Annotated in this window: 39 protein-coding genes (1 of these 39 running past the window's edge); 19 read left to right on the top strand and 20 right to left on the bottom strand. The window is 65.1% G+C overall.

The window, feature by feature from the left end; genetic code table 11:
• Both hflX and rsgA read right to left on the bottom strand, forming a co-directional pair.
• Positions 1–1,452: the 5' portion of a GTPase HflX gene (gene hflX / locus K1X74_15950; GenBank protein ID MBX7167826.1), read on the bottom strand. It extends 3 nt beyond the left edge of the window; the window shows 1,452 of its 1,455 coding nt (coding positions 1–1,452); the start codon lies at positions 1,450–1,452; its stop codon lies beyond the left edge, outside the window.
• 154 nt (positions 1,453–1,606) lie between these two features.
• Entirely contained in the window at positions 1,607–2,743 is a 1,137-nt protein-coding gene (gene rsgA, locus K1X74_15945; protein MBX7167825.1) for a ribosome small subunit-dependent GTPase A, read from the bottom strand.
• Positions 2,744–2,797: 54 nt separating this feature from the next.
• Between rsgA and K1X74_15940 the strand changes: the two genes are divergently transcribed.
• A complete protein-coding gene (locus tag K1X74_15940) occupies positions 2,798–3,406 on the top strand; it encodes a hypothetical protein (protein ID MBX7167824.1) in 609 nt (202 codons plus the stop codon).
• 128 nt (positions 3,407–3,534) lie between these two features.
• On the top strand, positions 3,535–4,374 hold the full coding sequence (locus K1X74_15935) for a sugar phosphate isomerase/epimerase (protein ID MBX7167823.1): 840 nt from the start codon (positions 3,535–3,537) through the stop codon (positions 4,372–4,374).
• 40 nt (positions 4,375–4,414) lie between these two features.
• Here K1X74_15935 and K1X74_15930 read toward each other — a convergent pair whose 3' ends face one another.
• From K1X74_15930 to K1X74_15910, 5 genes are all read right to left on the bottom strand, one after another.
• The gene (locus K1X74_15930) at positions 4,415–5,200 is read right to left on the bottom strand and encodes a metallophosphoesterase (GenBank protein ID MBX7167822.1); all 786 of its coding nucleotides are present in this window, start codon (positions 5,198–5,200) and stop codon (positions 4,415–4,417) included.
• Positions 5,201–5,235: 35 nt separating this feature from the next.
• Positions 5,236–6,285 (bottom strand): DUF1080 domain-containing protein, encoded by a 1,050-nt coding sequence (locus K1X74_15925; GenBank protein MBX7167821.1) that lies wholly within the window; start codon positions 6,283–6,285, stop codon positions 5,236–5,238.
• Positions 6,286–6,392: 107 nt separating this feature from the next.
• The gene (locus K1X74_15920; protein MBX7167820.1) at positions 6,393–7,061 is read right to left on the bottom strand and encodes a 1-acyl-sn-glycerol-3-phosphate acyltransferase; all 669 of its coding nucleotides are present in this window, start codon (positions 7,059–7,061) and stop codon (positions 6,393–6,395) included.
• Positions 7,062–7,069: 8 nt separating this feature from the next.
• The gene (cmk, locus tag K1X74_15915; GenBank protein MBX7167819.1) at positions 7,070–7,726 is read right to left on the bottom strand and encodes a (d)CMP kinase; all 657 of its coding nucleotides are present in this window, start codon (positions 7,724–7,726) and stop codon (positions 7,070–7,072) included.
• The gene (locus K1X74_15910) at positions 7,723–10,467 is read right to left on the bottom strand and encodes a hypothetical protein (protein ID MBX7167818.1); all 2,745 of its coding nucleotides are present in this window, start codon (positions 10,465–10,467) and stop codon (positions 7,723–7,725) included. The genes cmk and K1X74_15910 overlap by 4 nt, the downstream gene beginning before the upstream one ends.
• 303 nt (positions 10,468–10,770) lie before the next feature.
• Between K1X74_15910 and pilM the strand changes: the two genes are divergently transcribed.
• The 5 genes from pilM to K1X74_15885 all read left to right on the top strand — a co-directional run bounded on the left by pilM (position 10,771) and on the right by K1X74_15885 (position 21,562).
• A complete protein-coding gene (pilM, locus tag K1X74_15905; GenBank protein ID MBX7167817.1) occupies positions 10,771–12,981 on the top strand; it encodes a type IV pilus assembly protein PilM in 2,211 nt (736 codons plus the stop codon).
• Positions 12,981–14,237: a hypothetical protein gene (locus K1X74_15900; GenBank protein MBX7167816.1), complete on the top strand. Its 1,257-nt coding sequence runs from the start codon at positions 12,981–12,983 to the stop codon at positions 14,235–14,237. Before pilM ends, K1X74_15900 begins: the two co-directional genes overlap by 1 nt.
• Before the next feature lie 63 nt (positions 14,238–14,300).
• Positions 14,301–16,151: a hypothetical protein gene (locus tag K1X74_15895; protein MBX7167815.1), complete on the top strand. Its 1,851-nt coding sequence runs from the start codon at positions 14,301–14,303 to the stop codon at positions 16,149–16,151.
• A 506-nt stretch (positions 16,152–16,657) separates the two neighbouring features.
• Complete coding sequence (locus K1X74_15890) at positions 16,658–20,974, top strand: hypothetical protein (GenBank protein MBX7167814.1); 4,317 nt, start codon at positions 16,658–16,660, stop codon at positions 20,972–20,974.
• A gap of 138 nt (positions 20,975–21,112) precedes the next feature.
• A complete protein-coding gene (locus K1X74_15885; protein ID MBX7167813.1) occupies positions 21,113–21,562 on the top strand; it encodes a DUF423 domain-containing protein in 450 nt (149 codons plus the stop codon).
• Between the two features lie 4 nt (positions 21,563–21,566).
• On the opposite strand, the gene K1X74_15880 is transcribed toward K1X74_15885, so the two are convergent.
• The 3 genes from K1X74_15880 to K1X74_15870 form a co-directional block, all read right to left on the bottom strand.
• The gene (locus K1X74_15880; GenBank protein MBX7167812.1) at positions 21,567–21,866 is read right to left on the bottom strand and encodes a TfoX/Sxy family protein; all 300 of its coding nucleotides are present in this window, start codon (positions 21,864–21,866) and stop codon (positions 21,567–21,569) included.
• A gap of 176 nt (positions 21,867–22,042) precedes the next feature.
• Complete coding sequence (locus K1X74_15875; protein ID MBX7167811.1) at positions 22,043–22,624, bottom strand: sigma-70 family RNA polymerase sigma factor; 582 nt, start codon at positions 22,622–22,624, stop codon at positions 22,043–22,045.
• Between the two features lie 157 nt (positions 22,625–22,781).
• On the bottom strand, positions 22,782–23,084 hold the full coding sequence (locus tag K1X74_15870; protein MBX7167810.1) for a hypothetical protein: 303 nt from the start codon (positions 23,082–23,084) through the stop codon (positions 22,782–22,784).
• Positions 23,085–23,483: 399 nt separating this feature from the next.
• Here K1X74_15870 and K1X74_15865 point away from each other — a divergent pair, with 399 nt between their 5' ends.
• Together K1X74_15865 and K1X74_15860 are read left to right on the top strand one after the other, a co-directional pair.
• Positions 23,484–24,260: a hypothetical protein gene (locus K1X74_15865; GenBank protein ID MBX7167809.1), complete on the top strand. Its 777-nt coding sequence runs from the start codon at positions 23,484–23,486 to the stop codon at positions 24,258–24,260.
• A gap of 88 nt (positions 24,261–24,348) precedes the next feature.
• Positions 24,349–26,823: an HTTM domain-containing protein gene (locus tag K1X74_15860; GenBank protein ID MBX7167808.1), complete on the top strand. Its 2,475-nt coding sequence runs from the start codon at positions 24,349–24,351 to the stop codon at positions 26,821–26,823.
• A 33-nt stretch (positions 26,824–26,856) separates the two neighbouring features.
• Here the strand turns inward: K1X74_15860 and K1X74_15855 are convergent, their stop codons facing one another.
• Positions 26,857–28,161, bottom strand: coding sequence for a glucuronate isomerase (locus tag K1X74_15855; protein ID MBX7167807.1), 1,305 nt, complete (start codon positions 28,159–28,161; stop codon positions 26,857–26,859).
• 32 nt (positions 28,162–28,193) lie between these two features.
• On the opposite strand from K1X74_15855, the gene K1X74_15850 reads away from it, so the two are divergent.
• From K1X74_15850 to K1X74_15830, 5 genes are all read left to right on the top strand, one after another.
• The gene (locus K1X74_15850) at positions 28,194–29,885 is read left to right on the top strand and encodes a PEP-CTERM sorting domain-containing protein (GenBank protein ID MBX7167806.1); all 1,692 of its coding nucleotides are present in this window, start codon (positions 28,194–28,196) and stop codon (positions 29,883–29,885) included.
• A 304-nt stretch (positions 29,886–30,189) separates the two neighbouring features.
• Positions 30,190–32,346 carry a tetratricopeptide repeat protein gene (locus K1X74_15845; protein MBX7167805.1) on the top strand — a complete coding sequence of 719 codons (2,157 nt, stop codon included), beginning with the start codon at positions 30,190–30,192 and terminating at the stop codon, positions 32,344–32,346.
• A 120-nt stretch (positions 32,347–32,466) separates the two neighbouring features.
• Complete coding sequence (locus K1X74_15840; protein ID MBX7167804.1) at positions 32,467–35,151, top strand: hypothetical protein; 2,685 nt, start codon at positions 32,467–32,469, stop codon at positions 35,149–35,151.
• Positions 35,152–35,311: 160 nt separating this feature from the next.
• Complete coding sequence (locus tag K1X74_15835; GenBank protein ID MBX7167803.1) at positions 35,312–36,103, top strand: alpha/beta fold hydrolase; 792 nt, start codon at positions 35,312–35,314, stop codon at positions 36,101–36,103.
• Positions 36,100–36,849: a 4'-phosphopantetheinyl transferase superfamily protein gene (locus K1X74_15830; protein ID MBX7167802.1), complete on the top strand. Its 750-nt coding sequence runs from the start codon at positions 36,100–36,102 to the stop codon at positions 36,847–36,849. Before K1X74_15835 ends, K1X74_15830 begins: the two co-directional genes overlap by 4 nt.
• A gap of 58 nt (positions 36,850–36,907) precedes the next feature.
• On the opposite strand, the gene K1X74_15825 is transcribed toward K1X74_15830, so the two are convergent.
• A complete protein-coding gene (locus tag K1X74_15825) occupies positions 36,908–37,219 on the bottom strand; it encodes a hypothetical protein (GenBank protein MBX7167801.1) in 312 nt (103 codons plus the stop codon).
• A 305-nt stretch (positions 37,220–37,524) separates the two neighbouring features.
• On the opposite strand from K1X74_15825, the gene K1X74_15820 reads away from it, so the two are divergent.
• Complete coding sequence (locus K1X74_15820) at positions 37,525–39,165, top strand: cyclic peptide export ABC transporter (protein MBX7167800.1); 1,641 nt, start codon at positions 37,525–37,527, stop codon at positions 39,163–39,165.
• A 39-nt stretch (positions 39,166–39,204) separates the two neighbouring features.
• On the opposite strand, the gene K1X74_15815 is transcribed toward K1X74_15820, so the two are convergent.
• Positions 39,205–40,992: a peptidylprolyl isomerase gene (locus K1X74_15815; protein MBX7167799.1), complete on the bottom strand. Its 1,788-nt coding sequence runs from the start codon at positions 40,990–40,992 to the stop codon at positions 39,205–39,207.
• Positions 40,993–41,307: 315 nt separating this feature from the next.
• Here K1X74_15815 and K1X74_15810 point away from each other — a divergent pair, with 315 nt between their 5' ends.
• Both K1X74_15810 and K1X74_15805 read left to right on the top strand, forming a co-directional pair.
• Positions 41,308–42,465, top strand: coding sequence for a thiolase family protein (locus K1X74_15810; GenBank protein ID MBX7167798.1), 1,158 nt, complete (start codon positions 41,308–41,310; stop codon positions 42,463–42,465).
• Positions 42,465–43,427, top strand: coding sequence for a lysophospholipase (locus K1X74_15805; protein MBX7167797.1), 963 nt, complete (start codon positions 42,465–42,467; stop codon positions 43,425–43,427). Before K1X74_15810 ends, K1X74_15805 begins: the two co-directional genes overlap by 1 nt.
• On the opposite strand, the gene K1X74_15800 is transcribed toward K1X74_15805, so the two are convergent.
• The 4 genes from K1X74_15800 to K1X74_15785 are packed head-to-tail and all read right to left on the bottom strand — an operon-like array spanning position 43,338 to position 49,631.
• On the bottom strand, positions 43,338–45,248 hold the full coding sequence (locus K1X74_15800; protein ID MBX7167796.1) for a redoxin domain-containing protein: 1,911 nt from the start codon (positions 45,246–45,248) through the stop codon (positions 43,338–43,340). The genes K1X74_15805 and K1X74_15800 overlap by 90 nt on opposite strands.
• A gap of 1 nt (position 45,249) precedes the next feature.
• Positions 45,250–45,675, bottom strand: a complete 426-nt coding sequence (locus K1X74_15795; GenBank protein MBX7167795.1) for a hypothetical protein — start codon at positions 45,673–45,675, stop codon at positions 45,250–45,252.
• 48 nt (positions 45,676–45,723) lie between these two features.
• Positions 45,724–47,685 carry a redoxin domain-containing protein gene (locus K1X74_15790; GenBank protein ID MBX7167794.1) on the bottom strand — a complete coding sequence of 654 codons (1,962 nt, stop codon included), beginning with the start codon at positions 47,683–47,685 and terminating at the stop codon, positions 45,724–45,726.
• A gap of 17 nt (positions 47,686–47,702) precedes the next feature.
• Positions 47,703–49,631 carry a thioredoxin family protein gene (locus K1X74_15785; protein MBX7167793.1) on the bottom strand — a complete coding sequence of 643 codons (1,929 nt, stop codon included), beginning with the start codon at positions 49,629–49,631 and terminating at the stop codon, positions 47,703–47,705.
• Positions 49,632–49,950: 319 nt separating this feature from the next.
• Between K1X74_15785 and K1X74_15780 the strand changes: the two genes are divergently transcribed.
• The gene (locus K1X74_15780; protein MBX7167792.1) at positions 49,951–51,900 is read left to right on the top strand and encodes a hypothetical protein; all 1,950 of its coding nucleotides are present in this window, start codon (positions 49,951–49,953) and stop codon (positions 51,898–51,900) included.
• A 15-nt stretch (positions 51,901–51,915) separates the two neighbouring features.
• Here the strand turns inward: K1X74_15780 and K1X74_15775 are convergent, their stop codons facing one another.
• Positions 51,916–52,341, bottom strand: a complete 426-nt coding sequence (locus K1X74_15775; protein MBX7167791.1) for a hypothetical protein — start codon at positions 52,339–52,341, stop codon at positions 51,916–51,918.
• A gap of 6 nt (positions 52,342–52,347) precedes the next feature.
• On the bottom strand, positions 52,348–53,208 hold the full coding sequence (locus K1X74_15770; protein ID MBX7167790.1) for a glycosyltransferase family 2 protein: 861 nt from the start codon (positions 53,206–53,208) through the stop codon (positions 52,348–52,350).
• Between the two features lie 148 nt (positions 53,209–53,356).
• On the opposite strand from K1X74_15770, the gene K1X74_15765 reads away from it, so the two are divergent.
• A complete protein-coding gene (locus K1X74_15765) occupies positions 53,357–55,855 on the top strand; it encodes a glycosyltransferase family 39 protein (GenBank protein MBX7167789.1) in 2,499 nt (832 codons plus the stop codon).
• Here the strand turns inward: K1X74_15765 and K1X74_15760 are convergent.
• Positions 55,842–57,434 carry a PQQ-like beta-propeller repeat protein gene (locus tag K1X74_15760; GenBank protein MBX7167788.1) on the bottom strand — a complete coding sequence of 531 codons (1,593 nt, stop codon included), beginning with the start codon at positions 57,432–57,434 and terminating at the stop codon, positions 55,842–55,844. The two genes, K1X74_15765 and K1X74_15760, sit on opposite strands and share 14 nt — an antisense overlap.
• Between the last annotated feature and the right edge of the window lie 237 nt (positions 57,435–57,671).

The raw sequence follows: 57,671 nt of genomic DNA, 5'->3' as shown, positions 1-57,671 counted from the left end.
AGAGGCGTGACGGTCGGTCAGCGGCAAGCTATCGGCGGGTGAAGATTCGATCCAGGCCTCGGGGCCGTGATCCATCACGCGCGGCTCGTTGGCCGCGCCGCGCTCGTCTGCGCTACGGGGCTCGACACCATCCTGCGCACCTGGCGCAGGCAGACCGCCGGCGCCTTGGCCGTTGCGATGCGGACTGACTGTACCGCCGATCGATTCGATCTGCACGAGATGCCGCTGAGGCAGCCGGCAGTGGATGATCACACGGCTGTCGTCGTACCGTCGCGAGAAGACTTCGCCGCGCGCCGCCAGGTAGGCCAGCAAACGCCCGTTGTCGACGCCCGTTTCGACGTCGACGTCGGCAAAACTCGCGCTGAGCGCATCGCTCACGGCGTTGGCCAGTTGATCGAGCCCGATACGATTACGGGCACTCACCGCGATCGCCTGAGGGAAGCGGTTGAGCAGCAGGCTCACCTGCGTGCGGCTGGGCACGGCGTCGATCTTGTTCAACACCAACAGCGTGTCCTTGGCCCGAATCCCCAGTTCTTCGAGCACCTCGCGGACCGAATCAATCTGCTCGACAACCGCGTCGTTGCTGGCATCGGCGACGTGCAGCAGCAGATCGGCTTGCCGGGCCTCTTCCAACGTCGCCTTGAAGCTGGCGATCAAGTGGTGCGGCAAGTGACGAATGAAGCCGACCGTGTCGCTCAACAGCACGGGCCCCCAGCCGGGCAATTGCCAGCGGCGCGTGCGCGTGTCGAGCGTGGCGAACAATTTGTCGGCCGCATAGACGCCGGCGCCGGTCAGCGCGTTCATCAACGTGCTCTTGCCGGCGTTCGTGTAACCCACGAGCGACACGGTCATATGATCGCGGCGGCCCGCCACCTGGCGCTCTTTGCGGCGCTCGATTCCGCCCAGCTCGGTACGTAGCTCGAAGATCCTCCGCTCGACGAGCCGGCGGTCTTCTTCGAGCTGCTTTTCGCCCGGCCCGCGCATCCCGATGCCGTTCTTAATGCGGGACAAGTGAGTCCACATCCGCTTCAGCCGCGGCAGCGAATACTGCAACTGGGCCAGCTCGACGGCCAACCGGGCCTCGTAGGTCTGCGCGCGGTTGGCGAAGATGTCGAGAATCAACTCGGTACGATCGATGACCTTGGTGCTCGTGGCCTTTTCCAGATTGCGGGTCTGGGCAGGCGAAAGGTCGTTGTCGAAAATTACGACGTCGGCGTCTTTCGCCGCCACGAGCGTGGCCAACTCGTCGACCTTGCCGCTGCCCAGGTAGGCCGTCTTGTCGGGCACGTTGCGTCGCTGGGTCAACTGGCCGACGACGCGGGCGCCGGCCGTTTCCGCCAGGCCGGCCAGCTCGTCGAGCGGGTTTTCCGAAACGGGTTGGTCGTCGAGCAGGACGCCCACCAGGATGGCCGATTCCGAGACAACGCTGCCGATTCGGTTTCGATCTGTCACGCGGTTGGAATGCTCCCGTTTGCTGAGCGCCGGCCGTACGGACGACTTCCTCGTCGAAAGTCTAGTGATTAATTCTACCACCCGCCCAAATGTCGGCTACGCGAGTTCCGGGCCAACACGGGGGACAACTCCAACGGCAGCAGGGTTCGCGGCGTCATTCGAGCCCGTCGCCCTCACGCAGCCGGCAATAGCTTTCATACCTGCGGCCGTCGATCAAGTCGTCGGCCACGGCGTCTTTCACGGCACAATCGTCCTCGTGGACGTGTGTGCAATCGGGAAACCGGCAGCGGCTGACGAACGGGCGAAATTCCCTGAAAAAGCCCGCCATCTCCTCCGGTACGACGTCCCACAGCTCCATTTGCCGGATGCCCGGCGTATCGACCACGAACCCGCCGCTGGCCAGGGGCCACAGCGTCGCGGTGGTGGTCGTGTGGGTGCCTTTTTGCGATTCCTCGCTGACGTCACCGACGCGCAGCTTGAGGTTCGGATCGACCGCGTTCAACAGCGATGACTTGCCCACGCCGCTTTGACCCACGACGGCCGTTTGCTGTCCGCGCAGCAGTCGCCGCAACCGTACGATCCCTTGCCCCGTCGTGGCGCTGACCAGCAAGGTTGCGTAGCCGAGTTGGGCATAGTTACCCACCAGCGGCTGCAGGCTCGCGGCGTCAATCAGGTCGACCTTGTTGATGCAAACGATCGGGCGGATGCCGGTCCGCTCGGCACTCAGCAAAAAGCGGTCGAGCAAGTTGGGTTTCAGGTCGGGCTGCGCGGCGCTGCCCACAACCAGCACCTGGTCGACGTTGCTGGCGATCAGGTGTTGCCGCTGACGGCTCGTACGGCTGAGCGTGCCGTGCCGGGGTTCAACCCGGAGAATGATGCCTTCTTCGGCGCCCTCGGGTCGGAACAGCACCACGTCGCCGGCGATGACCACGTGCCGGGCGTCGGTCGACAGGGTCTTGAGCAAGCGTCGCGTGGCGCAGCGATATTGCCGCCCTTCGTCAGTGACCACCGTGCTGTGCAGCCCGCGCACGGCCAGCACCCGGCCGCGCAGGGCCTGGGCCAGGTCGACATCCAAATGCACGGCAAACCCATGCTCGTCGCCGGTCACTTCGTCGCCGAAGACCGTCCGTTTGCGGGTCAGCTTGCCCTTGCCGCTGACGCGCTCGCCCCGGGCCACGTCTTCCAGCGGCTGAGCGCCGTGATGGAACTGCCGGGTGAGATCGCCGTCGCGACGCCGCGATTCGTGATGCTTGCGAAACTCGGCGCGGAGCTTACCCTTCTTCTTAGCCATACTGGCTACTCTAGCAGACCTTGGTCGTTTTCCGACACTCGACGGACCGCTGGCATGCCGCTCCTCTCCGGATGGTTTGATTTTGCCCTGGCCGCGATTTGCGTGGTCATCGCCGTGTGGGCGGCGCGCGCGCAAAACGACTTCCTCTTCACAGGCCTGATCTTCGTGGCGGTGGCTGCGTTTGCCGGCGGCTTCAACCTGGGCGGTTGGACGCAGTTCGCCCCCACGCACGAGTGGCTCTCGCAACTCGGGCGCGGACCGGGAACGCTGGCCATGGGGCTGGGCGTGCTGGCCGCGGTATTTGGTCCTTGGCCGAGCGCGCGATGGTGGGCCGTGGCGCTGGCCATCGTGGGCGTGGGCGCCGTGCATGCGCTGCAAGGCTCGCCGCACTTCGAGTTGGTGCTCACGCTTTGGGGATCGACGTTGCTCGTCGCGCTGCTGATCGCGGCCGTGCAGGCGTTGCGATTGGGGCGCGCGCCCGTGGCCGGCGCCGCCTTGGGGGCGATTACGCTGTTAGTTGTCGTGGGCTTTGCCGTGAATCGGATTCCCCTGCCCGAGGGCAGGCCGCTCAAGCACGTCGATCTGCTGCACCTGATGCTGATGGCTTGCTATGGGTTGATCTGGTTCGTGGCCCGCGATTTTCAGCGGCTGCGCGGCGTCTGAGCGGCATCCCGGCCGCCGCCCGGCAGCGGTGCTCGTGGCGCTGCTTGGTCCGGAGTACAATCGCCGCCCGGAGAGATCTTCGCTTCGGCCCCGCACCGCTCGACACACCCCACTGGGAGACCCGCACCATGCATCCGCACCACCCATCGCGACGAGAGTTATTGCAGGCCAGTCTGGCGGCGCTGGCCGCCGCAGGGTTCGCGACCGGGCGGGCGCTGGCTGCTCCCTTTGCCGGGATGCCCATGGGCATCCAGTCGTACACCTTCCGCGGTTTCGACGTGCTCAAGGCGCTCGACGAAACGCAGAAGCTCGGGCTGCATTACGTCGAGATGTTCGAGGCGCATTTTCCCAGCAAGTCGTCGCCGGCCGAAATCGACAAGATGCTGGCCGAGGCTCGGCGCCGCGACATCAAGATCATCGGCTACGGCGTGAACCCTTTTACCAAGGATCACGAGAAGAATCGGAAGATGTTCGAGTTCGCCCAGCGGGTCGGCATTCGCAACCTGTCGGCCGATCCGACCGAGGACGCCTTCGACAGCCTCGACAAACTGGTCGAGGAATTCGACATCCGCATTGCGATTCACAACCACGGGCCCGGCGCCCGCTACAACAAGATCGCCGACGTCCTGACGGCCATCGAAGGCCATCACCCGAAGATCGGCGCCTGCGCTGACTTGGGCCACTACATCCGCTCGGCCGAAGACCCGGTGCGAGCCATCCGGCTGTTCAAGGGCCGGCTCTACGGCGTGCATCTGAAAGACTTTGCCGAGCAGAAAGCCAACGCGCGCGGCGTCATCCTGGGCGAGGGTCATCTCGACGTCAAAGGCGTGTTCCAGGCGCTGCGCGAAGTCGAGTTTCCGGCCGATGGCAGCCTGTCGCTCGAATACGAAGAGAAGGAAGCCGACCCGCGCGACGACGTGCGGCAGTGCTTCGACGTCGCCGCGAAGGCGGCCGACGCCCTGGCTTGACTCGGCGCGCGACGCGCAAGGGCGGGCTCGCAATCCGCCCTCAGAAATCGTCGGCCCGATGGCGCAACTGCGGCAGGTAATGCACGCGCGTCTCCACCTGCGAGCCGTCCAGCGTGAAGCTGCGCCAGCCGGGGGGATGATGATCCATTGTCGGCTCCGGCTGGCCGGCGGCGAATTGGAACGCCGTCGAAGGGCACGTCCACAGCGGCCAGCCTTGCCAGACGGTCGCCCGCGCTTGGTGGATGTGGCCGGTGACGATCCCGCGCACGCACGGCCATTGACGCAGGCAGCGGGCCAGGGCCTCACCGCCGTGCAGGTTGATCGTGTCGAGCCAAGGGCTGCCGACTTCGAGGGGAGGATGATGCACGCAGATCAAGGTCGGCGTGGTCGGATCGGCCTGCAGACAGCCGCGAAGCCACGGCCAGACGCCGGTGGCCAATCGGCCGAAGGATTCGCCCGGCACGTGCGAGTCGAGCGCGAGCAACCGCGAATCGCCGACGCGATCTTCCCACACCGCGGCGCCGGCCACCGGCGCGAACTGCTCGGCGAATGCGGCCCGCAGCCCTGCGCGGCTGTCGTGATTGCCCAGCAAGAACCGGCAGCGCGGCAAGTGCTCGGCCAGCAATTCGGCCAGGAGCAGGTACGTTGCCGGCTGCTCGTCCTGCGCCAGATCGCCGGTGATGACGATCCGATCGGCGTTCGACAGTTGTTCGCGGGCACCTTCAAGCAGCTCGCGCAGGCAATCGGCCGGCGGAACTCCGCGGACCAGGCCCGCCGGGTCGGCGACGAGATGCAAGTCGGAAAGTTGGATCAGCGAGACGGCCATCGGATTCGCTTCCGTGCTGGGCGTGCGTGCGGCCGTCAATCGGCCGCGACGCCTGAATCGCCGTAGATTTCCGGCTCGCGAGACCAGCGCTCGATCATCCAGATGTTGCGGAAGCGCACCGGATCGTGATGATCCTGGAACTTGATCGGCAGCGGCTCGAAGCCCTCCGGCTTGCCGGCGCCGGTCTTCGACGGAATCTCCTGGTTCCGATGCACCGGGACGCCGTTCTGGACGACCGTGATGCACGCGTTCTTCAGCTTGCGGCCGGCCGTATCGAAGCGGGCCGCGCGGAAGTCGATGTCGTAGGTCTGCCAGACCAGCGGCGGAAAGCACATGTTGACCCGCGGCGGGATCAGCTTGTAGATGCCGCCGCATTCGTTCGGCTCGCCGCTCAGGCCGAACGAATCGAGAATCTGCACCTCGTAGCGCCCCTGGAGGTAGACGCCGCTGTTGCCGCGGCCTTGGCCCCGGGCCTCGGGCATGAACGGGGTGCGAAACTCGATGTGCAGATGAAAATCGCGCACCGGGCGGACCGTTTCGGTGCCTTCCATCAACAGGCCATCGGCCGTGATCCGGACCCCGTTCAGTTCGCCGGTCGCGGTGCCGTCGAACAGCACGATCGCCCCGGGCGGCGGTAGCAAGCCTTCGGTGGGGCTGCTGCGCTGGACCTTGTAGATCCAGCCGCGAAACACACCATCGCCGTCGTAAACGTAGACCTTCTCGCGGTGGATCATGAACTGGCAATCGGGCCCAGCCAGGGACGCCACCTCGCCACTCCACGTACCGTCGGCCGATTGGCGCGTCACACAGTCCCAACCGGCACCGGGCAAACCGCCGGGAAATTGCACCGCACCAAGATTCCGTCCGCCCAGGGCGATCACCTGCAAGCCCAAGGGGGCCGTGCGGTAACCGCATTTCACCCGGCCGGCGTATTCGCCCTGAAACCACCAGGCACGACCCGCCTCGGCGACGCTGGTGGCGATGGGTCCCTGGTCGTCCTCCGCAGCGCGGCCCGTGCCTGGCGCTACGAACAACAGCAGGCACGCTGGATAGACAAACCAAGCATGGCGGCGAAACACGAGCATAGGAACCGACTACCTGGCGGCGCGAAAGGAATAGGGCAACCAACCGCGACTGCGCGGCTCATTGCCGGGGTTTTGCAGTCTGCTTGGGCCGGTTCCTGCGGTCAAGCTCACGCCATGCGCAGGCCTGGCGGCGACGCGGACAACCGACGTGCCCTGGCCCGGGCATGACATTCGCGGATTCGCCGTTCGACCAGGGCCACGAGTTCGGCCTCGGACAGACCGTCCAATTCGGACGCCGCGATCGGCGCGCCAAATTCGACCTGTACCGGTGCCGGCAAGGGGAATCCGCGCGTCCGCGGCCAGGCCCGATGGGCACCGTCGATCGCCATCGGCAACAACGTGACCGTTCCGCGGCGGGCCAGCATGGAAAAGCCCGGCTTGAGCGGGGCCACGTCGCCCGAAAACGTGCGGGTCCCTTCGGGAAATATCAACACGGCCTCCTCGTCCTTCAGCCTGCGAAGCGTCTGCTTGAGCCCGGTCAGGCCGGTTCCGTCGCGATCGATGGGAATCGCCCCCAGCCCGCTGATCCACCAGGCGAAGGGCCGGAAGCGAAACAACGAATCGCGGGCCAGGAAGCTCAACACGCGCGGGCAGGCGATGCCGATCAGCACGGGATCCAAGTGGCTTTGATGGTTGGACAAGATCAGCAGCGCGCCGGTGCGTGGGACCTGGTCGCGGCCCGACCAGCGCAGCCGCAGCCAGACGACCGCCGCCAGAAAGCAGAGGATCCGCAAGGTTTCGTACCAGAGAATCCTGGCCAACGACCGCTGCGCCATCGCGAACATCACCCCTGCGCTGCGCGGCGGCGCACCAACGCTTCCAACTGATCGATGACCTGCTCGCGCGACAGCCCGTCGGTGAGCACCTCGATCGCGTCCGCGGCGCGGACCAAGGGCCCGACTTCGCGGGCCGCATCACGGGCATCGCGCAGGTTCTGATCGGCCAAGACCTCGTCGAACGCTATCTCTTGCCCACGTGCCGCCAGCTCGGCGACGCGACGGCGGGCGCGCTCTTCGGGGCTGGCCGTGAGAAAGAATTTGCACTCTGCGCGCGGAAAGACGACGGTTCCCTGGTCGCGCCCCTCGGTGACCACATCCGCGTGCTCGGCGAGCTGCCGCTGGCAGGTGACGAGGTGCGCGCGGACGGCCGGGTTGTCGGCCGCATAATGAATGTGACGGGTCACGTGCGGAGTACGAATCGCCGCGGTGACGTCGCGGCCATCGAGCAGCACGTTGTCGCCGGGCAATTCGATGCGCAACGTCTGCGCCAAACGGCCCATGGCCTGGGGATCGTCGAGCGCTACGTTCCGCTCCAGCGCCGCCAGCGCGACGGCGCGATACATCGCGCCCGTGTCGAGAAAGCGATAGCCTAGGCGCCGCGCCAGTGCGCGGGCCACGGTGCTTTTGCCCGCGCCGGCGGGTCCGTCGATCGTCACGATCATGCTGGGCTACTGCTTACGAACTGGGCCACGACTTCCATCCATTCGCCGGCGGTGAAATCCAATTGAATCACGCCGTCCTCGACTTTCAACTCGGCCAGCGTCGTGCCGGCGAAGTTTACCTGCCGGGCTGAAGCGACCGCGCGAAAAGCTCGCAATCGGCACCGCACCGGGCGACCTTCCGTCTCGATCAGCCGGGCCACGAAGCCGGCCGGGCGGCCCTCGACCAACAGCGGCTCCCAATGCGTCGCCTGCACATTGCGACCGTCGAGATGAAAGAACCACCCGGATTCGGGCAACGCCTCGGTACGTTCGATCGGCACGACCAGCGGCGGCGCAAGCAGATCGAGCGCGGCCGCCTCGGGATAGTCGGCCGCAACGGCAATCCCCAGCCGAAAACGCCGCCGAGTCTCGCCGGGAACGATCAGCAGCGTGTCGAGCATGCGGTCGCCGACGCGCCGATGATAAGGCAATCCGCCGGTGAGAATGGCTGCGCGGTGAGCGGCCTCGTGAATCGCAACATAGTGCGGTGCCTCGAGCCGGCGGTTCTCGCACGGCTGCGCCGACATGCCGACGCCGCGCCAAATCTCGGCCATCTCGTCGGCCCAAGCGAACCGGGCCGCGAAGTATTCGTCCCAAGGATCACCTTCGGGAAGCTGCCGGGGCTCGATCGTTAAGTCCAGGGTCAGCGTCTTGCCGCCGCGCCACACCCGCACGCGCTGCTCGAAGCCGGCCACGACCTCTTCGCCGCAGATCAGTTCGCCGCGGCTAACGATCTCGCCCACGTCGAGCGTGTTGATGGTCGTTTCCACGGTCTGCGCGCGCATCCGGCTGTAAATCGCCCGATCGTCGGGATCGACCCAGGGCTCACCCGGCCGCGGCGGCGGCCCCGTGCGGCGAAACGCGAGCTGCTGCGAGAGCAACGAACTCCGCTTGTTGGGCACGCGGATCGATCGCAAGGCCCCCGTCTCCGGATCGACCAGCACGGACAAGTGCTCGTTGGCGAGTTCGAACTCATGAACGATCCCGACGCGGTCGCGCTGGCTGCGGCCCACCGGGGCGGGTCGAGATACCTGCGGGTCGATCACGCGAAAACCGTTCCCCGGCAGCTCGACGACCACCGGAAGGCGATCGCCCGCCGGGTCTTCGACCGGCGCTACGCGGGCGCCGCTGAGGGGATTGAGGACCAGCCATCGCACCTGGTCCGGGTTCGCGTCCGGCGAAACGCGACGAGCCCATCGACCGGCGAGCCGTTCTGCGGCTCGTTGCGGCGTGCCGGGTTCGCCTGGCGTTTCCATCGCTGCACCGCAAAGCACGGCGATCGTGTCGAGTGCCGAGGCGCCGACGCGCGCGGCGTCGGCCTCGTGACGTGCAGCAATTGATGACAGTGGATCGGCGCGCCCTTGCTGTGCGTCTTGTTTCAAATAGGCCGGCCGGTATCGATCGGCGGGAAAACGCGCGAGCCGGCCCGGCGACTGGCTCGACGCGAAATAGTCTTCCAGCGTGACGAATCGCCCGAAGACCGGGCCATAGGCGGACACGCGCCGCAAATCGTCGTACCACGAGCTGCTACGCCCCGGCCAATGGGCAAACACGAGCGTCGCCACGTAGTCGAGGTCCATGGCTCGACCGAGCTTCTCGGAAAACGCCAGAAAGGTGCCAGGGTCGGCCGCATCGACGGGTACCCGCGTCAGCGCATCGAGGGCCGAGCCGTCGAGCCCCTCCCAGCGCGTCTTGCTCTGCTCTTCGGGTGGAAATCGGCCGTCGTCGAGCGTGAAATGCAATGCGCCGTGGTATTCCAGGCGGGCCAGGATCTGGGGCAGAAACGCCGCGAGCCCGTCGCGACGGCGGGCGTAAACCTGGGGCGCCTTGCCGAGCAACCGCTCGAACGCGCAACGGCCGCGCCGCAAGTCGTCCAGCGTATCCTCGACCGGCACGAGCGGCAGGCGATCTTCGTCGACGTGACCACCCACGACGGCCAGCGTCTGCTGCTCCCATTTGACCCGGATCGCCGCTGCGAGCGCAGCATCGTGCCGCGCGAGACAGTCGAGTGTGTTCGCGGTCAGCAGCAGGTTCAGCGGGACGGTGGACTGCAACTCGGCGCGGAGCCGTTCGTCGAGCGTCGTTTCGGCGACGAGCGTCAGATCGATCAGCCACGCCTCGGTCGGAAAGAACCGATCTCGAGCCTCGGTCAGCACCTCGACGGCGGCCGTGAGATGCTTGCGGGCCAACTCTCGATCTGCCGCCAGGACTGCGCCCGCCGCGGCCTTGACCTCGCTGGCAAAGTGGCCTTCGTCGAGGGCGCTGGAGTAGCGCATCCGCCGCGAGAGCAATTCCTGCTGAAGGTACGCATAGCCGACCGCCTCGACGTCGGCGGCAAGGTCCTGTTCGACAGCGGGCTCGGCGCCCATGGCCTGCAGCACACGATCGGCGATCTGGCGCCGGGTGGCGCCTTGCTGGGCCACGATGGCCGCGCCTTGATCGCGGGCACGGGCCAACCAGCCGGTCGGGAGATAGGCATCGCTGACGGCCGGCACGGTGAACACCCGCCGGGAGTCGGGCTCGGGCGGCGAATCGGCCCTTTGCCAGGTCGGCAACCGGTCGCAGGCCGCCAAAACGGCCGGTTGCCAAAGAGCGGACCAGCAGGCCAGCAGCCCGTCGGCATTGGTCCCGGTGTAATAAGTGGGCAGGTCCTCGAGACTGTGACAAGGCAGCACAATCGCTAGTTCGTCAAACTTGTTCATAGCACAGCCGATTCCAGCCACCTGGACCCAGGCGGACAGTCTGGTCGTATGTCCTTACGCCGCCGCGTGTTGCTTGACAGTCGCAACGCCGGCTAGCTAAGATTTATAGCGTAAATCGCTCGGTTCGTAGCGGGCCCTTGTCGCTGGGCACTCGTCATTTGGTCCATCTAGGTTCGTTTGCCCGCGCGACGGCGATTGGCTGGGGAATACTGCACGGTGATGCCGGCCGCAGGTCGGCGCTTGTCGTGATTGTCATCCCACGGGACTGGAACCCCGCGGAATGTGGACAGAGAGGACTTGCCCATGGCGAGATCGAACGCCGCCTGGGGAATTGACATTGGTCAGTGCGCGCTGAAGGCGTTGCGTTGCCGCCCGGGCGATGAGTCTGGCCGGCTCGTTGCCGACGCATTCGACTACATCGAATACCCCAAGATTCTCAGCCAGCCCGAGGCCGACCCAGCCCAATTGGTCAAAGAGGCACTCGAGCAGTTCTTGTCGCGCAACAATGTGCGCGGCGACCGGGTAGCGATTTCCGTACCCGGCCAGAGCGGGTTGGCGCGGTTCATCAAGTTGCCACCGGTCGAGGCCAAGAAGATCCCGGACATCGTCCGCTACGAGGCCCGGCAGCAGATTCCCTTTGCGCTGGAAGACGTCGTTTGGGACTATCAGCGCATGGCCGGCGGCAGTGTCGAAGAGGGCTTTGCCCTGGAGACCGAGGTCGGCTTGTTCGCGATGAAGCGCGAACAGGTTCAGCGGGCGCTCAAGCCGCTCGACGACGCAGGCATTGAGGTTGATTTCGTCCAATTGACGCCGCTGGCGCTGTACAACTTCGCGGCCTTCGATCAATTGCCCGAATCGCCCAGCGTCGAGGACTACGATCCCGACAACCCGCCGCCGTCGCTGGTGATGGTTTCGCTCGGGACCGACACGACCGACCTAGTCGTGACGAACGGCTTCCGGGTCTGGCAGCGCAGCATCCCGATCGGCGGCAACCATTTCACCAAGGCGCTGACCAAAGAACTCAAGCTGACTTTCGCCAAGGCCGAGCACCTCAAACGGAACGCGGCCGCGGCCGAGGATCCGAAGGCCGTATTCCAGGCCATGCGGCCCGAGTTCAACAACCTGTTGACGGAAGTGCAGCGTTCGCTGGGCTATTTCACCAACCTGGATCGCAATGCCAAGATCGGCCGCGTGATCGGGCTGGGCAACGCGATGAAATTGCCCGGCCTGCAGAGCTACCTGTCGAAAAACCTCGGGCAGGAAATTGCCCGCGTCGATGCGTTCCGTGTGCTCTCGGGCGCCGGCGTGGTCGATGCCCCGGCGTTCAAAGAAAACCTGCTCAGCTTCCCGGTGTGCTACGGCCTGGCCGCGCAGGCACTCAAGCAGGGGCGGATCAGCACCAACCTGCTGCCGCGCGAGATCATGCAGGATCGCATGATCCGCGACAAGCAGCCGTGGGCGGTGGCCACGGCGGCGTGCCTGCTGCTCGGGCTGACCATCAGCTGTCTTGGCTATTGGCGCGCTTGGAGCACGGCCGACCTGAGCAAATTTCAGCAGGGAATCTCCGAGGCGCAAAACGTCGCGCAGCAGTCGGGCCAGCTCGTGTCGTCTTTCAAGGCGGCCGAGTCCGAATTCGATTCCACGCTGCAACTGGGCGAGCGGCTGACTCAGGCCGGGAAGAACCGCACCAAGTGGCTCGAGCTGTGGAAGGCCCTGCACGACGCGCTGCCGCACGACGCGGATGGCCAGGAACCGCCGGCCGATTTGTCCCAGCGCAACGAACTGCACATCACCAGCGTCCGCTGCCAGAAGGTGGACAACCTGGGCGACTGGTACGAGAACGTTCGCCAGTGGTATCGCGTGATCGAAATCGAGAAGCCCCCGGCGGAAGGTGTCGCCGCGACCGACGAAGCCGCGGCCGAAGGTCAACCTCCGGGCAACGCGGAAGAGGCGGGCCCCAAGAAGCCCGGGCGCAGAACCGAAATGCGGCCCAGAATGGGTGGGCCGGGCGGCCGCGGAAAGGGACCGCGAGAAGTCGACGTGGGCCCTGACGTACCGGGCCCCACGGGAGCAGGCTGGGTGATCGAAATCACCGGCTTCCACTTCCATAACAAAGAACCACGCAACGATGGAGCGTTGTTCGTCGAAAATACGTTTTTCAAGTCGCTTGTGAAGAATGCCGCGGCAGCCAAGGCGCAGGCGACTCCGGCCGAAGGCGCCGCGCCCGCAGGGGACGCCCCTGCGGCCGACGGTGAAGCCGGTCAGCAACCGGGCCAGGCGAATCCCGCTGCGTCGCTGCCGGTCGCCGCGCAGTTGGGCTTTCCGATCGTCATCGACCCCAAGCAGATTGACACGAAATTCATCCTGGAGCGCGAAGGCAGTGATGCAAACGCGCCCAAGACGCCGCTGCCGCGCTTCGACTTCGTGATCAACCTTTGCTGGCAGGACGATTCGGCAGCGTCGACCGGCGGTGGACGGCGCGGGGCCCGCGCGAAACGTCCGGGAGGTGGTTGATGGACAAACTCAGGCCATACTTGAGCGCGTTGAAGAAGTATCACTTCTGGCTGCTGCTGGTCGTGGTGCTGGGCTGTGCCTTGTTTGCCTGGCGCAGCGGCACCAAGACACTGGCCGAACAGTTCGCCGCGAACAGCAGCCAGATCGAGGGTGCGTTCGGGCAAGTTTCGGGCGTGCGGAGCAACAGCCCGCACCCGAACGACAGGTTCATTGAAGAGAAGAAAGAAGCCACGGCGCGGCTGCGCGAGGAAGTGCGCAAAGCCTGGCAACTGCATTATCAGCGACAGCAGCAGGTCATGGTTTGGCCCGGGGACGTGCTCGGCGCGGGGTTTGCCGACGAGGCCAACCGGCTGGGCCGTGACGACGATTTTTCCGATCAATTCCTGCTGCGCTACATGCAATACGCGCAAAACATTCCGCTCAGTTGGAATGAGAAGTACAACCTGCGACGAGTGGAGGTCATCAAGGGCGTCGACGGTGAGCATGACGAGTCCGTGCTCAAGGGCGTTTTGGTCTGGCAGGAAGTCACGCAACTGAGCACCGATTACTCCTATAGGAGCAAGCCCAATTCGAAGCAGGTCCGCGTGGCGCAAGAGAATTTCTGGATCTACCAGGTGATGCTTGACGCAATCAACAAGGTCAACGAGGGCGTCACCGAGCATTACCAGGCCCCGATCAAGCAGCTGGTATCGATCAGCCTCGCACAAGCCGCGGTCAATGCGCCGAATATCGATCTGCCCTATGCCAAAGCGAAAGCCGCCGGCGGGCGCAACGAATCCAAGAGCGACGTGGTAGTGCCGAAGCCCAGCGACGAGAGTTCCGTGCTGCTGGCCAACCGCTACATCGATCCGACGACGATGAAGCCGTTACCGACGCCTTCGGGCAAGGAAGAGTATGTGCTGATGCCGGTGCTCTTCGAGGTCGTAATGGATCAACGCCGCTTGCCCGATCTCTTGGTGTCGTGCGCGAATTGTCCGCTGCTGTTCAATACGCAGTACGTCTCGTTCCGCGACGCGGACAACGGCGGGGCCGGTAAAGGTGCTCCCGGCAGCGGTGGCGGCGGTTCCTCGAGTAGCAGTTCCTCGAGCAAGAGCAGCTCAGGGGGTGGCGCGGGCGGCGGTGTCCAGGTCGGTGTCGACATTGGCCCCTTTGACGCGAATGTTGTGATCTGGGGCTACCTGCATTTGTTCAACCCACCGGACGCAAGTCTGGCACCGGCGGCGACCGGTGAGCCCGCCGTGGCTGGCGAGCCCTGATTCGGTGATTTACCCAAGTTGCCTGCGGTCGCCCCTGCGATCGACTTGCCGAAGGAGAAGGTGATGGCCGTCAAGGTGAAACTCAAGCTCGATACGGCCCAGATTCAGCAGTTCCTGATCAATCATGTCGAGAAGATCGGCCTGGCGATCGGTGGAGCGGTGCTGCTGTACCTGATCTACGGCTCCTTTGGTCACACGCCGCTTCAGAGACTGCCCGATCAGTTGACGAGCGACGCCAATTCCGCGCGGCAGCTCTTCGGCCCCAACAGCCCCGGGCCCGAGGCCACGGAGGTGAAATCGTTCGAGGGCGACGTCGAAAAGTCCGCCGGCAACATCACCCTGGCCAGTTACAAGGTGGAACGGCCGCTCCAGCGGCCGCTGGAACTTGGCGGCAAACGGGGAGAGCCCGAATACCTGGCGGTCATCGAATTGCAGACCGCCTATGGCTATGGCGCGTTTCCCAAATCGACCAGTGGCTCGTCGAGCGGCCAGCCCCTAGTGGACGGCGCGGCTTCGATAGCGGGCGACAAAGAGACCGACAAGGCCGCCAGAGCGGCAGAAGTCGCGCGTCGCCTACAAGACGCTCGTGGAGGGGGTGGCCGGCCGTCCCGTGCGAAGCCTGCCGCGAACAATGACAAGGACAAGGACGACAAGAAAAAAGACGAGCTCGTGCCCGAGCCGCCGACGGTCAATGCGCCGCCCGCGGAAGGCAAGATGTGGGTGGTGATCACGGGGCTTGTCCCGACCAAGTTGCAATACGAGGCCTACAAGGCGGCCTTCGGCAATGCCCAGTTCCGCGACCCGGAAGGTGCCGACTTGCCGCAGTGGATCGGTTTCCTGCTCGAGCGCGCGGCCGTGCCACAAGGTGCCGAATCGGCTGATTTGAAGTGGGAGCCGATTTCAGTCCGCCCGGCCATGGAACAGGCCAGGAAGGCCTGGGGAGGCAATACGCTGGAGGTCGTCGACCCGTTGCTGACGGACGAACGACTGACGTTCCCCCTGCCGCCGCTCTTGGGGCGCCCCTGGGATGAAAGCGTTGCTCACGCGAAGCTGCCGATGCAGGCGGGCGATCCCACGGAATCGGCACCCGACGCAACGCCCGACGGCGAATCGCCGGCGGGCGACGGCACGGCACCTCCCGCCGACGAGCCATTCGATTTGCCAAGCCAGTCACCGACCGAGACGGCCCGCAGTAATGCCGTTGCCAGGGCCAAGGCCAAGCAGAACGCGAACAAAGAGACGCCAGAATTCACGCTGTTTCGCTTCATGGATTTCACGGTGCAGCCGAACGTCAGCTATCGCTATCGCGTCCGGCTGGCGCTGGCAAACCCGAATCTGGGGGTCGATCCGCGTTTCCTCGAAAAGCCGGAACTCGGCGATAAGACCGTCAAGGGCAATCAATACCGCCTGAGCGGCTGGAGCGAACCCTCGCCCGCGGTCACCGTCGGCGGGCTGGGACGTCTGCACCTGACTGGGCCTTCGCAACCCGGATCGGGCCTGCGCGAGCCGACGGTGTCGGTCATCGCCGAGCAGTTTATTCTCGACGCCGGCGTCGAAGCGGTCGCCGTGATCGACAAGGTGTCACGCGGGCAAGCGGTAAACCGCCAGGACGTCAGCGTGATCGCCGACGTGCCGATCAAGGGCGGCTACGCACCTTCGCTGCAAACCGTGTCGTTTTCGACCAACAATGTGGTGGTCGACATGATCTCCGACGAGCGCGGCAACGATTCGCAGGCACTCGTGTTGGGATCGGATCTGAAGATGTACGTCGTGTCGCAGTTGCCCCCCAGCGATCCGATCATGGTACGCGTGAAGCGTAACAGCGGGGCCACGCCGCGCGAAAAGAACAAGGACAAGCCGGGCGACGCGGCTGACGGCTTTGGCGATCTCTTGGGCGGCAGCAACGACAAGTAGTCGGATGCTGCGCCAGGGCCGCTGACGTCACCGCGGAATGGGCCGCGCAACGCTTTCGCCCTGCTGGCGACGCCTTGAATGCTTGCCTTTCGCCAGCAGCTTGATTGCTGGCATCGTTTCCTTTCGCATGCGCGATTTCTCGCGGTTTCCGCCGGTTTCAATGGCTGGGGAATCGTGCCGAACTGCGCGCCGATCGGCCAGCAAATGAGAGGCGTTTTGTGCCAACTCGGTACCGCGCTACGGCTTGACGCGAAGTGACCTTGACCCGCGCTCGCCACCGCCAGTAATTATCGCACTCCCTTCTGCCCATCCACAGCCGTTCGAGCACTGGTTTTTCGGCCCTGGCAGCGAAGTGACGCCCCTTGATAGTCGGCCTCCGGCCGATTCCCGGCGATCGCAAACCGCCTCCACGCCCGGAAAACTCGCGTGATCGCAAGGAAGCGACCAACGCGGAGCCCTCGAGCGAGCCGGGCGAAGGCTGCTGCGAGTCGCGAAAGGAGATCGTTTTGAAAACGACGATTCGTTCCTTGGCTGCCACGGCTGTCGTCTGTTGCGCTGCGCCGGTGCTGGCCCAAACGCAATCCACGTGGATTGTCTGGGAGCTGGGTCGCGTCGCCTGTGCGCAGAATCAGCCCGACGAGGATCTGGGGGCCGCGGATCCGCGCGGCGAGGCCCTGGCACTGCTCAAGCAGGCCCGCGACGAGATGAAGGCCGGTCGGCTCGACGAGGCCGAGCAGTTGCTCGAGCGCGCCGAATCGTTGAACGTGAAATTCAGCCTGCTGCAAAGCCTCAGCGACACACCGAAAAAGGTGCGCCGCGACCTGGACAAGTTGCGGGCCTCGAAGCGCAAACAGGCCAAGTTGCCCAGTGCGCGGATTCAGCCAAACGCCGAGGACGAAGCGCCCGCTTCGAACCCGAACCCCGGCGCGACCAATTCCGCGCTGCAAAGCGATGCCGCCCTCGATGCCGTGACCGGCAAGATGAAAGATCGCAAGGGCACGGCCGTTCTCGTGCTGCAGCAAGCGCGCGAGGCACTCGATGCTGGTAACGTTCCTGCCGCCGTTCACTACTACCGCGAGTTGTTGAAACTGGGCGTCCAGTTCGGGCCTGACGACGCCGACTCGGTGGAGAAGCTGGCTGCCGACATCAAAGCGGCCGGCGGACGCCTCGACAGCCCCCAGAATGCTCCCACGCTGAACCCGCTGGGACAGACCGACGCGGTCGATCCCAATCTCTTGCCGGACGAAGGACATCCGCTGGGCCCCGCCGCGACCGCAGGCATGCCAGAACGGCTGCCGCAAGTCGCCGACGAGCCCGGAGCGGCGAGTTTCCCGCGCACCTCGCCTTTCGGCACGGAAGTGACGACGGAGCCGCCAGTCGATCCGAACGACGGTCTCGCTCTGCCGGGCCGGGTGCAGCCCGAAGCACCCGCACCGCTGGCCAACGCCCGCGCAGAAAGCGACAAGCTGTTGGTGGCCGCACGCCAGGCCCTGGCCGTGGGCGACCTTGCACGCGCGCGGCGCGCCGCCGAACAGGCACAAAGCCTGGGCGTGGAATACGGCTATCACGAAGACCAGCCCAGCAAGGTCGCCGCGGCCATCGAGAAATATCAACTGTTGCTGGCCAATCGCGCGCAGCACGGCCAGACCGAAGGTTACCGCCGGCAATACGCCCAGGTTCTCCTTGAGCAGGCGATGGCGCTGATTGCTTGGGGTCAATGGGACACCGCCGAACGCCTGGCCGTCGATGCAGATCGGTTGCAGGCGAACTTTGCACCCTTTGAAATGACCCCGCAAAAGGTCTTGGCCCAAATCAGCGACGCCCGGCAAAAGCAGGGCCTACCCCCGACGCAAGCGCCGGCCCAGATGGCTGGCGGAAACGCCGCGGCGGTGCAGCAGGCCGTCGCCGAAATGCCTGCCACGGCGGCGCAACCCGGTGCGGATGCGGCCGTCTATCAGCCCGAACTCGATCACACGCGTAACGTCGCGACGAACGACGAGCAACTGCCATTCGAGGAACCGGCGTCCGGTCCGTCAGCGCCCGAGCTGTCGGTACCGCTTGGACAATCCGACGCCAATCCGCTGGCGGGCGAGCCGGCCGCCACGACGGACGCTCCGCCGCAAACGCCGGTGCCGGAAAATCCGGACGGCAAAACATTCGTCGTCTGGGGCGAGAAGGCTCTCGCCGGTGGCGATCTCGTCCAGGCGCGGGCCTATTTGCAAGAGGCCAACGCCCGCCGTGCAGAGCTTGATCCGGCACATCTGCTGAAGCTCGACCAGCTGCTCCGCCAGGTCCAGCCGTCGCCAGGCGAGGTTTCGCAGACCGCGCAGCCGGGTTCGCTGCTGCCGGACGCCTCGGCCGAACAGAAAGTGCTGGCGAACAAAGTCGCCGTCGAGTTGACGCGACGTGAAGCCGCGGCCCGGCAACTGGCCGAGCAGGATCCGCAAGCCGCTCTGGCCAAGTTGCAAGAGACGCGCAAGCTCGTCGAAGACGCCGGGCTCGACTCGGCAGCGCGCGACATCCTGCTGCGGCGCGTCGATCGCACGATCAACGAATTGCAGCAATACATCGACAAGAACCGGCCGCTGGTGGAATTGAAGCAAAAGAATCAGGCGGTCGAGGCCCAGATCGACCGCGAGCGCCAGGCCAAGCTCGACGGGCAGGAAAAGCTGGCCGAGCTCGTCGAAGAATTCAACACTCTGCAGGACGAAGAACGCTTCGCCGAAGCGATCGTCGTCGCGCGGCGGGCCGTCGAGTTGATGCCCGACGAACCTGTGGCGCAGCAATTGATGGTCCAGGCCAACTTCCTGCATCGCCACCGCATGTCGCTCCAGGTGCGCGACGAGAAAGAAAACGGCTTTGTCAACGCCTTGGCCAGCACCGAGGAATCGTCGACGCCCTTCGATGACCGCAATCCGCTGGTGTTCCGCGACGCCAAGGAATGGGAAGCGCTGACCAATCGCCGCCGCAGCATGCAGGTCGACGGGCCACGGCGTTCGGAAAAGGAACTTGAGATCGAGCAGAAGCTGCGCACGCCCGTCTCGCTCGGCTTCACCGATGCCCCGCTGTCCGAGGTCATGGAGTATCTCGGCAAAGTAGCCGAATTGAACATCTACCTCGATCCCCAGGGTCTGGCGGAAGAAGGCATTACCACCGGTGACAAAGTCACGATCAACCTGACGCAAGATATTCAGCTCAAGAGTGCCTTGCGGTTGATTCTCGAGCCGAAGCGGTTGGCCTACGTGATCAAGGACGAGGTGCTCAAGATCACGAGCATCCAGCTCAAGGACACCGAACTGATTACGCGCACCTACGGGGTCGCCGACCTGGTGGTGCCGATCCCGCACTTCCTGCCCTCGAACGATATGGGCATGGCCGGTGCCCTGCGCGATGCCTACGGGAACGTCGGTTTTGGCGCCGCGGCCAGCACCGGGGGCAGCGCGCCCCTGATGGTGGCCGCCACGCAAGGCGGCGGCACGACCAGCGCCACGCTCGATCCCCGCGTGATGGCCCAGATGAATTCGCCGATCGGCGGCGGCAATCCCGCAGCCACTGGCAGCCCGCAGAATTTCGGCTTCGGTCCCGGCGGCGCCGGCGGCGGCACACAGGCCGATTTCGACAGCCTGATCGAATTGATCACCTCGACGGTCGCCCCGACAACCTGGGACGAAGTCGGCGGGCCGGGCTCGGTCAAGCAGTTCGACACGAACCTCAGCCTGGTCATCAGCCAGACGCAAGAGGTCCACGAGCAGATCGTCGACCTGCTGGAACAGCTCCGGCGCCTGCAAGACTTGCAAGTGACGATCGAAGTCAGGTTCATCACGCTCAACGACAACTTCTTCGAACGCATCGGCATCGATTTCGACTTCGACCTGAACGACAAGATCGACCGACCGTTCCAGGTCTGGGGCAAGCCGCTGAATCCCCAATTGCGGAACGACGACGCCATCACCACGGAGCGCAACCTCCGCGATCGCGACTACGCGCCGACGATCACCGTCGGCCAGGCGGCGCCGGGCGTGTTCAGCACGGATCTGGATATTCCCTTCCGGCAGGACAGCTTCACGCTGGCCGTGCCACAGTTCGGCGGCTTCGACGCCGCGGCGGGCGCCTCGCTGGGCTTTGCGATCCTCAGCGACATCGAGGCGTTCTTCTTCATCAACGCCGCGCAGGGCGATCGCCGCAGCAACGTGTTGCAGGCCCCCAAGGTGACGCTGTTCAACGGCCAAACGGCCACGGTGTCGGACATCTCGCAGAGCCCGTTCGTGATCAGCGTGATTCCGGTCGTCGGCGATTTTGCCGCGGCCCAGCAGCCGGTGATCGTCGTGCTCTCGGAAGGCACCTTCCTCACGGTCCAGGCCGTGGTGACGAGCGATCGACGCTTCGTGCGTCTGACCGTGGTGCCGTTCTTCAGCCAGATCGGCGAGGTCGACACCTTCACCTTCTCCGGCTCGACGACGACCTCCGAAGAAAGCGCGTCCACCGGTCCGGACGAAGACCCGACCAGCGAATCGAGCGCCAAGACCACCGTCACTGAAGGCACGAGCGTGCAGTTGCCGACCTTCTCGTTCGTCTCCGTTTCAACCACGGTGAGCGTGCCCGACGGCGGCACGGTGCTGTTAGGCGGGATCAAGCGACTGAGCGAGGGCCGCAACGAGTTCGGCGTGCCGATGCTGAACAAGCTGCCGTACATCAACCGCTTGTTCAAGAACGTCGGCATCGGCCGCGAAACGCAAAGCCTGATGATGATGGTCACTCCGCGGATCATCATCCAGGAAGAGGAAGAGGCGCTGCTGGGCATCAGCCCAGCCGAGGCCCCGTAAACCTCGCACGGAGTCGGTTCAAATCGCATCGCCCCGGTGGGCCTGGCAACAGGCCTGCCGGGGCTTTTCCTTGCGCTGCGGTCTGCGTACAACCAACGGGCGTGCAATCCATGCACTTTGACCGGAGGTATCGCGGACTTGTCGCCACGGTTCTGGATCATCGTCGGAGCGCTCGCTGGGGCCCTGGGCGTCGGGCTCGGCGCCTTTGGTGCGCATGGGCTGCCGCCGTGGCTGCGACAACATGTCGCGGCCGAAATGCGCAGCGCCGAGGATTCGATCCCCGTCGAGCGCGAAGTGGAGAAGCGCGTCGCGACGTATGAAACGGCCGTGCGCTACCAGATGTATCACGCCCTCGGCATCGTGCTGGCCGGGGTATTGCTGGCGTGTCGCGGATGCCGGCTCTGGCAAGCTGCCGCCTGCGCCATGCTGTTCGGCATCCTGGTCTTTTCCGGTTTGCTCTATGCCCTGGTCGTGACGGGCGTCAAGGTGCTCGGCGCCATCGTGCCCATCGGTGGCGTCGCGATGATCGTCGGCTGGGTCCTTTTGGCAGCCGGCGCGTGGAGCATGCCGGATCTGCGTCGGCAATAGCCGTTCACTGCAGCCGCTCGAGCTCCGTCAGCAGGTGCCGCTTCTCGGCTGCGGTGACGTCGAGGCAGCAGCGGTCCTGCAAGGCCGCGAACAGGCACCACAGCAAGGTCCGGTTCGCTTTCGGCTCGCGCTCGCGGACCAGCTTGTAGGCCAACACCGGGCCCACGCGCGCCAGGTCACCGCGCGTGCGGATCCCGACCTCGGCCAACCAGCGCGACGACGCAACACCTAGGTTTTGGAGCTTCGCGATCGGCACCCGGTCGACCGCTCGCCCCGTCGCGGTGTGTTTACGCCGATAGCCCACGGTGGATCGACCTGTTGCGGCCAGAAAAGCAGTTCGTCAATGAGTTTGACCGGCTCGCCGCCGGACCACAAAGGCTGCCTCAAAAAAAGCAGAAGCGACGGGCGGAAAACCCGTCGCTTCTGCGAGTGAATACCCCGGCGTTGTGGGTAGCGCTGTCGCCATGGTGGCGGTCGCAATCAGGCCGGCAGCAAGTGCTCGAGCTGCTCGGCCAGCCGCTTCCGGGCCACGTGCAGACGCCGCTTGATCGTACCGACGGGGGCGTCGAAACGATCGCTCATCTCGACCAGCGACTGCCCGTTGACGTAGAACGCCACGAGCGTCTCCCGGTCGAGCCGCTTGAGCTTGCGCAGCCCGGCGCGAACCTGCGACTGCCGCTCACGCGCGAGCAATTGCGCCAAGGGAGTCTCGCGCTCGACGCAATTGGCCTCGAGCGTCTCGGGCTCGGCCGAGAAGGCCCGGCGCTGCCGCACGCTGCGGTTGATCGCCATCCGCACGGTGATCGATCGCAACCAGCCGGCGAACCGTTCGGGCTCGCGGAGCTGACCGATCTTGCGCAGGGCCTGGATGAACACCTCCTGGACCAGTTCCTGCGCATCGCTTTCGCTCCGCAGGCGCCGCAAGGCGGTTGCGTAAACGGCCCGCTCGAACCGCTCGACGAGGGCCCCGAAGGCAGCGCCGTCGCCGAGCCGGGCCGCTTCGACCTGGGCGCAGAGCAACTCCTGCTCGGGGGTGATTGCATATTCATTCAAGACGACCATTGGTTTCTCTCCAGGATGGGCCACCGCGACAAACGACGGCCGACAGCACCGACCAGAGGGACCACCCGCGGAGCGCAGCAAATGCTGCGGACCGCAGACGCCCGGGCCTGCTTCCGTCGGTTTCGTGTTCGTCGTGGCGAGGGTTTTGCTCGGCCGACTACACCGACGGATGCCAAGACACCGGCTGCGTCGTATGCCACGTCGGGCGTACGACGGACACTACGGGCTGCATTTGCCGATAGCGTCCAAGCATGCCGATCGCGGCGCCGACGCCACCGCGCATGAATTGCGCGGCGGCGGTTTTAGCCGCGGCCTTGGCTTCGCGCTTCAAGAGGAGCGCAAGGTCTAGACCACGCGCAACCTCGCTGACCGTCACGATGGCGCGGTTCAGACTGTTGCTGAACGAGGCACAAATCGTGTTGGTGCGAATGACGTTACGCATGACTTTCCCCTTGCGCATCGAGCGCGTCTGGAGAGAAAAAAAGAACGGTTTGCGACACGCCCGCCGTGCCTGGAAACACCAGGACGAAACGTGCGCGTCGCGGTCTAGGCTGCCACCACTTTACCAAGCCGTCAACCGGGAATTATCCGTCCCCACTTCCGGGGCGGCCGGCCAACCTGCTTGAACAGGGGCGGTTGCATCCATAGACATCAAATCGACCGGCCGGTTCGCGCATAATCCTAAAAAATCTCAAACCCCTTCCCAGATTCGACTTGGTGTGGCCGAACCGTTGGCATTCTGGGCAACTTGACCCCTGGTTCGGGCCACGTCATGCTTCGCGGCACCCAGTGGTCGGTCCGCGGTCACTGGACACTTGTTCAAACGCAAACGCACGACATCCGCTCGAGACCTGCCGTCATGCCCACCTTCAAAGAAATGCTGGCCGCCGACCGCGTCATCCGCGTGTTCTCGATGGCTCGGATCATCCACCCGATTGTGATCGACATGTTCGGCCTGGCCGGACGCTACGACGGCTTCTGGCTCGACCAGGAACACGGCGGCCTGACCTACGAGCAGATCAACCTGGCCAGCGTGGCCGCACGGGCCAACGGCATGGACACCTTTGTACGCATGGCGCCGATCGACTATTCGCTGGTGACCCAGGCGCTCGAGGCCGGGGCCGGCGGCGTGATGGCAGCGCGCATCGAATCGGCCGCGCAGGCGCGGGAATTCGTCTCCTGGTCCAAGTTCCACCCGGCCGGCTCGCGCGGCATCAATACGGGCGGTTGGGACGCCCGGTATACCCACATGAAACCCGCCGAGTTTGCCGCCTCGGCGAACCGCGCGCACCTGGTCGCCATTCAGATCGAGACGCTGGGCGCCTTGGAAGAAGTCGACGCCATCGCGGCCTGTGAAGGCGTGGATCTGCTGTTCGTCGGACCGAACGACCTGTCGCAGGCCATGGGCCTGATCGGCCAGTTGGGCCACGAGCGCGTTTGGGAGGCGATCGACCGCGTTCAGGCCGCCTGCATCAAGCATGGCAAGCACTGGGGCACCGTCCCCGCCGACCCGGCCTACGCTGATCGGGCGATCGAAAAAGGCTGCCGGATGCTGATCATGGGGGGCGACGTGCTCAGCCTCCGCATCGGCATCGAGGCCACGCAAAAGCTCTACGAGCGCGTCTTCAGTCGCTAGACGAGGCGATTGCTTGACCGCTCCCGGCGATCGTCTCAGGCTATAGTCTTGATCCGCTCGCCGCGCGATTGTCGCCGGCGGGGTCCCCGTGTGGCGATGGTTTCTCGTGTTGCAGGCACGCCGTTCGCTTCAACCCGATGCTGCCCCCGCCGCGTTCAGCGCCTGGCATCCTGCGCGATGGCGCGAAACGCTGGCCGCGCCGGTCAGTGGCGCATCGCTCGCCGTGTTTCGCATCGGCTTCGGGCTCGTGTTGTGCTACGAGGGCCTGTACTACCTGGGCTTCATTCCGTTCGCGCCCAACGGGGCGGTTGCTTTTCAGCACCTGGGCCAATGGCTCGGCTGGTCGCCGGCGGCGCCGGTCGGCATGAATTTGATTCAGGCCCTGTACACCGGACCACACGTCCATTGGAACATCGCCTTTCCAGGGTTTGCCTGGGTGAGGCCGCTGCCCGAACCGGCGATGACGCTGGTGTTCGTCGGGATGACGCTAGCGGCGCTGCTCGTGGCGCTGGGCTGGAGCTATCGACCGGCCGTCGTTTGCCTGTTCTTCAGTTTTGCTTACGTCAACCTGATCGAGCTGTGCGTCTACCTGAATCACTTCTACCTGGCGTGCCTGCTGTTGTTCTTGCTGTGTTGGATGCCGGCCGATCGCTGTTTTTCCGTGCGTGCCTGGCTGGAGCGCGACCCAACCGGCAAACGCCCCCTCGAGCAGCAGTGGGTTCCGTTTTGGTGCGTGTTCTTGCTCCGGGCACAGATGTTCATCCTGTATTTCTACGCCGGCATCGCCAAGACGAACCCGGATTGGCTGAGCGGCGAGCCGCCCCGGACCTGGCTACACCAATCGAACGCGGCGCACTATCTCGAGCGATTCTTCGGGCTTGGCACGATGCAGTCGATTCGTGCCTTCTTGGCCCAAGAGGGCGTGTGCTGGTTGATGACCATCGGCGGCCTGGCGCTCGACTTGTCGATTGGATTCTTCCTCGTGTGGCGCCGCACGCGGATTGCCGCGTTTCTGCTGCTGATGGGCTTTCATGGGACGAATTTCTGCCTGTTCAACATTGGCGCGTTTCCCGTATTCGCGATCTTGGCGACGACCATATTCTTCGACCCCGATTGGCCGCTTCGCGTCGGCCGGTGGTTGCGGCGGCCGAGGATCAAGCATCCCGACTGGCCCTGGCTGTTGGCGGGCACGATCGTGTTGCCGGGATTCGGCACGCTCGCCGGCTGGCGGCTCGAGCCAAGCCCCGCTCCGACGACTGCGACGCGCCGCCTGGGTTGGTTGGGGCTGGCGCTGATCGGCGTTTGGTTCGCCTACCAGACGATCGTGCCGCTGCGGCATTTCTGGATTCCTGGCTACGTCTGCTGGACCGAAGAAGGTTCGCTCGCCAGCTGGCACATGATGCTCCGGCACAAGGTCAGCGGACCGTTTGCCATGGAGATCGTCGATCCCGGACTCGAACCGCAACCTGGCCCCGCGGGCCCACGGCTGCTGCTACCGCGCCCAGCGAGCTCGCCATTGCCCCGGGTCTATCGCGACGTCGATGCCGACAACGTGCCTTGGGCAGAACTGCCCGAATTTGTCCTGACCTACGAGCCGCTCGTGGGAGAGCGGATTCTTTACAACCCGCTCTCGTCGGCCGCACGCGGCACCGCAACGCCGGCCCAGGTTCAGGAGTATTGGCAGCGCACCTCGGGCCGCACGGCACAGGTCACCGAGACCTTCCCGTTTGCGACCTTGTTGCGGACTCACAAGACCGGGCTGAAATCGCGCCTGCAATCCGGCACCGCAACGGGCGCATCGCGCCAGGCGACGCTCCGCGCGCTGCTGAATCTGAATGTGCTCGAGCAACTCGTGGCGCGGGCGGAGAAACTCGAATCAGGCAGCACCGAGCACGAAGAAATCGTTCAAGACATTCAACGGCATCTGCAATTGCAAATCGAGGCCGAGCAAGACGACGTGGCATTTGCGTCGCTGCTGGCCAAGCTGGCTCCTTTTTCGCTGCAAGGCGCGCGCAACGAGCGATCGCCCTGGCTGGCCATCTACGACGCCGGAATGCTCGTGACGCCTCCCAAACAGGGCAACGTGCTGTTTACCTTGGCGCGCGAGCGCTGGCAGGGCTACGAAGCCATCCTGATCGACGTCGAACGTCTGACCGATCTGCACATGCTCGCCTTGCCGCCGGTGATCACGCTGGTCGATTTCCACGGGCGCCCCGCGCTGTTCTGGAACCAGGCGCGTGACCTGCACGCTCTGCAGTCGGTCTGCGTGCGCACCAATCCACCGGCGTTGCACCGCTATGTGCAACGCGTGGCGGCGATTTGGGAGGCGCAGTACGGCCGCCGGCCACAGATCCACGTGACAAGCTGGGTCAAATTGAACGCACGAGCGATGGCGCCCCTGGTCGACCCGCAGGTCGATCTCGCGGCGGCGCCGTTGCATATCTTCCGGCATAACGATTGGATCGAGCCGCCCGCGCCGCTGCCGGGGCAAGCTGCGCCGGCCGACAACCGCTCTGCGCCTGGAGCCATTCGCGGATTGTGGACGCAGTGGGCGCCACGCTGAAAGGAACGCCGCACTGACGGCCCCCCAAGGCCATCAGGAAGCCGTCGTCTCGCCGAAGAATACGCGCTCGACGTTGCCGCGCAGCACGGTCGAACCGAGTTCGACGGCCCGTTGCTCGGTCCAGCCGCGGTCGATCACGAACCGTTCGGCCAGCACCTTGGCCAGCACGCGCTTGTACATGCGGAACTTCGGCAGCCCAAATTCGAGCTTGTACATATCGCTGTAATAACCAATCTGCTTGGTTTGCGGCACGGCCTCGAGCCGGCTGGCCAGGTCATGCTCGATAATGCTGGGAATGTTCGAATACCACCAGTGCCCGCTGGTCACCACGTTCGGGAAGATCCAGCAGTAACTAACCAGCTCTTGGTTGGTCACGCTGGCCAGTACGGAAATCGGAAACGTGACTTGCGGAAAGCTGTTGAGCAGTCGCGCGTACTGGATCAGCGATACGCGACTGTCGAACAGGTCTTGTCCCTGGTAGACGCCACCCGGGTAAACCGCGCGGTTGACCCCGATCATCAGATCGAACGACAAGCGATACTCCGCGCAGAGATCGGCCAGGGTCCAAAAGACAAACTGGGCCAGCTCGCGCCGCCGGTGGGCATCGGCCGCCTCGCCGGCGGCAAAAACGGCGGCGATCGTGGCGTCCGCAGCCGTGTCGCTCACCGGTTCCGGGACAAAATCGGGCGGCAGCGAAATCGCACAAGCCCGGGCACCCCGCCGCTTGAAGTGCTCGAAGCGCTGGGCCAGCGCCGCGCGTAGCTCGCGGGCATTGGTCGCCTCGATGCCCGTCGACTCGGCCAGGCGGCGGCGAACGGTTGGCCGGGCCAGGTGGAATACGAGCTCGTCGGTGCGCAAGCACGGAATGTAGACCCGAGGATCGAAGCCCTCGAGCCGGTCGTCAAAGTCGTTGGTCAGGAACACCGCCTCAAGGCCGCTTTGCTCGAGGACCCGGTTGGCCCAACCCGGCGATTGCATCGAGGCCAGCGAGGCGTCGTAGATCGCTTCCCAGTTGTCGGGCGTGAGCCGCTCGTCTTGGAAACCAAAAAAGGTTTGCAGAATCTCGATCAGCCAACTGGATTGAATCGTGTTTTCGAGCGGCCCGAGCCCCCGCACAAGCCGCTCGACCTTTTCTTTCGGTCCCAGTTGCGGATCCTCGATTTCGGCTCGCGGCATGCCAGCCGAGTGGGCCAACTCGGTGTAGTAGTGGTATCCCAGGATGTCTGCCAGATTGCTGGCACTCGGCCTGTGGGGATCAATGTGCGAATGCGGATCGATCAGCCTCAAGGAGTCGAGCGCGGAAAACAGCCGTTCGACTAAGGGGTTACGGCCAGCCATCGGTACCTGTCCCTCGCGTGTTGGAATCGTGTTTGACCGCGGCCACGGCCCCCCAGAACGCCGTGGGGCGATTTTTAGCAGATGTCGTGGCTGCCGAGCAGCGGACGGCGCCGGGTTTTTGCCAGCACGTGGTTTGGTTCCGCCGAGAGATCGCCGCGATTTCAGGCTTTTTTTCGCTTCAGCTACCATATGCAACCCAAGCCTTATCAAGCACTTGCGACCCAGGTCCTAATCAACCGGTTTTTTTGGATTATTTGGATTATTTTCTTGACACCCACGACGATTCTGCGACACTAGGCACTCGGACTGTGGGAAATTTCCACAGTTCCGCATTGCCTGTTTGTCGGCCGTGGCAAAACCCGCCTGAGCTGCACACACGCTGGGGTGCAGCCCATGCGAGCGCGGTTGGACGACCGGCGATGGAAACAGATGATGCCGCGGCAATCCTTACGATCGCCACGGCCAGAACACAGATGAGCCTCTTTCGAACTAAGGAGTCGCTAATGAGTCGGAACGTGTTCCGTGGACTTCTATCCGCATTTGCCCTCGTCGCGCTGGTAAGCAGCGCGAACGCCGCCCGCGTCGATCACGCGGTGACTTTTGATCCGGGCAGCGCAAACACCTATTTCAATGCCACTCTGGCTGGCAGTGGTTCGCTGACGCTCGGTGCGAACCTGAACGTGCAGATCCAAACCGGATCGATCTTGGGCACGCCGATCAGCATCAGTGCCCCGCTGACGATTCCGAACCAGACGCTTCCGATCACGACCGTGCCGAATCCGCTCAATATCTCGGTTGATCCGACCGGTACGATGACGCTCAATCTGGAAAAGAGCCTCGAGACGTTCTTCGGAGCGTATCCGAATACGGCGCAGTCGCTGAAGGATGCCGAAATCCCTCAGATGGACTTGTCGCTCGTCGGTCCCGGTGGCGTCGGCTTCAACACGAACCAGATCCAGGTGTCGGGTTCGGCCAGCTTGAACATCCTCGGCATCACCACGATCGATATCCCGGTTTTGGCTGACCTGACCGCGCATGGCCTGTTGTCGGACGTGCTGTACCATCAGGTCGGTGGCGCGCTGGTGACCACGAACGGCACCGTCACGACGCCGCCGCTCTACGGTGGTGAGCCCGAAGGCAGCATCGAGACGACCTACAACCCGCTTGGTTTGTTGGGCGCCGTCACCTCGGCTGGTACCGGTTCGGCGAACGCCGCGGTGAACGCGACCGGCAACGTCCAAGTCGATCTGGGTATCTTCGGTACGGTGACCCAAGACCTGGGTACGCTGGACCTGCTCAATGAGGCGCTGTCGCTCGACACGCTCGCGTTGATCTTCAACCAGATGAAGCTTCGCGACCTGGAGCCGGGCGTCTATGACGGCACGCCGCGCGACATCCGCGTGACGATGCAAGGCAATCTCGACATCCTCGGCAGCACGCCGTTGGAATTCGACATCAACCAGTCGCTCAGCCAGCCGGTCGGCATCGACTTCAAGGTGCCGGTCAACCTGGGTATCCTGGGCAGCGTCACGCTCGATGGTTACATCTCGGGCACGATCAATGCCAACATTGATGCGACCTTCGGTTTGACGGGCATCAGCTACGGCTTTGAAGATCAGGTCGTCTCTGACGTCCTGGTTCCGGAACCGAGCAGCATGATCCTGGCGAGCGTCGGGCTCGTGGCCCTCGTGCCGCTTGTCTGGCGCCGCCACAAGAAGTCCTAGGACTTCTCGGTAACCCAGCGATTGTTCGATTGAATGGCTCGTCCAAGCCGGCTCCCGCAAGGGGGCCGGCTTTTTTCATTGTTGGTTCTCGCGGCGCCACCCCAGCGAGACGGAAGCCTTTCGCATTCGGGCGGTGCGGCGCCATACTGAAAGGACCTCATCACTCATCCGGCGGCCCGGTATCCAGGAAAGCGCAGTTACGCTGTTGAAGCCCGCACCGCGACGCGTCGACTCTCCGCACCGCCAGCCGCCCGACGCCGCGCCGCCCCCGGCTCTGCCGAGGTTGCGGACCGCGGATTTCGTTGTGGCTGCCGCCGTGGCGCTCGTCGCGATCGCTGCATTCTGGAACGTCCGCGACAACGAGTTCCTGCGCTACGACGACGGCACCTATTTGACGGACAACGCTCATGTGCGGCAGGGGCTCACTTGGGAGGGGGTGCGCTGGGCGCTAACGACGACCTACGCGGCGAACTGGCATCCGCTGACTTGGCTGGCCCATATGACGAACTGCTCGCTCTGGGGGAGCGAGCCCAGCGCCAGCGCGGCGCACCATCTGACGAGCGCCGTGCTACACGCGGCCAGCGCCGCGCTGTTGTATATGCTGTTGCGCTTGCTTGGTCCGCCCCCCTGGCCTGCGGCCGCAGCGGCGCTGCTGTTCGCCGTGCATCCGCTGCGCGTCGAATCCGTGGCCTGGGCTGCGGAGCTCAAAGACGTGCTGGCCGTGTTCTTTGGCCTCGCCACGCTCGTGGCCTATCGCGCCTATGCCGCTCGGCCCACATCGTGGGCCGCATGGCTGGCGATGATCGCCCTCTACGCGCTGGGGATTCTTTGCAAGCCTTCGTTGGTCGTCCTGCCGGTGCTCCTGTTGTTGCTCGACGTGTGGCCCTTGGCGCGGCTGGCCGCGGGGCGGCGCATGCGCGACGGCCTGCTGCTGTTGCAGGAGAAGGTGCCTCTTTTCGTGCTGGCGGCGTTGAGCGCGTCGATGACGTTGCACGCTCAGCGCGCCGCGGGCGCGGTGAGCGCGTTGGAACACCTGCCCGCGTCAGTGCGCGTGGAAAACGCCTTGGCTGCCCTGGGCCGCTATCTGGCAAGCACCGTTTGGCCCACCGGGCTCAGTTTTTGCTATCCGCACCCTGTCCAAAGTCCAGCGCCGGCAGCCGTCGTTGTTTCGACGCTGCTGCTGCTAAGCATCACGGCATTTGCTTGTTGGCAGGCAAATCGGCGTCCGTACGTGATTGTCGCCTGGCTGTGGTTTCTCCTGGCGGCGCTGCCGACGCTGGGGCTTGTCCAAGCGGGAGTCCAGTCGCGGGCCGACCGCTATACCTACCTGCCCCACGTCGGCCTGGCCCTGCTGACGGCGTTCGCCCTGGCCGAAATCGCTGCCCGCAGCGGTCTCGCGGTGCGCAGAGCCTGGCTGGCGATCGCCGCCATCGCGGTGGGACTGTTGTTCTGGCGAACGACACAGCAGGTCGCCGTATGGCACGACACGCTGAAGCTCGCGAACCATGCCTTGGAGATCGATCCGCGCAACGCGGTCGCGCTGGCCGTCAAAGGCGAGGCGCTGGCACATGAGCGTCGCCATCAAGAGGCCATCGACTGTTTCCGGCGGTCGATCGAGACGGCCAATTGGCTAGCAGAGAGCCACGCGCTGCTGGCAATGAGCCTGGCGATTACCGGGCGTCCGACCGAGGCCATGACCGCAGCCGATGCGGCGTTGGCGCTCAAACCGCGGCTGGCGACCGCACACTACGTCCGCGGCAACGTCCTGCTCGAACGGGGCGACCTGGCAGGCGCGGAAAACGCCTTGCTGGCGGCCGTCGAAAGCGACCCACAGCATGCGCCGTCCTGGTGCGATCTGGCCTGGGTGCTCTACAAGACCGGACGCCCAGCAGAAGCCGAGCGTCGTTGCAGGCAGGCATTGTCGCTCGACCGTCACAACGCCATCGCCTGGCACCATCTCGGGTCGATCACCGCGTCGCAAGGCCGCATGGCCGAAGCCATCGAGGCGTACCAGGCCGCGGTCACGCTCGAGCCAAACTATGCCGACGCGTTGTTGCCTTTGGCGTCGTTGTCGATCGACTCCGGTCAAAGCGCCGCCGCCGCGCGCTTTCTCGAAACCGCAATGGTTGCGCGTCCAGGCTGGCCGGCAGCAGCGAACGAGTTGGCCTGGCTCTATGCCACGAACGCCGACCCGGCCTTGCAGAATCCGATGCGCGCCGTCGAACTGGCAGAAACCGCATGTCGCGCCACGGGGCGGCAGCAGGTCGAGTATCTTGATACCTTGGCCGCCGCTTATGCCAGACTCGGCCGCTGGGAAGACGCGATTGCGACGCTCAGCGAGGCCCTGGCTCGGCTCCGAGGCAGCGAGGTGAGCCCCCAGCTAGGTGCTATGGAACAGCGCCTCGCGGCCTACCGCCGCCACGAACCGTGGGTCGATCTGCCCGCGGCCGGTGCACACTGAACGAGAACCGAGCTGCCTATCTCGAGAACGATTTGCATGCAGCGTTCGTCGCCTGCGAGTGCCGCTTCCGCCGTACATTCCGCGCCGCTTGCATTGCGCCCGCTTCGCAGGTCCGAACTTTTGGCAATCTTCGTCGTCTGTTGGCTGGCGATCACTCTTTGGCGCTGGGAAATCGTCGCCTCGCCTCCCTATTGGGATTCGGCGATGGGGCTGTTTCTCGAGGCGCATTTTCTGTCCGAGAGCGGTTTCGACTACCAGCGTCTCTGGTACGAGGAGCCCCGGTTCCTGGAAGGCGGACCGGGGGTCTACCTGCACAGTATCGTGCCGACGCTGCTGGCCCTGGTGATGCGGCTGACGTCATCGCCGCACTCGGTGATGTTCGTCGGCCATCTGGCGACTTTCGCCCTGGCCGCGGCCACTGCGACGACCACCGTGGCCTTGCTGCGGCCGCGTATCGGTTGGATCGGCGCCCTGTTGACCGTCGTCGCGCTCGTGACCACGCCAGTGTTTGCCGTGCAGGTCGACATGATCGGCATGGACCTTCCCCTGGCGCTCACCGGGCTACTGATGGCCGGCTGTCTGATCTCCGAGCGTTATTTGGGCGCGGTTGCCGTCGGCTGCCTGGCCTTTTTCATCAAGCAAAGCGGCGGGGTGCTGCTCGTCGCGAGTGCGGTTTACCTGGCGGCGCTGTGCTGCCTGGCGGCCTGCGCCCGGGACCGGGCCGCACAGCGTCACACACTGACCGCGTTGGGCACGCTGCTGCTGGTCCTGGCGGGCTGCCTGACTTTGGTCCTTTGGTCGAGTCAACTGCCGCAGTCGAGCCCCGAGCGATTGCCGGTGGATACGCGCGAGGGCATGCGCAGCCTGACGCAGTTGCTCTATTGGTGTCCTACCTGGATTGCGGTCGTCGCTGTCGCGGGCGTTTCGACGCTGATGGCGATGCGCGGCGCGCTGTCGGAACCGACGAGCGAATCGAGCCCGGAGCACCCACACGAAGGGCCGGCGGCTGGCAACCGTTGGAACGCGCTGGTCGACGCGCTGTGGCGGCAGCGGTCGTGTTGGGTCTTTGGCTTGTTCACGTGGATCGTCGCGGGGGGCATGCTCGCCGGTCTCACGCTCTCCTACACGATCCCACGCTACATCACGATGGCCATTCCTTTGGTCCTCGTCATGCTTGCGATGCTTTGGGGCCATCGTGCGGCGCTGCGGCCTGTGGCGTTGGCCGGCGCGGTCGCGCTGATTGCCGTCAACCTGGTGCAACTGCACGGCTACTTGCTGCCGCCAGTCGAACGGGCCTCGACACACGGAGTTTTTGATCGTCGCACAGGCGCGGTGCTCGAACGGAGCCGCGAATACCTAGCCGATCACCGGGAAAACATCCGCCTAGCGGCAATCCTCGAGCAGCAAGCCTCAGGGCGACCGATCGTAACCGGCAATCCGTTCGCCTATCTGCTTTCGCTGCCCATGCTGGGCTACGTCAACCAGCCGCTCCATGGCTACACGGTGAACACCTACGTCTCCGCGTCGTTCAAGCCGTCGCCCGATCTGCTGCAGGACCTGCCCGCCGAAGTCATCGTCGTGCGTGCTGAAAACCGCTTTACGCCGATCGGCACCGGCACGTTGCCCCGACCGCTGCCGACCAGCCCAACCTTGTTTCGTGGCGCGAACGACGCATTGGTGGCCTTTGTACACAGTGTCCCCGAACGGGCAACGCCTCAACAACGCCGAGCGGCGCTGCTCGGCTTGCTGTGGCCCGAGGAAGGTCTACGCGAGCTCGTCGGCAAGCTCGTCGCGGAACGGCGATTTGCCGAGGCCCGCAAGGCCGTGTTGCGCATCTTCGATCGCGCTCCGGGGAATGCCGGGGCTGAGCTCATGCTGGTCGATCTCGACCTGACGGAACGTCAGCAAGAGAAGGCACGGGCGCGCCTGATGTCGCTCGTGGCCGCGAATCCGCAGTACGGCCCGGCGCGCGTGCGGTATGCCGACATGTTCCTGGCCGAGAAGGCGTGGGCACGGGCGGTCGAACAGTTTGAAGCGGCGCTGAACATTGGCGCTTACTGCGCATCGCTGGCGCCCGCCGAGCTGGCCGACGTCTACGTGCGCTGCGGCGTGGCCCGCCGACATCTCGGACAACGCGAACCGGCGTTGGCCGATTTCGAGCGGGCCCTGGCTTCGAACCCTACGTCAGCAACGGCGCATCGGGCCAGCGGCGAGTTGCTGCTGGAGCTGGATCGCGACAGCGAAGCCGAGCCGCACCTGGCCCAGGCGGTCAAGCTCGAGCCCCGCGAGGCGTCGACGGCGGCTCTCTGGGGAGCCACCCTGGCACGGCTCGGACGGCGCGACGACGCCATTCGAGCCTACACACTGTCGATCGAGGCCGAACCGCAGCGTATCGACAGCCATTACGAGTTGGGCCGGTTGATGTTGCAAAGCGGCGATATCGCGGCCGCCCTCGTCCAATTTCGCCAGGTGATTCAGTACGGTCCGACGAGCGATCTGGCCATCGAGGCGGCGCGCCAGGGGGCCTGGCTTCTCGCGACGACGCGCGAGGCTTCGTTGTTCGACCCGGGGCAGGCGATCGATTGGGCCCAGCGCGCCGTCCGCGCCACGAAGCGACGCCGCTGGGAGTGCCTCGACGCCTTGGCCGCAGCATATGCGGGCGCGTCGCGGTTCGACGAGGCTGTCCAGACGGCCGAGGAAGCACTCGCCTTGCTGGCAGGCGACCCGGCTCAGCCGGACCAGCGAGCCGCCGTCGAGTCGCGTCTGAATCTCTATCGCCAAGGACTTCCGTTTCGCGAACACTAAAATTACAGGTCGCGGCAGGTGCAACCCTACCGCGAGTCCGCTGACCTTACCCCGTCATGCTCTGCAACGTAACTTTGTCGGCGGCCTGAAGGGCCGAATTATCGGCTGATGGCTTCGAAACTGCGACCCAGGTGAACAAGTAACTCGCTCGTCCACGCCGATGACCAACTCGGGCGCCCAATTCACTCGCCTTGCCGACGGCCGCATCGGCCTGCGCCGCTTTCACGCGGCGCAGGCCGGCGCTCCGCGCATCCTCGCGCTGCCGTACGCCGGCGGCCAATCGCTGGCGTTTCGCGAATTGGCCCACCATCTGCCACGCGATTGGGGATTCTGGGCGATCGATCCTCCCGGCCACGGCTGGAGCGCTGGCGATCCGCTGCCCAGCATTCCGGCCATGGTCCGCGATTACCTCGCACACCTCCCGGCGGAACTGTTGGACGATGCGGTGCTGTTGGGCCACAGTCTGGGCGGGTGCGTCGTCTTTGCCCTGACGCAAGCATTGCAGGCCGCCGGCCGGGCACCGCGGGCCGTAGTGCTCAGCGGCGCACGCCCTCCGCACCGCAAGGCGGAGTACGAATCGTTCTTGTCGATGGACGACGCACGATTGCTCGAGGCGCTCATCCAGTTTGGCGGCGTGCCGAAACAATGGGCCGACGAGCCGGACGTGTTCGACCATTTCAAGCATGCCCTGCGAGCCGATTTCCAGGCGTTCGAGGCCTTCGAAATCGAGCAGCCGCTGACGGGCGTGCCCGTGATGGTCTTCGGCGGCACGGACGACGTCGTCTGTCGGCCGGAGCATGTGTTCGAATGGTCGCAGTTCTGCCCCGGCTGCCGCGTCGATTTCGTGCCGGGAGGCCACATGTTCGTGCAAACCGAGGCGGCACTGTTGAGCCAGCGGCTGCAACGGTTCGTTCGCGAGCTGCCGGACAACACGAGCGGTCTGTCGCCATGAGCGCCCTCGGGAGCAAGCCGCCGGCTGACCTGGGCGTCAACGAGGCGCATGTCTGGTACGTCAGAACCGGCGAGATCACCGATCCGGACACGCTGGCCCGTTACCACCGGTTGCTCTCGCCCGAGGAGCACGCACGGCGCGAGCGGTATCGCTTCGAAAAGGACCGGCACACCCATCTGGTCACACGTGCCCTGGTGCGCACGCTGCTCGCGAACTATACGGGCGTCGACCCGGCGGCGTGGAAGTTCGTGACGAACGCCTATGGCCGGCCGGACGTGTCCGAACCGGAGTGCTGGCGACGGCTGAAATGCAATGTCTCGCACACGACGGGCCTGGTCGCGGCCATCATTACCTGGGAAGTCGAGTCGGGCGTCGATGTCGAGTGGCGCGATCGGACCAGCGGCGGGATGGACGTCGCCGATCGGTTCTTTTCGCCCGACGAAGTCGCCGATCTACGGAAGCTGCCCGAGACCTCGCAGCGGCGAGGTTTTTTCGACTACTGGACGCTCAAGGAAGCCTATATCAAGGCCCGTGGCATGGGCCTGTCGCTGCCGCTGGAACAGTTTTCCTTCGTGCTGCGCGATGCGGCCCCGATCGGCATCCGGTTCGCCCCGGAGCTTCCCGACGACCCGGCGAGCTGGTATTTCGAAAAGCACTACCCGACGGCGGTGCACACCTTGTCGCTAGCCGTGCGACGCGTGGGGGCGATGCAACCGCGGGTGCTGGTGCGCGAGACGGTGCCATAGCTGGCGCCCGCAGACCTACGGCCGTCTAGAGGCCCTGCCTCGCTCCGCGAAGCGCGCTTCAGCGATTGAGCGGCAAGAGATCGGGAAAGAGGGCGTGGAGTTGATTGCGATCGAGGATCTCCTTGATCCGATCCTCGCGCTCGTCCATGTCGACCATCTTGGTTTCGAAGATGATCAGCAGCAGGCCCATGACTTCCTTGATTTGCTCATCGGAGGGGCGAGCGTCGCCGAGTTCTTCCTGGAGCTTGCGGATCTTGCGCGCCGGCTCGATCACGCCGCGATCGTACGCGTCGTCGTCGAAGTTCTTGTTCGGCGTGCAGGCGATGGCCTTCATCACCGAGCCGAGAAATGTCGGCACGTATTCAGCCACAGTCGCGTCCCCCGGTCCCGAAGTAGCCTATCGAGTGTCGACCCTGCGTGGTGCCGGTCGGTCGAGGCGAAAAATAACCCCAAAAATCAGGCCCATTTCAGTATAACTAGCCCTGTCACGGCTCCCAACTGGCGAGCCGAGCCGGCCGTCGCGGTCGACTGCGCTGACTATCGGAATGTAGCTCGGCGGCATCGTCGCAGCAGGGGTCTGCGCGGGGAGCCGCGTGAAATTACGGATTGAACAAGGATTCTGTTCATGCCGAGTGCGCGATACGTGACGATTGTTCCGCCGGGGAGGCGCTCAGCGTGAGGCGGCTCTTCGCGGTGCTGTTTGCCGGGTCGCGGGCCAAGGTCCTCGCGTCGACCGCGCTGGGGCTGCTCAGCGGTGCCGCCAGCGCGGGGTTGATTGCCGTGGTTACGCAGGCCCTGGCCGCGTCGAGCCGCCCCGGTGGCGGGCTGCTGGCGGCCTTCGTCGCCCTGGCGCTGGCGGCCGCGTTGGCACGGATTGGATCGCAATTATCGCTGTTGCGCATGGCGCAAGACGCCGTGTTGACGCTGCGCCTGCAATTGGTCGAGCGCATCCTGGCGGCTCCGCTGGCACGGGTGGAGCGAGCGGGGTCAGCCAGGCTGATGGCGGCTCTGACCGAGGACGTCGCAGCCATCAGCGACGCGGCGATGGGGTTGCCGTTCTTGTTCGTCAGCGCGACAACCATCGCCGGATGCTTGGCTTTTCTCGGCTGGCTTTCCCCTGGCGTGCTGCTGGCCGTCGTCGCCACGCTCGGGCTGGGGGTCGTGGTCTATCGGCGGATCGAACGCAGCGGTGGACACTCGATGAGCCAGGCACGGCAAACCCAAGACGCGCTGTTCGCCGCATTGCGGGCCGCGACCGACGGAAACAAAGAGCTGAAGTTGCACCGCGAGCGGCGCGAGACGTTTCTCGCCAGCGATCTGCACGCCAACGCGGCGCAATACCGCAATCAACTCTTGCTCGGGTTGGCGCGTTACGTCGTGGCAGGCACTTGGGCCAACACGCTGGTGATTGTCCTGCTGGGTGTGTTGGCGTTTGGCTGGCCGCGCGCCCAGGCCGACGCCCCCAGCTTGTTGACCAGCTACGGGATGACGTTGTTGTATTTGCTGAGGCCGCTCGATTTTGTCCTGCAGTTTCTGCCGGCCGTGACCCGGGCTCGAATTGCGCTCGAGCAGATCGACGCTTTGGGACTGGAGTTCGATCGACCGGAAGCGTCCGGCGGCGCCGAACCGGGGAGGAGGGGCTTCGCGCGGCTCGAATACCACGACGTCTGCTACCGCTACGATGCGCCCGTGGGCGAGCCGGCGTTCACGCTGGGCCCGTTGAGCCTGGGCCTGCGTCCCGGGCGTCTGGTGTTCGTGACGGGCGGCAATGGCAGCGGCAAGTCGACCCTGGCCAAGCTGCTCACGGGCCTGTACGCGCCGAGTTCGGGTCAGGTGACGCTCGACGGCCTTCCGATCGACGAGCGGCGGCGCGAGTGTTTGCGCGAGTTGTTCGCGGCCGTCTTCTACGACTTCCACCTGTTCTTGCGCCTGGTCGGTGACGAGCCGGCCGACCTGCTCAACCGGGCAAGCGAGTGGCTGGCGCGGCTGCGGATCGCCGACAAGGTCGAACTAGCGGCCGACTCGATCCAGGCCCTCGGGCTCTCTCAGGGTCAACGCCGGCGATTGGCGCTGGTCATGGCGCTGCTCGATGAGCGTCCGATTCTGCTGTTCGACGAATGGGCCGCCGATCAGGACCCCAAGTTCAAGGCGGTCTTTTACGAAGAACTGCTGCCCGAGCTCCGCGAGCGCGGCAAGTGCGTCGTGGCGATTTCGCACGACGACCGCTATTACCACGTGGCTGACGAGATCTTGCGGCTCGAGAACGGGCGGCTCGTGGCCGACGAGACACCCCGCGGCCCGGCCGCCCAGGCATAGCCGGCCGCTCAGGCAGACGCAGGGCCGGCGCGACTTTGGCTAGGGGGTCGCCGCGTTGGCCTCCGAGTTTTGCCGCAGGGCGCGCAAGTTGCGCAGGGCCTTCTCGTAGGTCGGATCGATTTCCAAGGCTTTTTTAAAGGCCTTTTCCGCCTCGCTGGGCCGGTGCCGCTGCACGTAGAGCATGCCGAGATTGTTATAGGCCTTGGCGTTCTTCGGATCGAGGACCGTAATCTCGCGACACTGCGCGATGGCCTTCTCGTATTCGTTGGCGCCTAGATATGCCGTGACGAGTTGTTCGCGACCCAGCAGATGATTCGGCTCGCGCTTCAGCAGACGCTCCAGGCACGCGATGGCATCCGTGAAGCGACGTTCACCTAGATATACCACGGACTGCGCATACAGCGTCAACGTATGACCAGGCTGAATCTGCAAGGCAAAGTCCCAGAACTCCATGGCACGCTGCAATTGAGCCTCGTGTTGCTCGGGAGTCAGCGGCTGCCCGTTGTCATCTGCTTTGAGCTTCTTGGCTGCGGCCAGCCCCTGGTTGTAAAGCGATTGCACGTGCACTTTGGTGAACACGGGCGCATAGCCATGGTCGCGTTTGCGGAGCACGGTGGTCTTCAGAATTCGGTCGAATTCCGCGCCGCGCGTCTCCAATTGGGGATTCCGTTCCTGGAGCTTAGTGACGTACTCCAGGCCCGAGATGACGCGGCCGATCACGACACCCATCTGCTGCAAAGTCAGCGCCGTCGAACTGCGATAACAGACGGCGAACCGCGATCCAAGCGTGAGCGGGGTATCGTTGAGCAACATGAACGAGCCGCGCGTCGGCAGGCGCCAGGGCTCTTTCGAATCGGCCTCGGGAAAGACGTAATCGGGGCCCGTGCAGGGGACAAACTCCTTGACGACGCTGTAGCCAGCGTCGCCTTTGCCGGTGCCCGTCTTGTCGCCAGCCAGCGCAAAATAGTTGCGACGCACGTAATAGAACGGCCGTTCGTCGTAGTACTTGCGCTCGCAGAGCGAAACAAACAGCGCAACCGCGTTGGGAAACTCGTTCTCGAACAATTCGACGACAAAACTGCCGCGCGAGGTGTCGACCTGGACGCGCGGCAGATCGTCGGCCGCGGCTTCGCGTGCGCGAATCGCCATTTCGGCCTCGTAGCGCGGTACGGTCTCGTCGCGCGTGCGGAGAAATGCCGCAGCCACGGCGTCTTGCATGTGCAGCCGGTCATGCGCAATCCGCAGCCAGCGTTCGCCGTCCTCGAAATTGCCAATCTCCAGGCAGGCTCGCCCGGCCAGCACGGCCATGGGCCCGAAGTTGTATCCGCTGAGGATCATGCCGCTGCTGATCCGGGCCGCGTCTTCCATTTGATCCGACTCGAAGCATGTGACCGCCATCTTCGCCAGGAAAATCTCGACCGTTTTTTGCCCGGGCTTGGCCGCATATGCTTTCAGGCCGGCATCGATCAGCCGCGGCACGATCTCGTCCGACCAGCGCTGCTGTTCGCGGACCAACTCCGTGCGTTTGACGTCGTTGGGAGCCTCTTGCATGGCCTTGGACCGGACGGCTCGTTCCTCTTGCCAGTTCTTGAGCAGCGTCAAGAACTCTTGAACCTCCGGAGGTTCCTGCTCGAACGGCACCACGGGGGCATCGGGCGAATCGGGAGGCGCGACCGCGCCACCCGGCTGGGGAGCGTCGCCAGGCTCTGCGGCAGCGGCCGCCGGGGGCTGTTCCGCGGCGGTCGAAGGAGCTCCGGCATCCTGGGCGCCGGACGGGCGGCACAACGCGAGGAGCAGCAGCCCGGTCAAACAACAAACAAAACGCATCGGGAATCGCCCCCGCGAGTGGTTGGCAATACGACTACAGCCAGTGCAGCCGCTGGAAAACCAGTGCAGCCACAGGAAAAGATGCCGGCGCGGACCCCCTCTGCATCACGCTCTCAGCGATGAGTTCAGTATAGACGTCCGAACCGGCACCGGTCCAGCATGCGGCGATGGCGATCGACCGCGCAACGCGTTGCCGGCAAATGATTTTCGCCGGAACATGGCCTCGCGGCGACCCGCCGCGCAGAGTGCATGTCCGTCGGACCTTGCGGGCGTCATAATGGGTCGATCGTGCGCTCCGGATCAGGAGGTCGAAAGGTGGGCGAACCCGTTCTCTTGGAAGCCGTGCGGACGCCGTTTGGCCGCCCGAACGGGGCATACAGTGATACGCGCCCCGACGACTTGCTGGCTTTCGCCATGCGTGGCCTGATGGCCCGCGCCGCGATTGCCGCGGACCAGTTGGACGATTGCATCGTCGGTTGCGTCACGCAGTCGGGCGAGCAGGGCGCAAATATTGCGCGGCTCGGCATGTTACTGGCGGGCATTCCTTACACGGTGCCCGCGGTGAGTGTGAATCGCTGGTGCGGCTCGGGCCAGCAAGCCGTGCAATTCGCGGCAGCCGCGGTGGCCGCTGGCGATGCAGACTACGTGCTCGCCGGCGGCATCGAGCACATGACGCGCGTGCCGCTCTACAGCGACATCGGCGGACTCGACCAGCTCGATCCGGCGCTTCAAGCGCGCTGCGAACTCGTTCATCAGGCTGAAAGCGGCGAGCGGATTGCCGAGCGTTGGGCGATCTCTCGCCAGGCAGCCGACGCCTATGGCATGGAAAGCATGCGGCGGGCAAGCCGCGCGGCGACCGAACGGCGACATCGCGAGATGTTAGCGACCACTGGCCTGATGCGCAGCGGCGCGCCGCTGGAGCTGCGGCGGGACGAAGGCATCCGCGACACGATCGACCCTGCTAAGGTGGCCAGCTTGCAGCTTTCGTTTCGGCCGAGCGGCCAGGGCGTGCTCACGGCGGCCAATTCGAGCCAGATCGCCGATGGTGCCGCGGCGGTGCTGATCGGTGACCGCCGCAGGGCCATGGCCGATGGCCTGCGACCCCGGGCACGGTTCTTGGCGCGGGTCGCTGTGGGTGACGATCCCACGCTGGCGCTCACTGGCGTCATACCCGCCACACGCCTGGCACTGAAGCGTGCTGGCCTGAGCCTGGCAGACATCGATTGGATTGAGATCAACGAGGCTTTTTCGACCGTCGTGCTGGCCTGGGCACGAGAACTCGGCGCCGACCTGAACAAGGTCAACCCCTGGGGAGGCGCCATCGCTCACGGCCATGCGCTCGGGGCAACGGGGGCCGCATTGACCGCGAAAATGCTGGCTGGGCTCGAGGCCACCGGCGGCACGCTGGGATTGCTGACCATTTGCATCGGCCATGGACAGGCCACGGCGATGATCGTCGAACGGATCGATTGATGGCCGACGCCGCAGTCATGCCCGTTCGGCCGGAGCGCCGCTGGTGGCGGTGGGTGGCTGCCTTAGGGCTCTTGGCCGTGGCGGCCTATGCCGCGAAGCTTTACCACATGTGGGCCTACCAGGAATCGTACTGGTTCCTGCTCACCCCCGCTTCGATCGGCGACTGGGAACCCGAGGGTTTGCCGCGCGAGGACGTGTGGTTCGAGTCGAGCGACGGCACACGGCTGTTCGGCTGGTACGTGCCACATCCGCAGCCGCGCGGCGCGCTGCTGTTCTTGCACGGCTCGGGCGGAAACATCGCCCTCCCCTATCAGCGCGACGCGCTCCTCGAACTGCATCGGCTAGGGCTCTCGATCTTCGTGTTCGATTACCGCGGCTATGGCCGCAGCGCCGGTACGCCGACCACGGAAGAGCAGTTTCATCGCGACGCCAGGGCAGCGCTCGATTGGCTCTGCCGTCGCGAGAAACTCGAATCGCGCGCGGTGTTGCTGCTGGGGCGCTCGATGGGAGCGACCCTGGCCATGCGGCTGGCGGGTACCGCGGGAGCGCGGTGCTTGATCCTGGAAAACGGGCCGCCTTCGCTGACCGACGTCGCCGCAGTCAACTACCGCTGGGCGCCGATGCGCTGGCTGCAGCGATATCGGTTCGAGGGGCTACCCGATTTGGCCCGATACGACGGTCCGTTGTTTCAAAGCCAAGCCGAGCGCGATGAAGTGGTGCCGATGGAGATGGCGCGGAGCGTGTTCGACACGGCACACGGGCGGAAGGAACTGTTCGTCGCGCCGGGCCTGAGACATGGCGACTCGCAACCCGTGGAATACTATGTGGCCTTGGACCGCTTTCTCGACGAAGTGCTGGGACCGCAAGCGGTGTTATCCTCCGAGGTGGGCGAAGAGCAGGCGGCGCCGCAGCCACCACAAGCCCCCGACCGCGGCGGCCACGAGCAAGCCGGCCACGGTTAGCTCTCCGGCCACCGATGGCAGCGGGGGCGAGGCCGTGGGCTTGGGCGCAAGGCGGTCTTCATCGGCCAGCGCCATGGCGAAGATGCCGATCATCATTTCCTGCCACGTCTGGTCGCCCCAGCGCACCGTGGCAGCGGGATCCGGGTTAGCGGGGTTGTCGACCGAATTGTCGTACCACGCGGTGCAATGCAGCTTGGTACCCAACGGCAGCCGTTTCGGTTCGGCAAACACATAGTTGTATTGCCAGTTGAAGTCGTATCGCGGAACGTCCAACAAGATTTCTTCGCTACCGTCCGGGTACCGTGCCGCGAAACGAAACGCCTTGCCGCGCAGATGCAGGTGCGGGCGCATCGCCAGGACCAAGGCATTCGCCGGAAAGGTAAAGTCGACCGACACTTCGTGATTGCTCGCGCCCGGGGGGATGGCAAAACTCGTGTTCGCCGGCATCACCGAGTGAATCTCCTTGTGCACCTTGGCCGGGTCGGCAAACACCAGGCCAACCCGGCTGCAATCCTGCTGCGGGTTGCCGTTGGGGGTGTAGTGCATTTCGAAGACCAACTGGCTGCGCGCCGGAATGCGCATGGCCATGCCTTCGGGGGCTTGCCAGGGATCGCCGCCGGGATCATAGCCGCCCACCAGGTTGATGCGTTCGTTGAGCGCCAGATCAAACGGTACGTCCGGCGGCTTGAGATAAACGGTCGCATGGTGCACGACCTCTAACGCCGAGGGCCGCACCTCGACGGCTTTGACCCATTTGTCCTCGGTGAAGTGCGGATCGGCGTAGAACCATTGGTAGGCCACGGTGCCTTCGGCCGGCACCTCAAACGGCCGCTGGGACATCGGCACGATCGCGTCCGGTTGCGCGATGCGCCAATCGGGCGAAAACTGCCGCGCGGCGGGCGCCCGCGCAGGATCGCCTTCGGGAGCACCGGCTTTCACCCAGCGCTGCACGAGATCGAGCTGCTCGTCGGTCAGCCGCTGGTTGTTGGCAAAGGTGCCATATTCCGGCGCGGCGTGCCACGGCGGCATCCGTCGCTGGGCCACGACCTCGCCGATCATGTCGGCCCAGCCCACGGCCTCGGCATACGTCAATAACGAAAACGGTCCGATCTGCCCCGGGCGATGGCATTCCTGGCAATGTGCCTGCAGCAGCGGGGCGATCTGCTCGGACCAGGTCACGTCGGCATCGGGCTGGGGTTGCCGTACGCGGCCGATCAGACAGCCGGGCGCATTGGTCTGGGCGATTTCGACCGGACGTCTTGCCAGCACCTGTTCGATCGCCAGGGCCAGATCGCGGCGGTTGGGTCGGGTGCGCTGCGTGCCGATCTCGTACTGATCGTCAATCCGGCCGTGATAGCGCACCACGCGCTCGGCGTCGAGCACACAAAATTCCGGCGTGCGGCGGATGCCGAATCGATCGGCCACGACGTTGCCGGGATCTTTCAGCAACGGGTATTGCAAGTGAAACTCGGCGACCAACTCGGCCAGTTCGGCCAGCGAGTCCTGCTGGTTGGGATCGATCGCCAAGAACACGACGCCGGCCGGAGCGAATTCCGTAACCAGCTCGTTGAGGCGGCGGGCGTAAATCCGCGCCAGCGGACATTCGGTCCCCAGAAAGCCGATCACGACGACCGGCGAAAAGGCGTAATCCGTCAACCGGTATTCCTTGCCGCGGTAGTCGGCCAGCTCGAAGTCGTCGACATGGCGTCCGACTACGGGTGCCGCTTGGTCGTCGGCGCACACCAAGCAACTCGAATGCGCGGCGCTTGCCAGGGCAAGCAACAGCGGCGCGAAGCAGCGGCCAAGTCGGCGATGAACCACGCTAGGGCGCCTTGTACAGATCGTTGCCCTGATCGTCGGCGAGTCCCAAGAAGGGACCGCCTGTTTCCACGGCCAGTAGCGCCCGCACGGTGCCACGAGCGTCGTTCAACGTCAGGCCAGGGCCGGTCGAACGGACGTCGAGGACCGCGCGGCGCCGGCCGTGCTGATCGTTCAACTCGAGGAAGGGGCCCTGGTCCGTGTTGCCCAAGACGGCGGTCTCCTCGCCTTGCGGGTCGACCAGGATGAACCGCCGGGCCTGAACGAATTCGGGAATAGCCTGCGAGGTGCGTTCGCGCAGCTTGGTGCGGTAAATCCACGCGGCTTGCAGCGCCCACGACCCGAGCAGGCCCAACAGCAACAGTCCGACCAGCAACCGCAATCGCGCGGCACGCAGCTCCACTCGTAACAATCGCGATTCAAGATCCATGACAGCCTGGCTCCCCGAAATACGTGTTGCGTCCAAGGTGCAATTGACTCATAGACCGGCCGGAACGGACGAAGCGGCCCATGCGGACTCTCCCGCCGGCGACGGCGCAGTGCCACGCGGCCGTCGAGACAGCCACCAAGCGCTGGCCGCAATTGCCAGCACGCCCACGGCCGCGGAATAGGCGTAGCGGCGGTCTGTGCCGGCCGGCGCGGCGCGCGGATCGTCCAGTGGCGCCACGTCGAAATAGCCGATCAACATCTCTTCCCAACTCTGCTCGCCCCAGCGCACCGTGGCGGTCGGGTCGGGGTTCGCCGGGTTCTCGGCCGAATTGTCGAAGCCGGCCTCGCAATGAATCCGCGTGCCGGCCGGCAACCGCTTGGGCTCGGCCAGGATGTAGCGGTTCTGCCAGAGAAAATCGTAGCGCGGCACGTCCAACAACACCTCGCGGTGCCCGTCGGGATACTCGGCCGTGTAGCGAAACGATTTCCCGCGCAAATGCATGTGAGGCAGCATGGCCAAGAGCAGCGCTGGCGACTTGACGCGGATCGAGACGTCTGCGCGATAGGCGGGATCGCCGGGCGGGATTTCAAACCAGTTGTTGACGGCGGGCACCGTCGTCACTTCGGTGCGCCGCGCCCCCGGCGGAGCGAAGATCAGCCCCAGCGAGCTGAGATCCTGTTGCGGAGCCCCGGTCGGCGTGTAGTGCATCTGGAAGACGATCCGCGATCCGGCCGGGATTGGCTTAGCGAGCCCCGCCGGAAAGGTCGTTGGGCGCATGCCCGGCACATAGCCGCAGAGCATGTGGTTTTGCAGGGCCCACAACTCGGCCAATTCGTCGCGCGTGAGCCGGGCCGCATCGACCTCGGGCGGCGCCACAAAGATGTTTACGTGGTGGACCACGGCGCGGTTCCCCGGCCGGGCCTCGGCGGCGTCGATCCAGACATCGTGCGTGAATTTCGGATCGACGACGAAGTACTGGTATTCGATCACTCCCGCGGGCGCGACGTCGTAGGCACGGTCGCTCATGGGCAGAATCAGATCGGGATAACGCGGCAGCAACCAACCGGTGGAGAAGTTCGGTGGCGGCGGTACACGCGCCAAATCACCCGAAGGTGCACCGGCTGCAACCCAGGCGAGAATCGCTTCGCGCTCCTCGGGCAGCAGTCGGCCTTCGTTCTCGAACGTGCCCCAGGGCGCTTCGGCGTGCCACGGCGGCATGCGCCCGGCCTCGACGACTTCGCCGATCATGCCGGCCCAGCCGACGACTTCGCCGTAATCTTGCAGGGAGAACGGGCCGATCTGACCGGGCCGATGGCAGTTCTGGCAGCGACGTTGAAAGATTGCGGCGATTTGCCCTGCCCAGGTGATCCCGGCCGTGGGGTCGGGGGCGAGCAGTCGACCGATGCGGCAACCCGGCGCCACGGTTTCGGCGATTTCGACGGCGCGCTGCTGCAGCACTGCGTCGAGCGCGACGGCTAGATCGCGGCGCGTGGGCGCGGCCCGTTGATAGCCGACGCCGAATTGATCGTCGATGCGGCCGCGGTAGCGCACCTTGTGCTGGGCGTCGAGCAGAAATACCTCAGGCGTGCGCTCGGCGCCAAACGCATCGGCCACCACGTTGCCCGGGTCTTTCAGCAGCGGAAAGGCGAGCTTCGTAACCTGCGCCAGGTGGCTGATCTCGGCTAATGAATCCTGCTGATTCGAGTTGATCGCCAAGAACGCCACACCGCGGTCGGCATATTCGGCCGCCAGCTCGTTGAGCCGCGGAATGTACAGCCCCACCAACGGGCACTCGACGCCCAAGAACGCCACGACGACTGCGGGCCGATCGGCCAACTGAGCCAGGGTGCGGACCGTGCCGGCGGTATCGGCGAGGCTGAAATCGGGCACACTGCGTCCCACGGGCGAAGCGCCGGCATCATCCGCGCGGGCAACGCCGGCGTCGAACCCGCACCACGCGTCGAGCGCTGCCGCCACAACCAGGACAGGAACAAACGGCCGCCAGGCCATAGCGCTCGACCGCCTCGCTAGGAAACCGATCGCAACCGGTAAATGCTCCACGGGCGAACCGTCCAGGTCGCGGCCAGCAGCGAGGCCAGCCCCGCGCCGCTGAGCAAGGCCGCCAGGACGGCGTAGCCGCCTTGACGATTTCGCGATGGAATCGGCATACCCACCCCGCGAGAAAAATCCTGGTCCTTGGCGACGTAGGCGATCGCGCCGATCATCATTTCTTCCCACGTCTGGTCGCCCCAGCGCACCGGCTGTGTCGGGTCGGGATTCGCGGGGTTCTCGGTCGAGTTGTCGAACGTCGCCAGGCACTCCATCACCGTCCCCTTCGGCAGCAGCTTCGGCGTGCGGAGCAGGTAATCGTGCTGCCAGTTGAAATCAAAACGCGGCACGTCGCAGAGAATCTCGCTGGTACCGTTCGGGTACCGGGCGAGGAACCGGAAGGTGTTTCCGCGCAGGTGCATGTGCGGGCTCATCGAGTAGAGCAGCGAGTCTTCGGCAAAGGTGAACCGCGAAGTGACCGGATGCGACGCGGCACCGGGCGGAATGGTGAAATCGCGATTGGCCACGAGCACCAGCGACAACTGGCGCTTTACCTCTTCGGGCTTGGCAAACAACATGGCAACGGAGCTGCGGTCGGTTTGCACGCTGCCGTTGGGCGTATAGTGCATCTCGAAGATGAATTTGGACCCGGCCGGGATGAATCGCGCCGTACCGTCAAAGTGCTTAATGTTGACGGGCCGCTTGCCGGGCGCAAAACCGCCGAGAAAGTTGATCGGCCGCCCAATATCGATGTCCCAGGGTGTATTGGGGGGCAGGAAATAGACCGTCACGTGGTGCACCACGGCCGGATTCCCCGGGCGGCACTCGACCAGCCGGATCCACTTGTCTTCCTCGAACCCGGGATCGACGACGAACCACTGATATTCGACGGTTCCCTCGGCCGGTACGACAAACGGCTTGTCAGCGATGTAGACGACCTGGTCGGGCTCAGGGATTTGCCAGCCTTCGACGAACTCGCGCGGCGGCGGGGCCAGCGCCGGGTCGCCCTGGGGTGCGCCAGCCGCCACCCAGTCGAGAAACATCTGGCGCGCCTCATCGGGCAGCCGCATCGCGTTGGCAAAGTCACCGTACTCGGGATCAGCATGCCAGGGCGGCATCCGACGTTGTTCGACGACCTCGCCGATCATGTCGGCCCAACCGACCGTGTCTTCGTAGGTGAGCAGCGGAAACGGCGCGACCTGCCCGGGACGGTGGCACTCCTGGCAATGCTCGGCGGCCAGCGCGGCAATCTGGCCCGACCAGGTCACGTTGCCCTCGGCGGCCGGCTCGTGGATCCGGCCAATCAGGCACCCCACCGCCGTGGCCAGGGGGACTTCGACTGCCTGGCCGGCGAGCAACTGCTCGATCGCCAGCTCGAGGTCTTTACGCTGTGGCTTGGAACGCTGAATCCCGATGATGAATTGATCGTCGACGCGGCCGATGTAGCGGATCACGCGCTGGCGGTCGAGCACGAACATCTCGGGCGTCCGCTGTGCGCCGAACTGATCGGCTACCTTGTTGCCCGGATCTTTGAGCAGGGGAAACGTGATGCCGTGCGTCCGCGCATAATGGAGCAATTCGGTGTTCGAATCCTGGCGGTTCGAATCGATCCCCAGAAACACGACTCCCTGCGCCGCAAACTGCTGCTGCAAAGACTCGAGCCGGGGACCATACAGCTTGGCCAGCGGACATTCGACGCCCAGAAACGCGACCACGACCACCGGGGCAGCCGAGAAGTCGCTGAGCCGATGCTCGGACCCCCGAAAACTGCGAAGGGTGAAATCGTCGATCTTGCGTCCCAGCGGAGTTGCCGGCTCGTCGGCCGCGCGCAAAGCGCGGGGGCCGGCGAACAGCACCGCCCCGAAGATGAGAATCCCGGCCAGGGTGGCCGCCCTGCCCAACCGCACGCCGACGCACGGCAAACCCGGCGCGCATCGAGGGACCGGTGGCGGGGAGAAGGTCATGGTCGACACCGCACCGAGCAACAAATGAAGCCTCCGCCCACGGGCGGAAGCCAACGCCTCCACAGCCGATTCTAGTCGTGCCATGATATCCAAGCAACTTGCGACGGCCGTTCAGGTTGCGACATTCTATCGCAGGGCGGGTTAGCGCAATTTGAACGCCTCGGACAACGCACAATTGTCGCATTCGGCCCACCGGAGGACAGGCGCGGAACCAACCGGCCAGGGTCCGGCACGCGCCCCGGTACGCACGGCGCTAGCGTGGTTGGCCGTGTGTGCGGGGCTGCTCGCCTGGCGCTTCGAGACGATCGATTCACCACCCTATTGGGACGCCACCGTGGGGCTGTTCACCGAGGCCGATTTCCTGGTCGACAGCCATTTCGATTACCAGCGGCTGATGACGCGCGAAAAGAGCGTGTGGGACGGCGGCGCGCGGAGCTACGTCTCCAGCGTCCTCCCCAGCTTCGTGGCGCTGCTGATGCTCGTCTGTCCCACGCCGCGCGTGACGATCATCGTCTATCACCTGTTCACCTATGCGTGCGCGGCGGTGGTGCTGGTCGCGTTGTTTCGCATCCTCCGCCCGCATTGCGGTGCCGGGGCCGCACTGCTGGCCGTAGCGCTGACCGCGGCCGTGCCCATCTTCAGCACGCAGATCGAGCTGTTGGGCATGGAAATGCCCATGGCGGCCGCAGTGCTGATGGCCGTCGATCGACTGTTCAGTCGCCGGCCGGCGGCCGCACTGGGGTGGACCGCCGTGGGCTATGCCTGCAAGGCCAGCGGCGCCGTGGCGACGGTGGCAATCCTCGGGCTGATCGTGCTGCGCGCGATCGTCGTCGGCAGGGATCGCCGTCGCGACGAGCGTCTGCCGGGGGCGATCGTGCTCGGTGTGTTGCTCGTCGCCGCGGAACTGTTCGTCATGCGCCATAACCACATTTCCAGCGAACTGATCCTGCGCGACCATCGCCACGAGCTGGCCACGTTGCAAGTCTTGGCTCCGCTGTGCTGCCCTGACCTGATCGTATTGCTGCTCCTGGCCGCGGCCGCGGCACTCGTCGCAATGTTCCTTTCCGCGCGAGGCGCCGCGCCAGCGTCCGGCACCTCCGGCGCAAGTCGGCCTGGCCTGCGAAGCTGGCTTGCACGCGACGATGTCCAGTTCGTCCTGCTGTGCTGGGCCATCGTGCTGGGCGTCGTGCTGGGCATGGCGCGGGTCATCTTCTTACCGCGCTATCTGCTGGTCGCGGTGCCGTTTCTGGTGGCTGCCTGCGCGGTGCCGCTGTTCACCGCAAACCGTGCCCGCTGGAAATACGCCCTGTTCGCGGGCCTGCTCGTCTTCGAGCTGGCCAACCAGCATGGCCGGTTCTACCCCGCGCTGGCCCAGGCCGTTGCAGGCGAATTGGGACGCACGGGCGGACTGCTCGACCGGTCGCGCGAATACCTGGCCGATCACCAGGCCAACCTCGCCTTGATTCGCAGGCTGGAGGAGTGCTGCGCAGGACAGCCGATCTTTGTGCCCGCGCCGCTGACGAATTTTGTGACGTTGCCCCGGTTGGGCTACGTCCAGAAACCGTGGACCGGCGGCTATTTGCTCAACAACTATTCCGACCGCGTGGCCTGGCTGCGACACCCGCTGGCGGCGGCGCTCGACGACGTTCCCGAAGCCCCGGTCTTCATCCGCATCGACACCCTGCATCATCGCTTCGCGCGGTTGTTCGATACGCCGGAACCTGAGGCGGGCGACGAAATCCTCTACGAAGATCGCCGGTTCGAATCGCCGCTGTTGGTGTTTCGCAAGCGCTGGGGGGGCAGCGTGCCCTCGCGAGCAGAGCGCGAAGCCTGGTATCGGCAGCGGCTGCTTCCTTTGGTGAGCGACGCCAGCCGGCAACGCGCCGTGGCGCTGCACCTGGTGCAAACCGGACAGGACGAGCGTGCGCTGCCCGAGCTGCGCCACGCCTTGGCCGTCGAGCCGCGAGCTGCCGATCTGTGCCAAATGCTGGCCGATCTGCTCAGTCGCAAGCGGCCCGCTGCCGGTGCGAGCGAACTGGACGAGGCCGACCAATCGATTCGTCGCACCCTGGCGTTGGAACCCGACGAAGCCGGGGCCTGGCTGATCCTGGCCCGGGTCGAACAACTGCAGGGCCATGCGGAAGCAGCGGCCGCGGCGCGCGAAAGAGCGGCACGCTTGGACCCTGAACGGCACGACCCGTTTGGTTCTTGAACTCGCGGGTTCCGGCTACTCGAGCCGCTGCCAGCGGCCATCGCGATAGGCGAATTCGAGATCTCGCCGCCGGAACCCGTAACGGCCTCCCAGCGGCGGTTCGACCTGAAACTCCTGATCGCGCTCCGCTTCGCCGCGATCAGCCCGAGACGCCGTGTGCCAGACGTCGTACTCGAAGCTCAGCCGCGCACGTGGCACATTGTCGGCCGTCGTGCCTAGCACCTGGCACCATTGTGGACTGCGAATCAACCGCAAGCGGCGGTACCAGCGGCCATCGGGCGACTGTAAGGCCGCGCTGGGAGTCGCCTGGTCGATCAGGTACGCGGCGACGAAGCGATCGAGTTGCTGTTGCGGCCGGCCGGCACGCCCCCCGACGCAGCCTGTCAAGAGCGGCAAAGTTCCGACACAGACGATGGCCAACCAGCGCAGCAAATGGCGCATCGAGCTTTATCCCGTGGGGGAACTCGCCCGGGCCGCGCCCGAGGGGCGGCCCGCGGCGGACATCGCGTGATCCGTATCGCGCTCGCTGGTCGCGGGCTTCCAAATGCCGACGCGGTAGCGGAGCAGATTGACCACGAACTCTTTGCAGGTGTGCACGGTGACGTGCGAACGACCGCCAGTGCGCATTTGCGCCATGACGTTGCGTTCGATGACCGGCAGCTTGAGCTCGCGAGCCCTGAGCATGATCTCAGGGTCGATGAACCAATCGGTCGAACGGATGTTCATGCGGGGAAAATATTCCCGCGGAAAGACCTTGGGGCTGCCATTCACGTCGAGCGAGCCGATGCCCGGGTAGAGGATGTTGGCCAGGGCGTTGTAGACGATCGAGATAATCTTGCGCCGCAGCCCGTCGAGGCGAAACCGCCGCCGCACCTTGACGAACACGGGCGTCGGCGACGACAAGGCCAGCTCGCAGATTTTCACGACGTCGGCCGCCTCGCATTGGCCGTCGGCATGCACGAACCCGATGATCCGGCCCCGACAGGCCGCGAGCCCTTGGAGAATGCCGTTGCCGTAGCCGCGATTGACATCGATGCGGCGTTTGACGACCGGCGCCCCGGCGGCGACGAACTCGTCGATAATCCGCCCAGTGCCGTCCATCGACCCATTGTCGACCAGCACCAGCTCGACGCGCACGTGCCGTTCGCGGAAGGCGGCCAGCAACTGGGTGACCGTGGTGCCCAACACCGATTCCTCGTTGTAGCACGGGATCGCCAGTGCCACGTCCGGCGTGTCACCGGCACCCTCCTGGCTGCCGGATTGCGGCGCGGTTGTCGAATTGCCGGACGGGTCGATCATGGGCGGCATGCGCAGATTCGTCAGGGTTGCGGCTGGACCAATGCAGCGAAACCCAGTCGAGTATAACATGAATCTCACGCCGGCCTCGCCAAGCAACTGCTGGCTCTGGTTTTCCGGGCGAATGCTTCCTCTTCTTGCCGCGTGTTCGTGCCGTCGTATGCCCGAGGCGAGCCAGCGAGATTGCGAATCGGCAGCGCGCTGGCCACTGGGCTGTTGGCAACTATTTTCGCTGGCCGTGGTCCTGTTGACGGCGCTGTTGGCCGCGTCGCGGTGGGAGATTCTGCGCTGGCCGCCCTATTGGGACTTTGCGATTGGACTTTGGGCCGAGGCAAGCTTCCTGGCCGACACGGACTTCGACTATGCCCGGCTGCGCTACGAAGAACGGCCCATCGGCGAGGGCGGTACGCGCTGCTACGTAACGAGCATCGTGCCCACGCTCGTGGCAATCGCCATGCGGACGCTGCCTTCGAGCGCATCCGTTCTCTTGGTGGCGCACCTAGTCACCCTGGCTTGCTCGGCGATCTTGTTGGTCCTGGTGATCGATCTGCTCCGGCAGCGCTGCGGTACGGTGGCGGCGGTCCTCGCGGCTGGGTGCGTGGCGACGACGCCGATGTTCAGCGCGCAGATGGAAATGCTGGGCATGGACCTGCCTCTGGCTTTGTGCTGCACGCTGGCACTCTGGTCGATTGACCGGGAGCGCCCCGCCTGGGCCTGCGCGGCCGCCGCAGTGGCGTTCCTGGTTAAGGCGACGGGGTCGTTGGTTGCGGTCGCCTTGTTGGCCTATTGGATTGGCGGCCTCGTCCTGGCGCGCCACACCGGGCGTCGGCCGCCGGTCGTCTGGATGCTGGTTGCCGCGCTGCTCGTGGTCTGCGAGACCGCTGCCATCTCCTGGGGAGGACAGTTGGGCTGGCAGATGACGACGGCGTTTCGATCCCGAGACCTGGGCCTGGCGGCTATTTGGACGTGGTGTCCAGATCTCGGGATGGGCTATCTCGCGGCGAGCGCCTTGGCCGTTGTTTGGAGCGTGGTCGCGTGGCGGCGCGGCACGCTCGGGCAGCATTTCGCGCAGAACGGCGCGGCGGTCTTCGCCGCGATCCTGTGCGTGGGAATGTTGTGGTCGATCACGCGAATTATCTTCCTGCCGCGCTATCTGTTGCCTACGGTTCCGCTGCTGTGGATTTTCCTGACTACGGCGCTGGCCGCGCAGATCGCCTGGCGGCTGGTGCCGATCGGAATCCTGGCCGTATGCTGCGCGCTGAACCTGGGAAATCAGTACGGCCGGTTCTACCCCGACTTGATTGCGGCGCATGGCGAGCGTCTCGGCCGCACGGGCGCGTTGCTCGAGCGAAGCCTGGAATACCGGGCCGATCAACGCGCCAACCTCGCGGCGGTGCGGGCACTAGTGGCCGCGAATCCCCAGGAGCCGATTCTGGCCGCGTGGCCGTTTCCGCACATGCTGGCCATGCCGCGCCTGGGATTCGTCGAGCGCCCCTTGTCCGGCTACTCGGTCAACGGCTTTTCACGGGCCTACCCGGCGTTTCAGGACATCGAACAGGCGGTGTTTGTCGATCGGCCGCAGCGCATCATCGTCGTCGACGAGGGGAACTCGTTCAGCGAGTACTCGCGATCGTTCGTGTTGCCCTCGCCACAAACGGGCGAAGAGCTTCTGTTCGACGATCGCCAGGCTTCGCCGCTGGTGGTGTTTCGCCCGACCCTGCCCGCCGGGGATGCGGAAGGTGCCTTGGCGCGCTGGTACCTGGACCGGCTGTGGACGCCGGCCGATCCGGTGCATTGGGCACTGCTGTTGCGCGATTACTACGAACAACGCGACGACCCCCTCCGCGCGGCGCGCGTGCTCCGCGAGACCCTGGTACGGATACCTCAGGCCGACGCCATCGAGCAGGCGTATCTCCGCTGGTTGTTCGACCACGGATGCTGGTTCGAAGCCGCCAACTTGTGCCTGGATCGCGCGACGCGCATCGATACATCGCAAACAGTCCAGGAATGGAGCCGCCGAGAGGGCCATCGGCGGCCGGCGTATATCCCCCTGCCGGGCACGCCGCGCCGCGAGCTGTTCGCCGATCCTGCCGCGGCGGAACTTTGGCTCCGAGAAGAGCTGAAACAAGCGCAAGGGGCAACGCACGATTCGACGAGCGTGGGCCGACAGGCGCTGCTGCTGCTGGCGCAGGGTGACGTGCAGGGAGCAGACCGAGTGCTGACGAAGGACCATCGCCGGCAGCCACTCGAGGGACTTGCCGCGCTGGTCCAGGGACTGATCGACTTGCACAGCGGGCGGACCGACGCGGCCGTCGCGTCGCTAGCACGTGCCGGCGAAACGGCGCCGCCCGATGCCTTGCCTGGTTTGCGCGCTCAGGCGGCTACGGCGTTGGGCGTGTGCCGGCTTTCGACCGGCGAAATGGCGGATGCCGAACGGCATTTCCGGGCCGCTCTGGAGCTGGCGCCTGACGAGTTCTTCGCGCGGCAAGGGCTGGCCAATGTGCTCGCCCGGCTTGGGCGCTGGGACGAAGCCTTCGAACAAGCCGCGGCTGCCGCAGGGCTCCGCCCCGAGAACTCCGAAATTGCGGCGCTGCTCCGGCAGATCGAACAACGTCGGCCATCGCGCCCGGCGGTGGCGTTGTCCGCTATGGTCCGCTGATCTGTGCGGCCGCCAAGGGCAGCTCGAAGCAGGCCGCCTCCTTGTCATTACGAACCAGCAGATACTTGCCCGCCACGGCCAGCGTGTTCCAAGTCTTGCTCGACAGCGCGGCCACGCGCCCCAGCTCGCGATGCTTGGCCGGGTCCGCCGCCACGAGGACGACTTCGCCCGGCTCGGTCTGCACGACGAGATGCTCGCCGACCAGCAGAATCTGCCCATGGCCGTAACGGCCCTGCTTCCAGCGGCGCTGGCCGGTTTCCAATGCGACGCATGAGAGGATGCCGTCGTCGAGACCGTAAACGTAGCCGTCTTGAATGGCAACGTTAGTGAACTTGGTCTTCATGACGTTCTTGTTGCGCCAAATGGTTTCCGTCGTGATCTTGCCCGCCGGGTCGGTGGTCAACCGGAAGAGCGCGCTGCCCACGCCGTAGCCGCTGGAGATGAACACGCGGTCCTCGCCGATGGCAACCGGCTGCGAACACTTCGAATTGTCGCCAGGCCAGGAATACGACCACAGCTCGGTCCCTGTTTCAGGATCGTGGCTCGTGATCGTCTTGTTGTTCAGTATGAGGATCTGCTCACGGCCCAACAGCTTGGCCACGCCTGCCGAAGCGTAGCCCGACAGGTCGCTTCCGGCCGCCCAGCGCGGGCTGCCCGACTGGATGTCGTAGGCCGCGAGCGTGTTGCTGCGCGTGCCGCCGGTGACCACGATTACCAGGTTGCCGTAGACCAGGGGTGAACTGCTCATCCCCCACTGGACGACCGCGCCCCCGTAGTCGGCGATCACATCGCGCGACCAGATTTCCTTGCCCGTCGAACCATCCAGGCAAGCCAATTCGCCGAGCGAACTGTACACGTAGACGCGCCCGTCCACGATGGTCGGCGTGCAGCGGGGCCCGTTGCCGCCGATCGCCGAGATCATGCCGGCCTTGCCTTCGCGGGTCCAGCAAATGCGGCCGGTGGCGATTTCGTAGCACAACGTGCATTCGTTCGGACCGCGGAGCTCCTGCGTCAGCGCATAGGGACCCACGACCGCGAATCCCGACCAGCCCTCGCCAATGGGCAGCTTCCAGAGCAGACGCGGCGCGTGCTGCGTCCAATCGCCGTCGAGCCGGACGCCCGGCACGTGGCAGTCGCGGTGAACGCCGAGGAACTGCGGAAAATCGTGCGGCGTCGTCGAGCGCAGATCGACCTGAGTCGCGTTCGTGGCCACCGTCGTGGCCTGCGGTTCCCAGCGCCAGGTGAAATCGAGCCAGAAATCGCCGGTGAGGCCGACACGGCGCGTACACGCCTTGAGACCGCCCAAGCCCGCGAGGGCGATCACCGCGACCAGCAACCGTGAACGGAGCGTCGCACCGGAGAGAAAGACAAACCAAAGCACCAGCAAAGCCGCGCCGAGGATGGCCAAGAGCTGGGGAATCAGCACGCGCATTTGCTGATCGCCGATGACGACAAACACGCCGCCGATCGCCAACAACGTCAACACCACGATGGCGACGCCGCCTCGCCAGCGGATGCCCGCGGGCGGCGCGGCCACTGGGGAAGATGCGCTCGTGGCTGACGTCAGGTCGTCGCTCATCGCGCGGTACCTGGGGGGAGAGAGGTGCAGATCGAAGGTCGCCTTGCGGCGCGACGATGGAGTATATCGCTCACCTTCGGTGATTCACCATGACCGGGAAACAGGCAGCCGCTCAGGGCGCCGAATCGGTTTCCGTTTCGCCGGGTTCCAGGCCGTTTACGACGTCCTGGCCGAAGGTGTAGAAGAGCCAATCGAGGTCGCTGCCGCCGATCAGGCGGTCGATCGCACCGTCGGCCA

The organism is Pirellulales bacterium (assembly GCA_019694435.1).
Taxonomy (GTDB): domain Bacteria; phylum Planctomycetota; class Planctomycetia; order Pirellulales; family JAEUIK01; genus JAIBBZ01.
This window is presented reverse-complemented; position numbering and strand designations above follow the sequence as displayed.

Excerpts from the sequence above, each read along its gene's own strand:
- K1X74_15940 (MBX7167824.1), top strand. The coding sequence starts at position 2,798 with ATGCCGCTCCTCTCCGGATGGTTTGATTTTGCCCTGGCCGCGATTTGC.
- K1X74_15895 (MBX7167815.1), top strand. The coding sequence starts at position 14,301 with ATGGCCGTCAAGGTGAAACTCAAGCTCGATACGGCCCAGATTCAGCAG.
- K1X74_15830 (MBX7167802.1), top strand. The coding sequence starts at position 36,100 with ATGAGCGCCCTCGGGAGCAAGCCGCCGGCTGACCTGGGCGTCAACGAG.
- cmk (MBX7167819.1), bottom strand. The coding sequence starts at position 7,726 with ATGATCGTGACGATCGACGGACCCGCCGGCGCGGGCAAAAGCACCGTG.
- K1X74_15865 (MBX7167809.1), top strand. The coding sequence starts at position 23,484 with ATGCCCACCTTCAAAGAAATGCTGGCCGCCGACCGCGTCATCCGCGTG.
- K1X74_15920 (MBX7167820.1), bottom strand. The coding sequence starts at position 7,061 with ATGGCGCAGCGGTCGTTGGCCAGGATTCTCTGGTACGAAACCTTGCGG.
- K1X74_15760 (MBX7167788.1), bottom strand. The coding sequence starts at position 57,434 with ATGAGCGACGACCTGACGTCAGCCACGAGCGCATCTTCCCCAGTGGCC.
- K1X74_15875 (MBX7167811.1), bottom strand. The coding sequence starts at position 22,624 with ATGGTCGTCTTGAATGAATATGCAATCACCCCCGAGCAGGAGTTGCTC.
- K1X74_15795 (MBX7167795.1), bottom strand. The coding sequence starts at position 45,675 with ATGGATCTTGAATCGCGATTGTTACGAGTGGAGCTGCGTGCCGCGCGA.
- K1X74_15790 (MBX7167794.1), bottom strand. The coding sequence starts at position 47,685 with ATGGCCTGGCGGCCGTTTGTTCCTGTCCTGGTTGTGGCGGCAGCGCTC.
- K1X74_15870 (MBX7167810.1), bottom strand. The coding sequence starts at position 23,084 with ATGCGCAAGGGGAAAGTCATGCGTAACGTCATTCGCACCAACACGATT.
- K1X74_15775 (MBX7167791.1), bottom strand. The coding sequence starts at position 52,341 with ATGCGCCATTTGCTGCGCTGGTTGGCCATCGTCTGTGTCGGAACTTTG.
- K1X74_15925 (MBX7167821.1), bottom strand. The coding sequence starts at position 6,285 with ATGCTCGTGTTTCGCCGCCATGCTTGGTTTGTCTATCCAGCGTGCCTG.
- K1X74_15805 (MBX7167797.1), top strand. The coding sequence starts at position 42,465 with ATGGCCGACGCCGCAGTCATGCCCGTTCGGCCGGAGCGCCGCTGGTGG.
- pilM (MBX7167817.1), top strand. The coding sequence starts at position 10,771 with ATGGCGAGATCGAACGCCGCCTGGGGAATTGACATTGGTCAGTGCGCG.
- K1X74_15935 (MBX7167823.1), top strand. The coding sequence starts at position 3,535 with ATGCATCCGCACCACCCATCGCGACGAGAGTTATTGCAGGCCAGTCTG.
- K1X74_15835 (MBX7167803.1), top strand. The coding sequence starts at position 35,312 with ATGACCAACTCGGGCGCCCAATTCACTCGCCTTGCCGACGGCCGCATC.
- K1X74_15910 (MBX7167818.1), bottom strand. The coding sequence starts at position 10,467 with ATGAACAAGTTTGACGAACTAGCGATTGTGCTGCCTTGTCACAGTCTC.
- K1X74_15815 (MBX7167799.1), bottom strand. The coding sequence starts at position 40,992 with ATGCGTTTTGTTTGTTGTTTGACCGGGCTGCTGCTCCTCGCGTTGTGC.
- K1X74_15855 (MBX7167807.1), bottom strand. The coding sequence starts at position 28,161 with ATGGCTGGCCGTAACCCCTTAGTCGAACGGCTGTTTTCCGCGCTCGAC.
- K1X74_15765 (MBX7167789.1), top strand. The coding sequence starts at position 53,357 with ATGCCCGAGGCGAGCCAGCGAGATTGCGAATCGGCAGCGCGCTGGCCA.
- K1X74_15900 (MBX7167816.1), top strand. The coding sequence starts at position 12,981 with ATGGACAAACTCAGGCCATACTTGAGCGCGTTGAAGAAGTATCACTTC.
- rsgA (MBX7167825.1), bottom strand. The coding sequence starts at position 2,743 with ATGGCTAAGAAGAAGGGTAAGCTCCGCGCCGAGTTTCGCAAGCATCAC.
- K1X74_15930 (MBX7167822.1), bottom strand. The coding sequence starts at position 5,200 with ATGGCCGTCTCGCTGATCCAACTTTCCGACTTGCATCTCGTCGCCGAC.
- K1X74_15770 (MBX7167790.1), bottom strand. The coding sequence starts at position 53,208 with ATGCCGCCCATGATCGACCCGTCCGGCAATTCGACAACCGCGCCGCAA.